Consider the following 51,502-nt stretch of genomic DNA (forward strand, 5'->3'; position numbering starts at 1 on the left):
TCATTCTCCTGTGGAGCGAGCGGACGGTTGGATTGCTGTCGCCGATCAAGCGCTTTGGCAGCGTGGCATTGGAGCGGGTCGTGCCCCTGTCGCTGGATGGCACGGCCACTGTCGAATATGTCGATGGGCAGCTTGACTACCGGCTGGAAATTCCGAGTGCCAATTTCGAGATCGAACAACTCTCCCATGGCTGATGCATGTTTCCCGAAAGTTGGAGCCGGTTTCGGGACAAAGGCATGCGAGCCAAAGGCTTGCAGCGGGCGGCCATGTGAGATCGATTGAAGCCAGTGCCAATTAAAAAGGCTGGTCTTGCGACCAGCCTTCTCACGGAAGATCACGCCCCCGTTGTGCCGCACTGTCCACCATTTGGGGGGGGGGGCGATTGGGCTGGTGTCCAGCGCGGCATGGACTAACAACGAAGTCTGGATAAAATAGTTCCATCATTTCTCACGAATTTTTAGCATTCCGCTCGGAACATGCTTCAAATCAGTACGTTCAACGGTCATGGTTCGCTGTCGTCGTCTGGGAGGTGAAGATGATTTCGCAAATGAACGTGGTGCAAAATGCGGCGCGTCTGGCGATGGATCATCGCGCCGCGCGGCCCCGGCGCAATCCTGGCAGTGATGCCCCGTCGCGCTTTCTCAAGATGGCTTTGGGCGTCGCCAGCGTCGCAGCCCTGCTGGGCGCTGTCTATCTGATCATGGCGTGATCGGGCCGAATTATTGCGGCGGGTTCATGCGCTCTGGTGGGATCCGAACGGTCATTTCTCCAATATTCGGCTCGACCATGGTCGCCAAGGCGTACATGGCGCCATAGATAACGCCTGCAATGACGGCGAGCGTCATGATGAACCGGAATAGCGTCGGCATGGAGTGCTCGTGACTGGTGGCTGGCAATCTGCGTCCCGTTATGGGACGTGCACCAGTGTATTTCAAGGCAGCGAACCGCTCTGCGTGCTTGACGTGGTCATCTTTTCATGGCGTTACCGCCCGGCGGGGCAATTGCCTTGGCGAAGCGGGGTGGCGTGAATGCTGTCCTGAAGGGGGCCATAAAAGGCGGTGGGCGCTGTGAAACTGCTTGCTTCTCAAATTCGCGACAGGCTCGGCGAGCGGACGATCGTATTTGTCGGCCTGATGGGTGCGGGCAAAACTGCGATTGGCCGCCAGGTGGCGCAAATTCTCGACCTGCCTTTTGCCGACAGCGATCATGAAATTGAAGCGGTCTCGAAGATGACCGTTCCCGAGCTTTTCGAGCGCTATGGCGAGCCGGAATTTCGTGCGCTGGAGCAGCGCGTCATCGAACGTCTGATGAAAGACGGTCCGCGGGTGGTTTCGACAGGTGGTGGAGCCTTCATGAGCGCCCAGACCCGCGAGATCATTGGACGCCATGGTCTGGGGGTCTGGCTCAAGGCGGATCTCGATCTTTTGATGGAGCGGGTTTCCAAGCGTCAGAACCGTCCGCTTCTGAAAGATCCGGACCCGCGCGGCGTGATGCGTCGGCTGATGGATGAGCGCTATCCGTTTTATGCGCAGGCACATCTGACCTTCGAGACACGTGACGCGAAACGAGAAGTCATCACCGCGGAAACGCTGCAGGCAATTGCGCGCTATCTGGGGGTCGACATGGAAGATACACAGGCAGGGTCGCAGGAATGACACTCAATCAGGTCACGGCGCAGAAGGTTCGGGTCAATCTTGCAGAGCGCAGTTATGACATCCTGATCGGCGACGGTCTCCTTTCAGGCGCTGGACAGGAGATTGCGGCCCGGCTGCCCGGTGCTCGCGTTGCAATCGTCACAGACAGCAACGTTGCAGCCGCACACGCCAAGCAACTGGTGCAGAGCCTCGATCTGGCAGGCATCGCGTCCACCACGATCTCGATTGCACCGGGGGAGCGCAGCAAGAGGTTTGAGGTGCTTCAGCAGGTGGTCGATGGTGTGCTGTCTGCACGACTTGAGCGGGGCGATGCCGTCATCGCGCTGGGCGGCGGTGTCGTCGGCGATCTTGCCGGTTTTGTGTCAGGAATCGTGCGGCGCGGCATGAAGTTTGTGCAGATGCCGACATCGCTGCTGGCTCAGGTGGATTCGTCGGTTGGCGGCAAGACCGGGATCAACACAGCCCATGGCAAAAATCTCATTGGCGTGTTTCAGCAGCCCGCGCTGGTTCTGGCAGACACCCAGGTTCTGGACACGCTGCCTGACCGCGAATTTCGCGCTGGTTACGCCGAAGTGGCAAAATACGGCCTCATCGATCGTCCGGACTTTTTTACGTGGCTGGAGCGCAATTGGCAGGCGGTGTTTGCAGGCGGGGTCGAGCGCGTTCATGCCATCGCACAATCCTGTCAGGCCAAGGCCGACATGGTCGAACGTGACGAGTATGAAACCGGCGACCGTGCATTGCTGAACCTGGGTCATACGTTCGGTCATGCCCTGGAGGCAGCCACTGGCTATGACAGTGCCCGCCTTGTGCATGGCGAAGGTGTCGCCATTGGCATGGCGCTGGCGCACCGCTTTTCCAGTCGGCTCAATCTTTGCTCGATGGATGATACGACACGTGTCGAGGCACATTTGCGCGCCGTCGGCTTGCCAGTCACGCTGGCCGAGGTTCCTGGTGGTTTGCCGGGAGCGGAGCGTTTGCTTGACTATATCATGCAGGACAAAAAGGTTTCGCGGGGCGCGCTGACATTCATCTTGACGCGTGGCGTCGGGCAATCATTCGTTGCCAAAGATGTTCCGTCTTCTGAAGTCCTGTCCTTCCTTCAGTCGGTAACCTGACCGGTTGTTTCATGGATCGTTCGTTTCTGGTGATCGCAGCTTTGGTCGGGGCAGGCGCTTTTGGCGGCGTCCTGTTCTTTTTGCGTCCGATCCTGCGGATGTTTGGCTACGAGCTCATGTCTGCGTCCGCGGCTCGGGGCGCGAGCGCTGAAGCGCGTGGCAGCGCTGGGGACATGCATCGCGATCCAGACGCGGGCCGGCAGGAACGGGACCGGATAGGCGGTGTTCTCGATATCGTTGATCTGGAAGTTTCTGACGTCATGGTCCACCGTACCAAGATGCGGTCGGTGTGCATCGACCAGCCCGTCGAGGCGGTGGTGCATGATGTTCTGATGAGCCCGCACACCCGCTTGCCGTTGTGGCGTGACAGTACCGAAAATATCGTTGGCGTACTCCATTCCAAGGATTTGCTGCGCGCGCTGCATGAAGCGGGCAACGATGCCTCGCGCATCGACATCTCGAAAGTCGCGACCAAGCCCTGGTTTGTTCCGGACACAACGTCCCTGCCGGACCAGTTGAATGCTTTCCTGCGGCGAAAGACGCATTTCGCAATTGTTGTTGACGAATATGGCGAGATGGAAGGGCTGGTGACGCTCGAGGATATTCTTGAGGAGATTGTCGGTGACATCGCGGACGAGCACGATGTCGATGTTCAGGGCGTCAAGCAGGAAGCCGACGGATCGGTCGTCGTTGACGGAGCCGTGCCGATTCGGGATCTGAACCGGGCGCTTGGCTGGTCGCTGCCAGACGAGGAGGCGACCACGATTGCCGGGCTGGTCATCCACGAAACGCAGACGATCCCGGAGGTCCGACAAGCGTTTACCTTCCACGGCAAGCGCTTCTTCATCATGCGCCGAGAGCGCAATCGCATCACGCGGATCAGGATCAGACCTGCCGATCAGGCCTGAGCGGGTCTACGCACTCAACCGGCGCAGACGCCGTGCGTGATCGCGCCTGGGCTACCAGCGGGTTGCTTCACCAGGGGCGGATGCCTCGATCGCAAGCGCATGAACGCCCTGGTTCAATTCGTCCGCCAGTGTGTCGTTGACCGCGCGGTGGCGTTGCAGCCGGCTCATGGCAGAAAACATCTCTGCCACGATGCGGACACGGAAATGGGTTTCACCCGTGCCATCGAAAGAATCGTGGTGGTCAGAGCCGGAGTGATGGTGTCCGGCATGCAAATGGCTTTCGTTGATCACGACAAGCCTCTCGGGAGAAAAGGCAGAGTTGAGCTTCTCTTCTATCGTCGACTGGATGGACAAGGGCGGCTCCATTCACCATATGGGACATGCCCGCGGCGCAGGCGTGATTCATGCCGTTGGGCGATCACCCGGGAAATGTCAATTCTTGTATCGGATCGCGAAGCGCCCATAATCAGGCAATAGCTTCGCTTGTTGAATCGTATGAAACCGTATTCGAAATATTTCGAGAAGATTAAAGTGCGTCCGGACGCCAAGGCCGAGGCCAAGGCGAGCACACCCGCGTGCCAGTGGGACGGATGCACTGAGCCAGGCACGCACCGCGCGCCAGTTGGACGCATGCGCGAAGGTGAATATTTTAAATTCTGCTTCGACCACGTGCGCGAGTACAACAAGGGTTTCAATTATTTTTCAGGTGTTCCCGATTCGGATATTGCGCGTTTCCAGAAAGAAGCGCTGACGGGTCACCGTCCGACCTGGAAGATGGGCGCCAATGCTCAGGCGACGTCTTCTCCCGATTTTGCGCAGAAACGCTCGGGCAATGCCGGTTATCACAACCGGATGCGCGACCAATATGGCATTTTCGGTGACCAGGCGCCGCCGCGGGCGCGCGAGCGCAAGCTGAAGTCGCTTGAGGCCAAGGCGATGGAAACGCTTGGCCTTGACGCAAAGGCGACTGGCGAAGACATAAAGGCGCGCTATAAGGAACTCGTGAAACGCCACCATCCGGATGCGAATGGCGGTGACAGAGGTTCGGAAGACCGTTTGCGAGATGTGTTGCAGGCCTATCGCGTGCTGAAACAAGCAGGTTTGTGTTAGGCGCAGTGTCTGATAAAGACGGCCCCCGGAAGAAGACAAGAACACCGGCGAAAGCGCGGCTTTCGCACGTGGAGGCATGATGAACAAGGTCGATCGCGACATCGCCAACCTGCCCGATACTACGGTTTCGGTGAAGGATATTTTCTGCTTCGAATCCTCGATGGTCGTTCCGGCCTATTCGGCTACGAGCGAGCACGTCCCGGATATCGATCCCGACTACCTGTTTGACCCCCAGACGACGCTGGCGATCCTTTCGGGCTTTGCCTTCAATCGTCGTGTGATGGTGTCCGGCTATCACGGCACCGGCAAATCGACGCATATCGAGCAGGTTGCGGCGCGCCTCAACTGGCCTTGCGTGCGCATCAATCTCGACAGCCATGTCAGCCGTATCGATCTGGTTGGCAAGGACGCGATTGTGCTGCGCGACGGCATGCAGGTCACCGAATTCAAGGACGGCATCCTGCCCTGGGCCTACCAGCACAATGTCGCGCTGGTGTTCGACGAATATGACGCTGGCCGTCCGGACGTGATGTTCGTGATCCAGCGCGTGCTGGAAGCGTCTGGCCGCCTGACGCTGCTCGACCAGAGCCGCGTGATCCGCCCGCACCCGGCCTTCCGCCTGTTTGCAACCGCCAACACGGTTGGGCTTGGCGACACGACCGGCCTCTATCATGGCACCCAGCAGATCAACCAGGCGCAGATGGACCGTTGGTCCATTGTCACGACGCTGAACTATCTGCCGCATGAGCAGGAAGTGAACATCGTTCTGGCCAAGGCGAAGCACTTCCAGACCGAGAAGGGACGCGACATCGTCAGCAAGATGGTGCGCGTTGCAGACATGACGCGCTCCGCCTTCATCAATGGCGATCTGTCGACCGTGATGAGCCCGCGGACCGTGATCACCTGGGCAGAAAACGCCGAAATCTTCGGCGATGTCGGTTTTGCGTTCAGGCTCACCTTCCTCAACAAGTGCGACGAACTGGAACGCTCGGTGGTGGCCGAGTTCTACCAGCGCGCTTTTGGTGAAGAACTTCCTGAGTCGGCAGCCAACATAGTTCTGGGGTAATCCTTGTCCGGTCCGGGAGACAACACGCGCAACAAGCCGTTGAAGAACGGTGAAGCCGACGTTTTCAAGCGTGCGGTGAGCGTGTCGATGCGCGCGCTTTCTGGCGATAATGAACTGGAAGTGTCGTTTTCCAAGGAGAAGCCATCACTGGTGGGCGGTCGCGCCCGCCTGCCGGACCTGCCCAAGAAGGCAAGCGCGGAAGATATCGCGATCACGCGCGGTCTTGGCGATTCGATGGCTCTGCGCCAGGCGCGTCACGATCCGCGCATCCACATGAAGCTAGCGCCGGAAGGCAAGCGGGCTCGCGCTATCTTTGACGCGGTGGAGCAGGCGCGTGTCGAGGCCATCGGCAGTCGGGCCATGGCCGGGGTTGCCGACAATATCGGCTCGATGCTTGAGGACAAATACGCCAAGGCCAATCTGGCCGACGTTTCCGACCAGGCCGATGCGCCGCTGGAGGAAGCGGTGGCGCTGATGGTGCGCGAGAAGCTGACGGGGCGCGCTGCGCCTCGCAGTGGTCAGCGTGTCGTTGACCTGTGGCGGTCATGGGTCGACGAAAAGGCCGGAACTGATTTCGACAGTCTGAACGACGCTCTTGATGACCAGCAGGCTTTTGCCCGCGTTGTGCGCAACATGCTCGCATCGATGGAAATGGCCGAAGAGATGGGTCAGGACGAAGAGAGCGAGGAAGCGGACGATTCCGAAGACCAGCCGCAAGGTGAGGAACAGAGCGAAGAGGGGGGCGAGGACGATTCCGGCTCCGATGATTCGCAGTCTGAAGAAACCGACGCGTCGAGTGAGGATCAGGAGACTGGCGAAACCGAAACGTCCGACGCCAGCGCTGACGATTTCTCTGACGACGAAGACCTCGATGCGGAAACCCCCGGCGAAGCCAAGCGCAACGACGACCCGTTCGCCAATCTGTCGAAGGATATCGACTACAAGGTTTTCACCACGGCGTTCGATGAAACGGTCGGAGCCGAGGAGCTTTGCGACGAGGAAGAGCTGGAGCGTCTGCGCGCCTTCCTCGACAAGCAGCTCGCGAATCTGCAGGGTGTCGTAGGACGGCTTGCCAATCGCCTGCAGCGCCGTCTGATGGCGCAGCAAAACCGGTCCTGGGAGTTTGACCTCGAAGAGGGTGTCCTCGACACCGCACGCCTGCTACGGGTCGTGCTGGACCCGATGCAGCCGCTGTCGTTCAAGCGTGAACGTGACACCAATTTCCGCGACACGGTGGTGACGCTGGTTCTGGACAATTCCGGCTCCATGCGTGGGCGCCCGATCACGGTTGCCGCCACTTGCGCCGATATTCTGGCGCGCACACTGGAGCGTTGCGGCGTGTCGGTCGAAATTCTGGGCTTCACCACGCGGGCTTGGAAGGGCGGTCAGTCGCGGGAGCAGTGGCTCAAGGATGGCAAGCCCGCCAGCCCAGGTCGCCTCAACGATCTGCGCCACATCATCTACAAGTCGGCCGATGCGCCGTGGCGCCGTTCGCGCCGCAATCTTGGGCTGATGATGCGCGAAGGCCTGCTGAAAGAGAACATCGACGGTGAAGCGCTGCTGTGGGCGCATAGCCGCCTGATCGCGCGCCCCGAGCAGCGCAAGATCCTGATGATGATTTCCGACGGTGCGCCGGTCGATGACTCCACGCTGTCGGTCAATCCCGGCAATTATCTGGAACGTCACCTGCGCGCTGTGATCGACCTGATCGAGACACGTTCGCCGGTCGAGTTGCTGGCGATCGGCATCGGGCATGATGTGACACGCTACTATCGTCGCGCCGTCACGATCGTGGATGCCGAGGAGCTGGCCGGCGCGATGACCGAGCAGTTGGCGAGCCTGTTTGGTGAGGAGACCACCCGCGGCCAGAGACGGCGCGTCAGATGAGGTGGGCAGCGGTTGCCCTTGCGGCCGCGCTTGCCGTTCTGTCACCTTACTCCGACGCGCTTGCTCAGGCTGAGCCTGTCGAGGTCCGCGCGCGTCCTGTCACGCATTTTCGTCTCGGATCCGATGAACGCTTTTTCGGCCCGCTCGAATTCGTCGGCGGCTTTGAAATGCGCTCGCCTGAACGGCGGTTTGGGCAGTTCTCGGCTCTGAGATTTCTGGAGCCGGGCAAAAAATTTGCGGGCGTCGCCGATCATGGCTTCTGGTTTTTCGGATCGATCCTTCGAGACGACGACCTCGTTCCTGTGGGCGTCGCGGACTTCACGATGCAAGCCATGCTTGGCGACGATGGCGAGGTCATCGAAAGCAAGCTCGACAAGGACGCAGAGGCGCTCGACATCAGCGGCGATGTCGCCACGGTGGCGTTCGAACGGCGAGCGCGCATCACTGAATATGCGCTTGAACCGGCTGATATGGGAAAGCCGGTCCGGCATCTCGACATAGTCGTGCCACGCCATGAACTACGTAGCAACCAAGGTTTTGAGACGCTGGTGCGGGCACCGCAGGACGGGCCGCTCCAAGGGGCGCGGCTCGTCATCGCCGAACGCAGCCTTGATGAAGAGGGAAACCTGTTCTCGGCCATTCTGGAAGGGCCTGGCCGGGGGCTGTTCAAGGTTGTTCGCAGCGACGATTTCGACGTGACGGATGGCGCGTTCCTGCCAGACGGCGATCTGTTGTTGCTGGAGCGCCGCTTCTCGCTGGCAAGCGGCGTCGCCATGCGACTGCGTCGCATCGACGGCGCCTCGGTTCGCGCCGGCGCCTTGCTTGACGGCGCGGTGCTGATGGAAGCGAATATGGGCTACCAGATCGACAATATGGAAGGCCTGGACGTCTGGCGGCGCAGCGATGGCAAACTCATCCTGTCGCTGCTGTCAGACAACAACCAGTCGTTTCTCCAGCGCACGCTCTATCTGGAATTCATCCTGCACGACGAATGAGAGATCAGGCCGCGATGGCTTCCTGCACCTTGCTGCGGATTTCGGCCAGCGAAAAAGGCTTGGGCACCACGTCGATAATGACTTGCGCCAGATCTTCCGCCCGCTCCCGCTGCTCGGCATAGCCGGTCATCAGCAGGATCTTCAGCCCTGGAAACTCGCTGGCGGCTTTCATCGCCATTTCAATGCCGTCCATTGCCGGCATGCGGATATCCGAGAGGACGAGGTCGTAGTCGCCTTCCGCCTTGCGAATCGATTCGAGGCCCAGATCACCGTCCTCAGCCGTCTCGACGACGTGGCCGGAGGCGGCGATTGCACGGGCGGTGAAGGTACGAACGGAATCGTCGTCTTCGACAATCAGGATCTTCGCCATAGCTTACGCGTCCCCCTTGACCACGCCGACAAACGGCAATTCGCGGAAGGCATGGGCAACGTCCATACCGTAGCCGACAACGAAATAGTCGGGGCACTCAAAGCCGACAAAGTCAGCGTCCAACTCGGTCTGGCGCTTGGTGTGCTTGTCGAGAAGCACGGCGATGGATACGCTTTTTGCGCCGCGCGACAGCATCAGGTCACGGGTGAAGGTCAGCGTCTTGCCGGATTCGAGAATGTCGTCGACCAGCAGCACGTCGCGTCCGGCGACCTCATTGTCGATGTCGCGCAGCACGCGAACTTCGCCGGATGTCGTGCCGGTGCCGTAGCTTGAGATGAAAATGAACTCGACTTCCGGCGACAGGCCGGTGTCATGCATCGCGCGGATCAGGTCGGCGGCGAACACGAAGGAGCCCTTCAGGATCGAGATGACCAGAAGGTCCTTGTATTCACGCTCCGCGATAGCCTTTGCGAGTTCGAGATTGCGGCGCGCAATCGTGGAAGCGCTGAACAGCACTTCAATGTCTTTGTCCCGGACGACTGGCATCAGTGAGAAACCTCTTGAAAGGTAACGGCGACGATCTTCACCCCATTCCTAGGGGGCTCCAACCGGCTCGAAAAGGCATAGCGACCACCGGGCGTCAGCTCGGTTTCGCTTGTCCCCAGATAATAGCGCGTGACCGCTCCGTCGGTTGCAATGACCGCGATTTCTATCGGTGGCAAGGGGCGGGTTTCTGCGCCACGGTTTTCCGCTGCGCCATTCACAAAAAGGATGTCCTGGCCATTCTGATGTTCGAGGCGGCTTTCAACGTCGGCAATCTGTAGCGCAGGCGATTTTTCCTCCTGCATGGCGAGCACCTTGGAACGCGCCAGTTCATGGCCGCCAGAAAGCCAGAAAGCCAGCACCACGAGTGTCAGTCCCGACGCCCAGAACATTGTACCGCCACGGCGCTGCTGCGTCTCGTCCAGCGCGCGACGGGTCAGGAGTTCCATGCCCTTCACATTCTTGTGTGTTCGGAAATGCGACGACGGCAAGGCTGATCCGATCTCGACAGTTTCGAACTGCGCGTCGGTCGCCCGGCGCAATTTTTCCCCGTCGCGGGCAGAACGCGGGGTGTCGGTCATGATTTCGCCGAAAACCGAGCGTGGCGTGTCTTGCTCGTGCATGCAGCCGGGCCATCCTTCCATGCGGTGCAGCCCTATCGGTAGCTCCAATAGGTTAATGTATCGCTGCGCCGGGAGACTGTTAACGCTGCATTAACCATACATAGAGATGTTCCGCGTTTAGGTCAGTTTCGATGCAATTGACCAGAAATCACGCGCAAATCAGGAAATTCCGGTGATCCGATTCGAAAATGTCGGCCTCAGATACGGCATGGGTCCGGAAATTCTCCGAGACATCTCGTTTCATTTGCCCGAGCGCTCGTTTCAGTTTCTGAGCGGACCGTCGGGGGCAGGCAAGACGACCCTTCTGCGCCTGCTTTTTCTGGCGCTCAAGCCGACGCGGGGACTGATTACGGTCTTCGGCAAGGATCGCTCCTTGATCACGCGGCAGGAACTGCCCGTGCTGCGCCGGCGCATTGGTGTCGTGTATCAGGATTTCCGCCTGCTCGATCACATGACCACCTATGAGAATGTCGCTCTGCCGCTGCGGGTGCGGGGGCGCGAGGAAGCGAGCTATCGCAACGACGTTATCGACCTGCTCAAATGGGTCGGACTGGGCGATCGGATGCATGTCCTTCCCCCCGTTCTGTCAGGTGGCGAAAAGCAGCGCACGGCCATCGCCCGCGCGTTGATCGAGCAGCCTCGGGTGTTGTTTGCCGATGAGCCGACCGGCAACGTCGATCCGCCGCTGGCGCGCCGATTGCTGCGCCTTTTCCTTGAGCTCAACCGGCTGGGGACTGCCGTCGTCATTGCGACCCACGATATCGGGTTGATGGAACAGGTCGATGCCCGCCGGATGATTCTCTCGGACGGAAGGCTCGAAATCCATGACTGAGCCGTTGGCAACCGAAGACCACTACGGGCGCGCGGCAGAAAGGGTGCCGCGCAAATCCGCGCCGATCATGCCGCCACAAAACGTGGCCGGCAGCGCATTGATCCTCGTCATCGCAATCATGACCTTCCTGTCCTGCCTGACGCTCGGTGCGGTGACGCTGGTGCGCGACACGGCATCGACCTGGCAAACCCAGATTGCGCGCGAAGCGACAATCCAGATCAAACCCGCCGACGGGCTCGACATGGAGGCGGCGCTGTCCAGTGCGCAGCGCATTGCATCGGGCTTTGCCGGTGTGCGCTCGGCCAGCATTGTCGGCCAGGACGCGACCCTTCGCCTGCTGGAGCCGTGGTTGGGCACCGGTTTCAATCTGGAGGAACTGCCGGTTCCGCGGCTGGTGATCGTGACGATAGACCCCGTTGCGCCACCTGATTTTGCTGCTTTGCGCGCCGCGCTCGCTGAGGCCGTGCCACAGGCGTCGCTCGACGATCACCGCACCTGGGTCGACCGCCTCATCGCAATGGCCAACACTACCGTGACCATCGGCGTGTCCGTGCTGATCCTGATGTTGTCTGCCACGACTCTGGCGATCGTGTTTGCAACGCGCGGCGCGATGGCGGGCAATGGTCACATCATCGAGGTGCTGCACTTCGTCGGGGCGGAGGCCGGGTTCATTGCGCGCCAGTTCAGACGCCATTTTCTGCTCACGGGGATGAAGGGTGCGCTCGCCGGAGGGCTCGCGGCTACCATCGTCTTTGTCGGCTTTTCCTGGTGGTCGTCGCGCAACATGGCGACCCCACAAGCCGATCAGGCGACGGCCTTGTTTGGCAATTTTTCCATCGGCGCGGCAGGCTATGGTGGCGTCATTCTGGTCGTGGTGCTCGTTGCCGCGCTGACCGCCGCGACCTCACATCTGACGGTCGTTTCCTTCCTCAGCGAGCTTGACGGCACGCAGCACGACGGTTGAGAATCCCGTCAACGTTAATCGCGAAACGTCTATCCAATGCCGCAATTGCCGGATAACGATATCGACATGAAGGGGCCTCACGAAAACAGCTCGTCGCAACCGGCGCCGAGCGACAAGACGGGTGTTGCAAAGGCGCGCCGGTCGGGTTTTCGTGTTGTCGGGCAGGCGTTTCTCGTGCTCGTCGTTTGTGGCCTTGCTTTCGTCGGCGGCTTTGCTGCGTTCGCAACCCATGTTGCGCAACTGACAACACCGGTGGAGCCCCGCGAAGCTGATGCGATCATCGTTCTGACCGGTGGAGAAAAGCGTCTGGACGCGGCGGTGGACCTTCTCAAATCCGGCAAGGGTCAGCGACTGCTGATCAGCGGCGTTCATCCGTCGGCGCGCATCGTCGACCTGCAGCGCGCGACTGGTGGCGATGCCAGCCTGTTTTCCTGTTGCGTTGATATCGACCGGGCAGCGCTGGATACGATCGGCAATGCCGAAGAAAGCGCCAAGTGGATCAATTCCCATGAGTGGGACAGGATCATTGTTGTAACCAACAATTATCACATGCCACGCAGCCTGCTGGAACTTCGTCGCTACGCCGGGGATGTTGATCTGGTGCCGTATCCGGTCGTGAACACCCGCCTGGATAGCGGCGAGTGGATCACCAACCGCGCCGCGCTGCGGGTTCTGTTTACCGAATATGCCAAATATCTGGTGTCGCTGGTTCGCGGAATAGCTTCCTGGGGCGCGGCCACTGACAATGGTGGTGAATTGGTCGTGTCTTCGCGGCTCGGCAAATAGACGTCACCAGCCTCCGTTTCCCTTTCCCTTCCGATAGTGTAACCAGCAGACCGCGTGACATTTTTCAGGCTGTTTCCATGATCGCACTTCGTTCGCTGGCGTTTAACGTGGCATTCTATGTCAGCCTCATTGTCCAGATGATCCTTTGGACGCCGTTCTATTTCCTCGCGCCTCGCAAATATGCCTGGTTCGTGCCGCGTTTCTGGGCGTCGTCCAGCCTGAAGCTGATGGAATGGATCGTCGGTACGAAGACGCGGATTGAGGGCGTTGAGAATCTGCCGGACGGACCATTCATCCTGGCGCCGAAACATCAGTCGTTCTGGGATACGATTGCGTTCTTTCCCTATCTTTCCGACCCGGTCTACATCTTGAAGCGCGAACTGACGTGGATTCCTTTCTTTGGTTGGTATCTGGCCAAGGTGAAGATGATCCCGATCAATCGCGGCAATCGTGCACGAGCCCTCAAGGAAGCGCTGCGGATCACGCAGGAACGTATGGCTGATGGTCGCCAGCTGATCATCTATCCGGAAGGAACGCGACGCCCCGTCGGTGCGGAGCCGGTCTACAAATGGGGCATTGCCGAAATGTATGCGACGCTCGATGTGCCCGTCGTGCCGGTGGCGCATGTGGCCGGCCTTTATTGGCCGCGGCGCAAATTCCTGCGCTATCCCGGCACCATTCACGCACGCTTTCTGCCACCGATCCAGCCGGGGCTGGAGAAAAATGCATTCATGGAGCGGCTGATTCGGGAGACCGAAGCGGCGACAGATGAGCTGCTTATCGAGGCAGCAAAAGCTGCGGATGCACCGCCATTGCCGTCGACCGCTGTTGAGCGGCTCAAGGCGCTGGGCGAGGTGCCACTGAGTCGCGCGTGAGCCGGGCAGCGACGCCCTCAAGCCAGTGGTCGCGGATGCCAAGCGAGTGCAGATGGCTCAGCGTGTTGAGAACATAATCCACATTCGGTCCTGAAAGACCGCGTGAACCCGCAACGCGCTCGGCGGCGTTGTCGAGATCCAGCGCGCCAGCATATTGTTCGTGCCGGCGGTCCACGACATAGGTGACCGCCTGGACTTTTTCGCCGGCTTCCAGCCACAGCGGCAAAAGTTTCTCGTGGTAGACGTTGGTGACCAGCTCGCGCTCTCGCAGATAGGCCATCACTTCGTCACGCCGCGTTTGCGAGACGCGAAACGCAAGCCCAAGGCACGAGCCGCCGCGATCGAGACCGAGCACCAGACCTGGCTTTTCGACGGTTCCGCGATGGATATGGGACGTGATGCACAATGCGCGGTGATAGCCGAACAAGCGGGCCTTGCGGGTTTCCACATGCTCAAATCCGGGCCTCCACATCAGCGAGCCATAGCCAAACACCCAAAAATCGCTCATATCCGACAAACCAGATTCGAAGTCCGGCGCCAGCCGGACGATAATGCAGCAGGGGTAACGAGAGCAGGCCCATGGCGTCAAGCGATCAGCGACCCGCAAACACAAGCAGACGGTTCAAGTGGCTTGCCGCTGCCATAGTCGGTGTCATCCTTGCCTATACAGGGGCGTGGTATTACGGCGCTGGCGTGGTGCTGGATCGGGTAAATTCCAGCTTCGCGGTGCTCAACAGAGATGGCCGCCGCATCAATTGTGAAAACACCGAGGTTCTTGGCTACCCGTTCCGCATGGGGATTTCGTGCCGCACCGTGCTGTTCGAAGACGCGCGCGCCGGGATCGGTGTAAGGGCGCATAAATTCCGGACATCGTCCTATGTCTACACGCCAAATCGTTCCATCACGGAAGTGGAGGGTCCGGCGATCCTGCAGTTTCCGGGGCTGAATCCGCTCGAGTTGACCTGGAACACCTTGCGGGCCACCACGCGGCTTGCCTCGCCGCTACCGGAGCGCGTTTCCATCGAGAGCAAGGGGCTTTCGGTCCGGCTTGACGAATTGGGCGATGTCACGCCGTTGCTGTTCAAGGCCGACCTGTTCGAAGTGCATATGCGACCACAACAGGACGACCTCGACGTCGCGCTGCGCTTTGGCGGGCTCAGCTTCAATGACGAGTTGGTGACGCTTCCCTCATTCAGCGGCCTTGTTGACGCGCAGTTGATGGACGGCGCGCTGTTGGATCTGGGCGGACCAGGCCTGCGCAATCGCTCCGGTGTGTTGCGCGACGCGACGGTCACGATCGAGGGTGGATCGGCAGGTGCCAGCCTGTCGGGGCCGTTTTCAATCGATGATGCCGGTATGATCGATGCCGAACTTCAGATTGTCCTGCGCAATCCTGCGCAATTGTCTGCAGTTCTGGCTGAATTATTTCCCGATGCCCGTCAGGAGATTGAGCTCGGAATTGCCGGTGTTGCCGCCATGGGCAACACGACGAGCTTGCCTTTGCGTATTAAGAAGGGCGAAGTGCGCCTCGGCTTCTTCGTCCTCGGGTTCATTCCGCCGGTTTGATCGAGGAAGCCGGCGTCAGGCCGGCTTTTCGCTCTTTACGGCGATACGACCGAAGTCAGGCGAATCGATTTCCTGGCCAGCGTCGATGATCGAGCGGCGCACGTCGCGCGTTCGGGTAAACAGGTCGAACAGCTTGTCGCCATCGCCCCAGCGGATCGCGCGCTGCAAAGATGCCAGATCTTCCGAGAACCGCGACAGCATCTCCAGGATCGCGTCCTTGTTGTGCAGGCACACGTCGCGCCACATCGTCGGATCGGATGCGGCCAGACGGGTGAAGTCGCGAAAGCCCGACGCAGAATATTTGATGACCTCGGATTTGGTCACGGTCTGCAGGTCATCTGCGGTGCCGACGATGTTGTAGGCGATGATATGCGGCAGGTGGGACACCATCGCCAGCACCATGTCGTGATGCTGCGGGTCCATTGTATCGACATTGGAGCCGCAGGCGCGCCAGAATGCCGACAAGGTCTCCAGCGCCGTCGCGTCGGTTTCTTCCAGTGGCGTGAGGATGCACCAGCGGTTTTCGAAAAGCTCGGCAAAGCCCGCATCTGGTCCGGATTTTTCCGTGCCGGCGAGCGGGTGCCCCGGTATGAATTGGACATTGGCTGGAAGATGCGGCTGCATCTGAGCTATCACGGACGCCTTGGTTGAGCCGACATCTGTCACGATAGCGCCGCTCATCAGCGCCGGGGCAATCAGCTCGGCGACCGCACCAGAGGATCCGACCGGTACTGAGATGATCACAAGGTCAGCGCCTTCGACCGCTTGTGCGGCGTCAGTCGTGTAACGGTCACCCAGGTTCAGTTCTTCTGCGCGCTTGAGTGTGGCTTCGCTGCGCGTCGAGATCACCACTTCGCCGGCGAGACCTTCGCGCCGGATAACGCGGGCGATGGACGAGCCGATCAGGCCGATGCCGATGAGGGCGATCCTTTCGAACATCTTTTGGGACATGAGTTCAGTCTTTCAGGAATTCTGTCAGAGCGGCAACGACGCCGCGGTTGGCTTCTTCGGTGCCAATGGACATGCGCAAGGCGTTGGCAAAGCCATAGCCGGCAACGCGGCGCAGCAGATAGCCGCGCGCGCCCAGATACTCATCCGCCAGGGCGGCTGACTTGCGATCGTCTTCCGGAAAATGGATCAGGATGAAATTGCCGACGCTGGGCGTGACGCGCAGGCCAAGCTTCTCCAGCTCCGCCGTCGTCCACTCAAGCCATTTCAGATTATGCTCGACCGATGTCTGAACGTGATCGCGGTCCAGCATCGACGCCACGCCTGCCTCGATGGCAACTGCGTTGACGTTGAACGGGTCGCGTACGCGCTCCAGTGCCGCGGTTACGTGTTTGGGTGCGTAGATCCAGCCGATCCGTGCGCCGCCGAGGCCATGGACCTTGGAGAAGGTGCGGGTCATCACGACATTCTCATTGGCCGCCACCAGCTCCACGCCCGCCTCGTAATCGTTGCGGCGAACGAACTCTGCATAGGCAGCGTCAATGATCAGGAGCACGTTCTTCGGAAGCCCCGCGTGCAGCCGCTTGACCTCTTCAAACGGCAGATAGGTACCGGTCGGATTGTTCGGATTGGCAAGGAACACCATCCGCGTCTTTGACGTCACTGCGGCGAGGATCGCGTCGACATTGGCTCGCTCATCGGTTTCCTTGGCGATAACCGGCGTCGCGCCGACCGCGCGGATATAGATCGGATAGGCGAGGAAGCCGTGCTCGCAATAGATCGCTTCTTCGCCTTCGCCCAGATAGATCCGCGACAACAGCGCCAGCGCTTCGTCAGAACCGTTGAACACCATGATGTTGGCGATGTTGAGACCGTGTGTGCTGGCGATCGCTTCGCGCAGGCGCATGGCGGCGCCATCAGGATAAAGCTGCAGGCTGGACGCAACAGCCTGTGCGGCCTCCACAGCCTTCGGCGAGGGGCCAAGCGGGTTCTCGTTGGACGAGAGTTTATGGACCTTCGTCACGCCTGCGGGGGCATGGCTCTTGCCTGGCACATAGGCATCGATATCCATAATACCGGGACGCGGCTGTGGGCGGAGCTCATTAGTCATGGCAGAAATCCAGCTTTGAATGCGCGGTTGCTCTATCAAGCTTTGGCGTTGACGCAAAGTGCATCGACGCCTAAAAGACGCCCAATACCCGTGGTGATTTGGCCGGTCGGCTTGCAGCCACGTTAAACAAGTCGCTAAAGGGCCGCTTTGCAACAGTCCGTTGGGACCGGCCGCGATTTCGCCGCCGGTTTTTTTGTCTGGAGTGTTCGCCCATGCCCATCAAGATCCCTGACCAGCTTCCCGCCCACGACATTCTCGTGCGCGAGGGCGTGCCTGTCATGGACGAGCAGACGGCATTGCGACAGGACATCCGTCCGCTGCAGATTGCGCTGCTCAATCTGATGCCGAACAAGATCAAGACCGAGACACAGTTTGCGCGCCTGATCGGTTCGTCGCCGCTGCAGGTTGAGCTGACATTGGTGCGCATCGGCACGCATGTCGCCAAGAACACGTCGGAAGAGCATCTGATCAGCTTCTACCAGACCTGGGAGGAAGTCCGGCACCGCAAGTTCGACGGCTTCATCGTGACCGGCGCGCCGATCGAATTGCTGCCCTTCGAGGAGGTTGGCTATTGGGATGAACTGACGCAGATCTTCGACTGGACGACGACCAATGTGCATTCTTCGTTCTTCATCTGCTGGGGCGCGATGGCGGCCGCCTGGCATTTCCATCGCCTGCCGAAATACGAGCTGGAAAAGAAGGCCTTCGGTGTCTACCGTCACCGCAACAACGCGCCGACCTCGCCCTATCTGATGGGCTTTTCAGACGATTTCGCGATTCCGGTGTCGCGCTGGACCGAAGTGCACAGCAGCGATATTCGCCCTGAAAGCGGGCTTCAGCTGCTGATGGAGTCGGACGAGACCGGTCCGTGCATGCTGTCGGAGGAGCGGGGAAACCGCCTCTATATGTTCAATCATATCGAGTACGATTCGACGTCGCTGAAGGACGAGTACGACCGCGATGTCGCGTCGGGAACGCCGGTCGACATTCCGCACGAGTACTATCCGAACAACGATCCCAGCCGTCCGCCGCTGAACCGCTGGCGTTCCCACGCGCATCTGCTGTTCGGCAACTGGATCAACAGCGTCTACCAGTCCACCAAATACGATCTCGACGAGATCGGCAGTAAATAGTCACTGCCCATCGCGGCGCATCTTCTCCCAGCGTTTCGTCGCGCGGTCCCGCTTGAGGCGCGACAGACGCTGCAACCAGAAGATGCCGTCGAGCTGGTCGATCTCATGCTGGATACAGGTCGCAAGGAACCCATCGGCCTGCGCAACGTGCTCGCTGCCGTCGAGCGATTGATAGCGGAAACGGATGCGGTCAGGTCGTTCGACTTCTTCAGTGACGCCCGGCATCGAGACGCTGCCCTCGGTGTGTTTCTGAAGGGTCGAGGATGCCTCCAGAATCTGGGGGTTCACATAGATCCGGACCCCGTCTTGCGGTGAAAGTTCGATCACCGTGATGCGGCGCAGCGCGCCGATATGCGGGCCGGTGATGCCGACGCCGGGGGCTGCGCGCATCGTGTCCAGGAGATCGTCAGCCAGTTGCCTCAACGCCTCGTCAAACAATTCGACGGGTGCGCAAGGTGTTTTGAGGATGGTATCTGGATATCGAACGATAGGACGAACCGTCACGGCTTCACTTTTCTTCTGCAGGCAGGCGCATAGCCCGCGCACCTTGGGGCGACAGGACGGGCACAAAGACGCGGCGCGAGGCACGCGCGGCAACAGGGATGCCCTGATAGACGCGTTTTTGTGCCTCCACGATGAGGACACCGGCGAACATGGGCCAGAAACGACGGCCAGTGCGCTCGAACAATCCATGCATCCGCATCACCCAGCGTCGTTGGGATGGCGGGAAATGCAATCCGTCCGACCAGGCCATCGGCGTAAAATTGGTGTCGCGCAGCAGCATGCTGAGCTGCGTTCGTGAAAATGGTCGCCCGGTGCCAAACGGCGTATGTTCGAAGCGCGCCCACATGCCGCGTCGATTGGGGACGACGATGACCAGGCGCCCCCCCGGCGCCAGCACGCGCCAGATTTCCATCAGCATCTCGCGCGGATTTTCCGCGTGCTCCAGCGCGTGTACCAGAAGCATACGGTCGATGGAGCAATCGTAGAGCGGCAGTTCTTCTTCGAACACCAGCGCCGTGGCGGACTTGCCATTCGACGGCCAGTTCACCGCACCTTGCGTCGCAGGCATGAAGGCGAATACGCGCTCCGCATCAGCGCCGAAGCGCTCCAGCCACGGCAAAGCGTATCCAAGTCCGACGAGGCGCTCGTTGGGCTGGCTGGCCCAGATCGCAGACAGGCCTTTGGCGACCGCCATTTCGGTCACCCTTCCAAGGGTAGAGGCGTAGAAAGCCCGCAGGTCGATGATGTCTGACAGCATTGGGCGACCGTAGCTGCAGCCTGCCCCGACTTCAAGAAACCCGTTCCCATGGCGGTTTTCATGCTGCCGTGACATGGCTATGGTTGGTGAACGAGAAAAGGAGCAGATTATGTCGATCAAGATCGAGCAGTTCATGTGCAGGAGCGATAATTTCGGCATCCTGGCGCATGATCCGGCAAGCGGCGAGACGGCTATTGTCGATGCTCCGGAAGAGCGTCCGATCCTCGACGCCATTGCCCGTACTGGCTGGAAGCCGAGCGTGTTGTTGATCACGCATCACCACCCGGATCATGTTGAGGCCAATCTGGCGCTCAAGCAGCGTTTCGGGTTGAGGATCATCGGTCCCGAGGCGGAAGCAGCCAAAATTCCCGGCATTGATGAGACGGTGCGCGAGGGGGACGAGTTGCAGCTGCTGGGTGAAGCCGTGCGCGTTCTGGAAACGCCGGGCCACACCGCAGGTCATGTGTCCTACTACCTGCCGAAGTCAGCTGTCGTCTTCACCGCAGATACGCTGTTTGCGCTTGGGTGCGGGCGGCTCTTTGAAGGGACACCGGCGACGATGCTGGCATCGTTGAAGAAGCTGGCCGCGTTGCCGGCAAATACCACGGTCTATTGCGGTCACGAATATACTGCATCGAACGCGCGCTTCGCGCTGACCATCGATCCCACCAACTCGCTTCTCAAGGAGCGGGCCAAGGACATCGAAGCGCTGCGGGCCGAAGGCTTGCCAACGCTGCCCACGACGATCGGGCGTGAATTGGCAACCAATCCATTTCTGCGCTGGCACGATCCGGCAATCCGCAAGAATCTCGGTATGGAGACGGCTTCGGACGAGGCCGTGTTTGCGGAAATCCGCAAGCGGAAAGACGTTTCCTAGAGCACGAAGCCGAGCGTGAGCAGCGCCTGCGCCAGATAATAGAGGACCCAGACTGCCGGACCCGCCCAGATACGATGGGCGGAGTTTGGCGCGAGCAGAAATCTTTCGACCGCAAGGATCGCATCGGAGGCGACAAATAGCGCGGCTCCGAGCATGACCAGCGGCACCGGAACAGTAGCGGACGCCAGCATCATGGCGGCGATTGCGACAACATAGACTGTGATCGGAAGTTTCATCGGGGCAGGGACGACCTGCAACAGCCTTAGCAACAACACAGCGCCCACCAGCGTCGCCGCGACGGGAAGGGCGAGTCGCCAGGGTTGTGCAACAAGGATCTCGACGCCGCTGCCGGCGACCATGAACAAGGCAATGTAGACAAGATGGGCGGCAAGGAAGCTTGCGAGCCCGGCCAGAAAACTCTTCTCGCCATTCTGCGCTAGAAACGCATCGCCTGCGGCGCTGAGGATCAGAGCCACGGCCAGCAAAACCGGTCCGCCGACGATCAGAGACAGCACTGCGAGCAGCACGATCGAGCCGGCCTTGGCAAATGTGCGTCGCCATGATGGCGAGCGCCGTTGCATCAGCAGGTAGAACAGCGCCAGAGCCGCGGAAAACAGCAGGGTGCCGTTCGGATGGGCCTCGAGGCCACCGGGAAAGGGCATCATCATACGTCTGCCTCCTTCGCGGCAGTTGTCTTGGTGCCAAACAGCATGGTCTTGGCCGCGAGCACAGCACCGCCGGTGATCAACAGGCAAGCGAGGAGCACGGATGTGGTCGCAGTCGCTGCTCCCGCGGCAATCAATACCAGTGTCGACAACAGCGGGGCGGCGTAGCTTGCAGCGCCAAGCACCTGGATGTTGCCATGCTTGACCCCGTGATCCCATGTGTAGAACGCCGCGCCTACCGGCATCAGGCCGAGCCCGACAATTGCCAGCCATTGGCCGGTAGTTTGCGGCCATATGGTTTCTTCAAGCAGCAGGTGACAGACCAGCGACAGCAACGCGGTTGCCGCGCAGAACCACGTCACGACGCTGGTCGGCACTGCCGGAAAGCGCCGCGATAGCAGCGAATAGGCGGCCCAGGTGACTGCGCTCACCCCTGCCATTGTATATCCGAATGCATATTGGGCATCGAAGGACAGCGCGCCGCCCTTGGTGACGATCAGGAACGCGCCCGCCAGCCCGAGAGCGGAGCCTGCGATATGGTGCCAGCGCAGCCGCTCTCCGGGAAGAAGCGCCGAGCCGACGACGATCAGCAAAGGCCACAGATAGGCGATCAGGCTTGCTTCCACGGCAGGCGCGTTGCGCAAGGCCGTGAAGTAGAAGAAGTGGTAGCCGAACAGGCCGCCGATGCCGATGAGCCAGACAATTGGCGGTATCGGGTCGTGCCGTTTTGGCGCCACCACCGCACCCATCGCCACACCAACCGCTGTTCCGATTGTAAATGTGAGCGCCGACAGTTGAAACGGCGGGACGGTGCCGGACCGGGCCGTCAGCAAAGCAAGCAAGGCCCACATGACGATCGCCGAAAACCCGATCAGTGTTGCCCGTGTCATGTCTGCCCCTCCGCCTGTCCCAGAAGGGTTAACCGGCTCACGAGGCGGCGGCAAGGGCCAGTGTTTCTAGCGCCGCTCGATGCTTGTGGCGGCAACGCGCACGGTTCCCACCTGCGTGCCGATATGCGCTTCCACCGGCGTGTAAAAGCCGGTGTTGCCGAGTCTGGCAAAGGAAATCGAAATCCGGCTTCGATTCTTGAGGTAGTCGACCTGATTGCGTCCTTGCTGATAACCCGCCACCGGAACGAATCGCACATTGCAGGTGACGACCGGCTCGCCGTCGCGTTGGGTTGTCTCCCGATGAGCGAACTGAAGGTCCGCGCGCAGTTCCCCGTCAAAAAACTTCACCGTCCGCGCGCAAACCTTGGCTGGATCATCCGTGCGCACCAACGTCGATGACAATGGGTCAAGAGCTGCCTGAAGTGCTGCCGGCGTTAACGGCACCCAGCGATCGCGCGTCGGCAGTTCTGGCTGGTTGACCACCTTGTGAACCCGATTGCCGGAAAAGCCGATCTGCGTGCGTCCCTTTTTGCTGCCCGACGTGTAGTCCAGCTCAAAAGAACGGGGCTGTGGTGCCTGCTTTCCGACCGCACCTTCCACTTTTGTGGTTGCGTTGGTGCGATCGAAGATGCGCGCAATGCCTGCACTGGCGACTGAGCCGGAAATCGAGAATCGGTTGCCGTTGAACGTGCTGTCAAAACTGCCCTTGCCGATGGGAATGCCCAGCAGGGTCACGGAATAGTGTGCACGAAACGATTCCGTTTCCGCAGCCGCGATGGCTGGTGCACTGAGAAACGCACATAATAATACGAACAGATTGCGTGGACGCCGCATGGATGCTCTCTTCATGGGTACAGGTGTCCCTTCCTGACCGTTCACCGGTAATCGGGTCATTGCCGAGCGATTTCGGCAATTGTATGAGCCATGTTCCTGTGTGTGTCAGCGCAGCTTCTGCTTGACCGCAACGCGAAATGCCCTTATGGACGGGCAACTTTTTCTAAGGCCGCCTGAACTTGCCTGCGCGCCGTTTGCACATGGTGCGGCAGTTTGGCATGGCTTGGCAACAAAAACGAAGGTGCATGAAATGTCCCGCGCTTGTGAACTGACCGGCAAGGCCGTGATGACTGGTAACACCGTTAGCCACGCTAACAACAAGAGCCGCCGCCGGTTTCTCCCGAACCTGTGCGACGTGACGCTGATTTCCGAAGCTCTCGGCCAGAACGTGCGCCTGCGCGTGTCGGCTGCAGCGCTCCGCTCCGTTGAGCATCGCGGTGGCCTTGATGCGTTCCTCGTGAAGGCTGGCACTGGCGATCTGTCGCAGCGCGCACGTCTGCTCAAGAAGCAGATCACCAAGAAGCTTGCTGAGCAGCAGGCAGCTTAATCAAGCTGTCTTTGGCAGGTTGACATGATTTCAGCGGGCGAAAGCCCGCTGTCTGGTTCCATAACCCAGGATAAAAAAATGTCTCGTTTTGCGACGAATTGGCCCTTTGTGGCCGCGATGGCCATTGTCGTCATCTCCTCGAATTTCCTTGTACAATATCCGTTCGGATATTTCGGGCTTCAGGATCTTTTGACCTGGGGCGCGTTCACCTATCCGCTGGCGTTTCTCGTCAATGACCTGACCAACCGGCGTTTTGGCCCCGTGGCCGCGCGCAAGGTGGTCTATGTCGGCTTCGCCATTGCCGTGGTGCTGTCCATCTGGCTTGCAACACCCCGCCTCGCGGTTGCCTCCGGATCGGCTTTCCTTGTTGCTCAACTGCTGGATGTTCAGGTGTTCGACCGGTTGCGCGAACGCGTCTGGTGGATCGCGCCGCTGACCGGTGCCCTCATCGGCTCGGCTGTGGACACCGTGCTGTTCTTCTCCATCGCCTTTTCGGAGCGCTTTGCTTTTCTCGACACAGGTCTTGGCCGTGAAGACGGTTCGCTCGGCTTTGCCGTGCCATTCCTGTTCGGCGGCGAGGTGCCATTGTGGATGTCGCTGGCGCTGGGCGATTTTGCTGTCAAAGTTGGGCTGTCATTTGTGATGCTGGTGCCCTACGGCGCGCTTCTGAACATCATCCGCCCAACCCGCACAGTCTAAGCGATCCCGCTCCCCACGAGTGGAGCGGGCTTATCGCATCTCCAGCAGGCGTTCGAGATAGTTGCGCTCCAGTTCCGGGCTCAAAGCATTGCCAAGGCGGCGACGGATTTCCTCGAGGATTTCGCGAGCCCGCTGCACGTCGATCTCGTCCGGCACGCGAACGCTGTTGCCAAAGTCGGGTCCGGTCGTCGCGCGGGGGCGGCCAAGCGGGTCGCGGTCGGCGTTTTGCTGACGTCCACCCTGTTCGCCCTGTCCGTCTTCGCCCATCGCCTCCATCATCTGCTGCATCATGTCCTGTGCGCCCCGGCGAAGGGCTTCCAGCGCCTGTCCTTGCTCTCCAACCGCGCGCTCACCCTGACCTTGCCCGAGCGAACCTTCAGCCCGGCCCATCGCTTCACCGGCGTCGCCGAAACCTTCGCCTGGCTGCAGCCCCATGCCCTCCAGCGCCTGCCCAAGCTCCTGCAGCTGCTGCTGCAGTTCGCCCTGCTGCTGCTGTAGTTCGCGCAGCGCCTCGGTGAGCTCCTCCGGCGACATTTGGCCCTGTTGGCGCTGTTGCTGTTGACGAAATGTCTCGTTCATCAGTTCCTGCTGGCGCTGCATCATCTCGCCCAGCTTGTTCATCTGCTGGTGCATCTCGTTTTGCTGGCCCTGACCCTGCTGGCCCTGATTGCCAGCCTGCAGATTGTTCATCATCTCCTGCAATTGCTGCAGCATGGCCATCGCCTGATCCTGCGCACCGGACCGTGCAAGGTTTTCCAGCTCGTCCATCATCCGCTCCAGATCGCTCTGGCTCAGCTGCTGGGCATTGCCCGGCATCTGTTGCGACAGGTTCGGGTTCTCGAGCGCGCGCTCGGCCAGCTCCCGCATGAAGTCGCGCATGGCTTCACGCAGTTCGGTCATCAATTGCTGCAGTTCTTCGTCGCTGGCGCCATTTTCGATCGCCTGTTTCAAGGCCTCCTGCGCCTGCCGCAGGCGCCGTTCGGCGGCACTGAGTGCGCCGTCTTCGATGGTCAGCGCCATGGTCCAGAGATAGTCGGCAACGTCGCGCAATTCGTCGTCGCTCGTCGCCATACGCAGGCGTGTCATTGCTGCGACAATGCCGAGATAGTGCGCCAGTTCAGGGATCGTCTCCTCGGGGCGAAGGGTGATCGCATCCATCAACGCCAGCACATGGGGCTTGCGATTGGCGTCGAGAGCCAGAATCCGACGCTGTTCCACGAGTGCGCGCGCCAGCGGATTGGCGAAGCTGCGCTCCGGCAAGTTTAGGGTGAGGGTTTCACTCTCCGCTTCCTGTCCTGCCGCGTCCTTCGCCCACAGCTTCATTTCCACCTGTGAACCGGCCCAGGCGTGTTCGGTCAGGTCGCGCGACGTGCGGGCGCTGTGTTTGTCGTCACCGCGACGGGGCAGCGTCAGGGGCATTTCGGGCGCATCGTAAAGTGCGCGTGCAGCCGGGTCGGCCTCGCTCTGCTTGAACATCGCCATGGCTTGCGTCGCGCCATAGTCGTCCTCGATTTCATAGCTCAGTTCGAGCGCGCCGTTGACCGCACGCCGAGGCTCGTCAGTCAGCCGAATGACCGGTGCGCGGTCGGGGGTGACCGTGAACGCCCAGCGGCGCAAATCATCGCCATCGGCCTGCAATGTCACCATCCCGTCGGCGACCAGCGTCGTGCCAAACTGACGGGCGAGGGTGCCTGCGGCTTGCGCCGCTGACACGTCCTTTGAAGCCGTGATGTCCATGGCCTCAGCGTCGTTTGCAGCGAGCCAGGACAGCGTTTCTTCGCCGGAGCCTCCGGCCACGCGCACGGCAAGCTCGCTACCCGCCGGCACATTGAACACCGGAATTTCTGCGCTGGTATCGGCGGTCAGAAAAAGCGGCGCACGACCGGTATAGGCGGGTGGCGTGACCCAGGCATCGATGCGCGCGGCGACAGAATTTGCGCTGGAATGGCTGCGGAAAGCATCGGCAGGGGTGCCGCCCTGCGGACCAAGCGAAAACGCAAAGGCGATCACAAGAAGCAGCGCTGCCGCAGCGCGGACGCCCCAAGGGTCTCGTTCAGGAACGCGGGTGCGCGGCATGTCGCCAGAAAGCCGCCCAAGCCGTTTTGCCATGCGCTTCTGGTGTTCTTGCCATAGCGCCTGCGCGAAGCTGTCTTGCGATGCCGACGACAAGGTGTCTGTCTGGGTCAGCAGCGGCGCATGGTCGAGAAGGTTGACCCGTTCGATGCGGCGGTCGATCTCGGCGACAGAAGGTTTGCGGAAGAAGCGCAGCGGGTAGAGGCTGGCGAACGCAGCAAGCGCGAGCGCAATGATCAAAATCACCCGCGCCCAATCCGGCAGCAGCTTAAAGATGCCAAGCCATGACAGGCTGAGGAACAGGCTGAGCACGATCAGGACTGGCAGCACCAGCGGCCACAACCTCTCGATCACCACCGTAGCACGCACTGCCGCACGGGTGTGCGACAGCCGCGTCAGCAGGCCAGTGGTGCCATCGGTGCCGTTCGCCATGCGTCCCTTCCGCGAAATCGCGTCATTTCATCGTGCCGAAGATAGCACTAAACAGGGCGAAGGCGAGGCGGCCAACAAATCGTGATGCCGTGCGACCTCAAAGCCAGTCGGGCATGGAATCCATGCCGATCAGTTCCTCATAGGTCGGGCGCGGGCGCACGACGTGGAAGCGGTCGCCATTGACCAGCACCTCCGGCACCAGCAGGCGGGTGTTGTAGGTCGAGGCTTGCGTCGCGCCATAGGCACCAGCGGTGGAAACGTAGATCAGATCGCCGGTTGCCAGCTTCGGCAGGTCGCGGTCGAGGCCAAGATAGTCGCCGGTCTCGCACACCGGGCCAACCACGTCTGCGATCAGGCGCGGTGCGTCGGCCGGTTGCTCGATCACCGGCTGAATTTCGTGGAACGCGTCATAGAGTGTCGGGCGGATCAAGTCGTTCATCGCCGCGTCGACGACGAGGAAGTTCTTGGCGTCGCCTTCCTTGACGAAGATCACCTGCGAAACGAGAATTCCCGCGTTGCCGGAAATCAGCCTTCCCGGTTCGAACATCACCTTCATGCCAAGCGGCTTGACATGGCGCTTGACCATTTGAGCGTATGCGTCCGGCAAAGGCGGGGGTGTGTTGTCATTGCGATAGGGAACGCCGAGGCCGCCACCCAAGTCGATATGCGAGATTGGATGACCGTCTTCCTGCAGCGTCTTCGTCAACTCCACCAGCAGTGAAATTGCATCGTCGAACGGCTGCAGTTCGGTGATCTGACTGCCGATATGCATGTCGATGCCAGTAATCGCCAGACCGGGCAGGCTGGCGGCCTTGGCGTAGGCCGCGCGCGCGTCCTTCCAGGCGATACCGAACTTGTTTTCCGACTTACCGGTCGAGATCTTCTTGTGCGTCTTGGCGTCGACGTCCGGATTGATTCGCAGCGAGATCGGCGCCGTGTGTCCGGTCGCAATAGCGCGCGCCGACAGTGCTTCCAGTTCCGGCAATGATTCCACGTTGAAGCAGTGGATGCCGGCTGCGAGCGCGTAGTCCATTTCCTCGGCGGTCTTGCCGACGCCGGAGAACAGCACCTTGCTTGCCGGAACGCCTGCAGCCAATGCGCGACGCAACTCGCCGCCTGAAACGACATCCGCTCCCGCGCCAAGACGAGCCAGCGTGGCGATCACTGCCTGGTTCGAGTTCGCCTTGACCGCAAAGCAGACCTGCGCGTCAATGTCGGAGAAAGCGCCGGCAAAGACATTATAGTGCCGGGTCAGGGTCGCCGTGGAGTAGCAGTAGAACGGCGTGCCGACGGCCTCGGCAATCGCAGGCACCGAGACGTCTTCGGCGTGCAGGACGCCGTTGCGATATTCAAAATGGTTCACCGAAGCGGTTCCTAGATGAGGCTGTCGAGAATGAAGCGCTTGTCCTGCACCGGAGCTTTTGGCTCCGGTGGCAGGGGCTGGTTGTTGCGTTCGGCTTCGCGCCGCGCCTCGATTGCTGCCTCATAGGGCGTATCGAGCGTCCCTGGGCGGCGGCCGCAGGCCGTCACCACGGTGGCAATTGCTGCGAGCAGCAATGTGGTCCTCAGAATATGTGGCGCGCGCATGAGCCTGTCCGTCTTGCGTGTTCGTTACGGTTGTGTAGCGAAAATTCGCCGCTTACGCACCCTGTTTGAGACGCTTGCGCCAGTAGCGGGTCTGGCGACGGACTTCCTGTGGCGCGGTGCCGCCGAAGGACGAACGGCTTTTGACCGAGGCGTTGACCGACAGCACGTCGAAGATCGAGTCGTTGATGCGGCTGTCGATTGCCTGCAGGTCGGTCAGTGCAAGTCGTTCCAGCGGCAGCTTCTTTTCTTCGGCCAGCGCCACGGCGCGGCCGGTAACGTGATGCGCTTCGCGGAAGGGCAGGCCCGCCTCGCGCACGAGCCAGTCGGCAAGGTCCGTCGCGGTCGAATAACCCGATCCGGCTGCCTTCTTCATCGCGGCAGTGTTGATCGTCATGTCGCGCACCATGCCGGTCATCGCTGCAACCATCAGGTCGAGCGTTTCAGCTGCGTCGAACACGGCTTCCTTGTCTTCCTGCATATCCTTGGAATAGGCCAGCGGCAGGCCCTTCATTACGGTCAGCAGGCCGATCAGATGACCGTTGACGCGGCCGGTCTTGGCGCGCACCAGTTCGGCTGCGTCCGGGTTCTTCTTCTGCGGCATGATCGATGAGCCGGTCGAGAACTGGTCCGAAAGACGGATGAAGCCGAATTGCGGCGTCGACCAGATGACGATCTCTTCCGCCAAGCGGGACAAATGGGTTGCGCAGATTGCGGCAGTGGAGAGAAACTCCAGCGCGTAGTCGCGGTCGGACACGCTGTCGATCGAGTTGCGGGTCGGCTCGCGAAAGCCGAGCGCCTTTGCAGTCATCTGGCGGTCGATCGGGAATCCGGTGCCGGCCAGCGCGGCTGCACCCAGCGGCGATTCATCCATCCGGCGGATTGCGTCGCGAACGCGCGACAGGTCGCGGGCAAACATCTCGACATAGGCCATGCAGTGATGGCCGAAGGTTACCGGCTGCGCGGTCTGCAGATGGGTGAAGCCCGGCATCACCGTTGCAGCATGCTCTTCGGCGCGATCCAGAAACGCCTCGATCAGCCCGACAAGGGCATTGGCGGTGCGCTGCAGCTCTTCCTTGACCCAAAGGCGGAAGTCGAGCGCAACCTGGTCGTTGCGCGAACGCGCAGTATGAAGGCGACCGGCTGACGGCCCGATCAGATCGGCAAGGCGCGCCTCGATGTTCATGTGAATGTCTTCGAGCCGTGCCGAGAATTCAAAGGTGCCAGCTTCGATCTCTGACAAGATCGTGTTCAGGCCTTCAGCGATTTTCTTTTGATCTTCCGCTGAAATTATGCCGGTTTGAGCCAGCATTTCAGAGTGGGCAATCGAACCGCGGATGTCCTGCGTGTAAAGCTTCTTGTCGAAGCTGATCGAAGCGTTGATCGCTTCCATGATCGCTGCTGGGCCCGAGGCAAATCGTCCGCCCCACATCTGGTTGCTGGCCTTGTTCTCGCTCATCGTGGTACGGCCCCCGAAAGACTGACTGGAGTGATTGATGGCAAACGGAAAACTCCACCTGCCCGCTGGACGGATGATCGCGGTGGCAATCGTGGCCGGCATGAGTGTCGGCGCGCTTGGCGTATACCTGTTCGGAGGCCTGTCTGGCAACAACACGCAATTGGTTGCGGCCAGTGAATCGAGTGGCGCGACCTGTCCGGCGCGCGACGACAAGATCGCCGCCGTCGATGCCGCCGCACGTGGCGAGGTTGCAGCCATGCTCGCCAGCAAGCCGCCGCGTGCTCTGGGGGATCTTGCCTTCAACGCTCCTGATGGCACGCCGATGACTGTTGCTGACTTGGCAGGGAAGACCTTGCTGATCAATCTTTGGGCGACATGGTGCGCACCTTGCCGTCATGAAATGCCGGCGTTGAACCAGCTTCAGGAAGAAATGGGCAGCGACAAGTTCGAGGTGGTGGCGATCAATGTCGACACGGGCAGCGATGACAAGCCCAAGGCCTTTCTTTCGGAGACCGGCGTTGATGCGCTCGGCTACTACCGCGAATCAACGCTGGGCCTTTTCAACGATCTGAAGCGTCGAGGCCTCGCCTATGGCTTGCCGGTCACGCTTCTCGTCGATGAAGAGGGCTGCCTTCTTGCCAATATGAACGGCCCCGCGGAATGGGCCAGCCCTGATGCAAAACGGCTGATTGAAGCTGCCATGTAAGAAAAGAGCCTCGAAACAATTTTCGAGGCTCTTTTGATCGGCTTATCGTTTCTGGATTGACGGTGCGCCCCGCTCGGGGATCAGCCCCCTTGGTGCGAAGCGCAGCATCAGGAGCAGGATTAGCCCCATCAGCAGCGGTCGCATATAGGGTGCCGCGTCAGCCAGATGCAGCTTTACCGGGTTTGTTGCTGCCATGCCCGATGTCAGAAGCGCCATCAGCCAGGCGCCGACCGGCTCGGCTTCCACCCAGACGAACCAGATCAGGAATCCGCCAAGAACCGCACCCCAGTTGTTGCCCGAGCCGCCAACGATCACCATCACCCAGATGAGGAAGGTGAAGCGCAGCGGGTTGTACTGGCCCGGCGTGAACTGCCCGTCGAGTGTGGTCAGCATCGCGCCGGCAATGCCGATCACCGCCGAACCCAGAACGAAGATCTGCAAATGCCGCCCGGTCACGTCCTTGCCCATCGCTTCAGCCGCATCGCGGTTGTCGCGGATGGCGCGCATCATCCGGCCCCATGGCGAGTTGAGTGCGCGTTCAGCCAGCCACATCAGGATGATCAGAACGAGCGCGAACAGGATCGCATAGGACAGGCGGACATAGATCGCCGAGAAGAAGATCGGATTGGTGCCAAGCTTGGCGGAGAGGTCGATGAACCACTGAGCCTGTTGCAACTGGACTTCATACGCGACGGGACGGGGCAGGCCCGAGACGTTTTTCACGCCGCGTGTCAGCCATTCCTCGTTGCGCATGATGGCAATGATGATTTCCGAAATGCCCAGCGTTGCGATGGCAAGGTAGTCGGAGCGCAGGCCCAGCGCGATCTTCGCGACCAGCCATGCGGCTGCCGCCGCGAAAATGCCACCCACCAGCCACGAGAACAGGATCGGCAGGCCAAGCCCGCCGAGATAGCCGGTTCGCGCAGCATCGACCGCCTCGATCGCTTCGACCGCAGGGTCGAAGAAGGTGCGGGTGATGAAGTAACCTGCCACTGCCACCAGCAATGTCGAAACGGTGCGCATGACACCGCGTGTGCGCGAGCGCACGAAGATGACTGCGGCGATTGTTCCGATCAGCGCCAGCAGCGTGAGGCCGATCCCGGTTCCGCCTGCCTGCCATGCGCCAGGCACTGGCGGCATCGAGGTCAGCACGGCTGCAATGCCGCCGAGCGCGGCAAAGCCCATGATACCGACGTTGAACAGGCCGGCGTAGCCCCACTGCATGTTCACGCCCAGCGACATGATCGCGGAGATCAGGCACAGGTTCATGATCGTCAGGCTGAGTGTCCAGCTCTGCATGACGCCAACAATGGCCAGAAGCAGTGCCATGCCGGCATACAGGAAAATGATGCGCTGTGTGTTGCTCATAGCACGCGCCCCTTGAAGATACCGGTTGGCCGTATGAGGAGCACGAGCACCAGGATGACGAATGAAATGGCGAACTTGTATTCGGTCGACAGCAACTGGACGAGCCCGTCCGGTGCAAAGCCGAGATATTCAAGCACCCTTTTATAGGCGTAAGTCAGGGTCACCTCGGAGAAGGCAACGACGAATCCGCCTGCGATAGCTCCCAGCGGCTGCCCGATGCCGCCGACAATGGCCGATGCAAAGATTGGCAGCAGAAGCTGGAAATAGGTGAAAGGTCGGAAGCTCTTGTCGAGGCCGTAGAGCACGCCGGCAATGGTCGCCAACGAGGCTGCGATGATCCACGTCACCATGACCACACGGTCAGGGTTGATGCCCGACAGAAGCGCAAGGTCTTCATTGTCCGAATAGGCCCGCATCGCCTTGCCGGTCTTGGACCTTTGCAGGAACCAGAACAGCGCAGCCACGACCATGATCGCGACGACAATGGTGATTGCCACGGGCAGCCGTACTGCCAGGCCCTCCGCCAGACCGGTGAGGTCACGAAATTCCTTGACGGTGATCAGGAAGCGTTCGCCGTCGGCAAAACGCTGTTCGTTGGGGCCGATGATGAGGCGCACGATGCCGTTGAGAACAAACATCACCCCGACCGAGGCCATCACGAAAACGATACCGTCGGATCGCTGCTTTCGATAGAAGCGAAACACGAAACGGTCGATGAACAGCGCCATCGCAACCGCGCCGAAGATCCCGATGGGCAACGCCAGCAGCGCCGTTGGTAGGGGGCCGAAGTTGATGCCCATGCCCATCAGCCACCAGGTCACGAGAATCGTGATCATCGTGCCGAAGGCCATCAGGTCGCCATGCGCGAAATTGGAAAAGCGCAGGATGCCGTAGACCAGCGTGACGCCAAGCGCGCCCAGCGCCAGCTGCGCGCCATAGGCGAGACCGGGCAGGAAGACGAAATTGGCAAAGACAACGAGAGCGTTGAGGAAACCGTCCATGATCCTCAGCCTCCCAGGAACGTTGCACGGACTTCCGGATTGGCGAGCAGCGCCTCTCCGGTATCCGTAAAGCGGTTGGAACCCTGAACCAGCACATAGCCGCGATCAGCGATATTGAGTGCCTGGCGCGCGTTCTGCTCGACCATCAGGATGGCGATGCCGGTGGCGGCAACCTCGATGATGCGATCGAACAATTCGTCCATCACAATCGGTGACACGCCCGCGGTCGGCTCGTCGAGCATCAGCAGCGAGGGCCGTGTCATCAGAGCCCGACCGACCGCGACCTGCTGGCGCTGTCCACCCGACAGCTCGCCGGCGGGCTGCCTGCGCTTTTCCTTCAGAATCGGGAAAAGGTCGAAAACCTGCTCCATCGTGTCGGAAAAGTCGTCGTGGCGGATATAGGCCCCCATTTCGAGGTTTTCCTGGACGCTCATCGACACGAAGACGTTCGATGTTTGCGGCACAAAGCCCATGCCGGCCTTGACGCGGTCCTGCGGCGACAAGGCAGTGATGTCCTGGCCTGCCAGTGTCACGCGGCCTTCACGTAAAGGCAGCATGCCGAAAATGGCTTTCATCGCTGTCGATTTGCCCGCGCCGTTGGGGCCGACGATGACAGCAATCTCGCCCTTGTCGACCGCAATGGTGCAGCCGTTGAGAATATCTGCGCCGCCATAGCCGCCGCGCATGGTTTCACCAATCAGGAAGCTCATTGGGTGCCTCCTCTGGCTTTGCGCGCTGGCTTGTTCTTCAGCCCTCGGCCCAGATAGGCTTCGATGACCTGCTCGTTGGCCTTGACCTCGTTGGCGGTCCCCTTTGCGAGCACCTTGCCCTCAGCCATGACGATGACCGGGTCGCACAGGCGTCCGATAAAATCCATGTCGTGTTCTATCATGCAGAAAGTATAGCCGCGCTCGCGGTTGAGGCGCAGGATCGCGTCGCCAAGCGTGTTGAGGAGCGTGCGGTTGACGCCTGCGCCGACCTCGTCGAGAAACACGATCTTGGCATCGACCATCATCGTGCGGCCCAGCTCGAGAAGCTTCTTCTGACCGCCTGAAAGGTTGCCTGCGAGTTCGTCCGCGACATGCGATATTTCGAGGAACTCGATCACCTCGTCGGCTTTGGCTCGAACTTCTTCTTCTCGATCACGTACCTTCGACGGACGTATCCACACATCGACCAGCCGCTCACCGGGCTGGTTGTCCGGTACCATCATCAGGTTTTCGCGCACTGTCAGCGTGGAGAACTCGTGGGCAATCTGAAATGTACGCAGCAATCCCTTATGGAAGAGCTGGTGCGGCGACAGGCCGGTAATGTTTTCGTCACCGAGCCACACCTTGCCGGAGCTGGGCTTGTAGTGGCCTGCGATAACGTTGAAGAGTGTTGTTTTTCCTGCACCATTTGGACCGATCAGGCCGGTAATCGAGCCTTTGGCGATTTCGATACTCGCCCCGTCGACGGCCTTGAGGCCTCCAAAATGCATGTGCAGATCATCTACCCGGATCATCCGCGTCCCCTTGAGCCTTTTCGGCTCGTTGTTGTTGTCGTGCGATGAAGCGGAATCTTCAAGCTTAAAGCAATAGGGAAATGCGTCCCATCTGGCGTTTTCACGCCATTTTTCTGCATTCTCTAACGAAAACCCGCTTCCTGAACCAAGAAAGTCCGTCAAATCCATGCAGTCGGAGGGTCGTCGTCCATCAAAGCATGGGTGAAAGGCCGGTCCGCTGGCCTCCCGCCGGATTGAAAAAGAGCCCGGCGCTTTTCAGGGCCGGACTCTTTGTCTCACGTTTTTTTAGCGGAACTGGACAGTCTTGAACTCGCCGCCTTCGATGACGTATTCGCGGTAGGTTCCGGCTGCTTCGCCTGGGCCAATCAGCTCGACATTGGTTGCGCCGACATAGTCGACATCGCCGCCGTCCTTGAGGATCTGAAGGCCGCGCGCGAGGTCGCCGGCCAGGATTTTCTCACCCGGACCGTTTGCGACATCGAGCATCGCATCGCGGATTGCGGTGCGGTCGGTCGATCCGGCCTTCTGCATGGCCAGTGCGATCAGCGCAGCGGCATCATAGCTTTCGCCGGTGTAGGAGCTGGACGGATCGAGGCCGGCGGCGGTAGCTGCCTCGGCGAACTTCGTTGCGCCTTCGCCTTCGGTGCCTGGGATCACGCCATAGGAGCCTTCAACGCCATCGCCCATCGCGGCGATCAGGCTCTGGCCGTACATGCCGTCGCCAAGCACGAAGGTTTCGAACGCGCCCGTGTCAACAGCAGCGCGGATGATGCCAACGCCGCCCTGGTCGACATAGCCGAGCACAACGAGAGCCTCGCCGCCTGCTGCGGCCAGTGCGCCGACTTCAGCGGAGTAGTCGCCCTTGCCGTCGTCATGTGGAGCAGCGATCGTCACCTTGCCGCCAGCGGCTTCAAAAGCAGAGACGAACGAGTCGGAGAAGGCCTTGCCGTAGTCGTTGTTGGTGTAGCTGACGGCGACTGTCTTGACATCCTTCGAGCCCAGAACGTCGCTGATGACCTTGCCCTGACGTGCGTCGGATGGCGAGGTTCTGAAGAAGTAGTCGTTGTCGGCAATGTCGCTCAGCGCAGGCGAGGTGGCGGACGGGGAAATCATCACAACGCCGTTTGGCACCGCAACGTTGTTGACGATGCCGATCGTCACGCCCGAGCAGTCAGCGCCGACGATGGCGGAGACGTTTTCCGTCGTCACCAGACGTTCAGCTGCGGCCGTTGCTGCAGCGTTGTCGATGCAGGTCGAGTCGGCGCGAACCGATACCAGCTTCTTGCCATCAAGCAGCAGGCCGCTGTCGTTGATTTCCTTCATTGCCAGCTCGGCACTTGCGGCCATTCCTGGCGTGATGCTTTCGAGCGGGCCGGTAAAGCCCAGAATAATGCCAATCTTGACATCTTCAGCCTGTGCGGCGGCCGAGGCAGCGAGAAAAGCTGCGCCTGCGACCGATGCTGCGAGCAGCTTGCGGGTCCTGGATGACATACGAAAAACCTCCACTTAAGTAACGTCCCGGTTATTTGCGCCCGGCTCCTGAATGGGCCGGATTGGGCGCGATACTGTTACTGCGCCGCGATTTTGTAAAGGCTCGTTCACTCAAATAGGGGTGGCAAAAGAATAAATGTCGGCGAGGCGCAGTTGTGTGTTGCTGATAACCCGGCGTTCATCTGTTTTCGGCATCTTTGATTGAACGCAGGAAGCAGGGTGGGAGGCTTTACTTGCGCAGTAGCGATAGTCGGGGTGCTTTTTCCATAAGGGGCCTTGCCCGTGTAGTTGCCTGGACATTGTCGGGAACGTCGGTGGCGGTGTGCATAGCTGTCGCCTATCACTGGTTTGTCTTCCGGCAGTTTGGCGACGATGTTCTGCGTGAGAGTATTTCCAGTGCAATCGTGCTGCCGATTGTGATCGGCGGCCCGTTCTTTTTCTATCTCAATCACAAGCTGCGTGAACTGGCGATTGCAAACCGGCGTTTGCGCGACCTTGCATCGCGCGACAGTTTGACGGGCAGCCTCAGCCGTTCCGCCTTTTCCGCCCTTGTGGAGACACGGCTTGAAGCAGCATGCGCACGTAACGCGCCGGGAGGCGCTTTGCTTGTCGTCGACGTCGACCACTTCAAGGTCGTCAATGACCGTTTCGGTCACGACAGCGGAGATGAAGCGCTTCGGCTGATTTCCGAGGCGATGGCTTCGGTGTTACGCCGTGATGATGTGATCGGGCGGCTGGGTGGCGAGGAGTTTGGCATCCATCTGCCGGATGCCAACGGCGCGGTGATGGCAAAGGTTGCGGAGCGCGTGCGGATGGCTGTGGCCTGCGTGGACTTCCGGCCAGATGGCCGGCCCCATCCGATATCCGTCAGCATTGGTGGCGCCATCCATGATGGCCAGGCCAATTTCCCGCAGGTCTTTCGTGTGGCCGATCAGAACCTGCTGCTGGCCAAGCGCGAAGGTCGCGATCGGATCAGGGTCAATGCACCGCCCCGGCTGGTTCCGTCAGCCGCGACATTGATCGACGCTCCCTAAATCAGCGCGTCGGGACCGGGTGTTCTCCGCGATAATCATAGAAGCCACGACCGGTCTTGCGTCCCAGCCAGCCGGCCTCGACATATTTCACCAGCAGCGGGCAGGGGCGGTATTTGGAATCCGCCAGCCCGTCATGCAGAACCTGCATGATTGACAGGCAGGTATCGAGCCCGATGAAGTCGGCCAGTTGCAGCGGACCCATTGGATGGTTGGCACCCAGCTTCATGGCGGTGTCGATGGCCTCGACGGTGCCGACGCCTTCGTACAGCGTGTAGATCGCTTCGTTGATCATCGGCAACAGAATGCGATTGACGATGAAAGCGGGGAAGTCTTCCGCGACGGTGACGGTCTTGTCGAGACTTGAAACGAATTCACGGGCCGACTCAAAGGTCGAGTCTTCTGTCGCGATGCCGCGCACCAGTTCAACCAGCTTCATCAGCGGCACCGGATTCATGAAATGAATGCCAATGAACCGCTCGGGCCGATCGGTTTGCGCGGCCAGCCGGGTAATCGAGATTGACGATGTATTGGTCGCCAGCAATGCCTCGGGATTAAGGATCGGGCAAAGCTGCGCGAAGATCTTGCGTTTGACGCTTTCGTCTTCGGTGGCGGCTTCGATGACCAGGTCGACGTCAGCAAGGTCTTCCATCGTGGTGGCGGGAGCGATTAGTTCGATTGCCCTGCGACGCACGGAATCGTCCAATTTCCCGGACGCAACCTGACGGGCCATGTTGCCGTTGATCGTGGCAATCCCGCTTTCGATCCGATCGCTGGAAATGTCGTACAGCTTCACCTTGTAGCCGGCCTGCGCGGCGACATGCGCGATGCCGCTGCCCATCTGGCCCGCGCCAACGACACCCAGTGTTTCGATCTTGCCCGTCATGACGTCAATCCTGTTGGCGGCCGTGATGGCCGTCACTTATTGCAGTGCAAAATAGAAGGGCGGGGTAGCTTGTGTCTACCCCGCCCGACGCAAATTAGGTCATGTTGGCACATTGGCCAAGAGGGAAGGCTTAAAGCGCCTTCTCAAGCTCTGGCAGGATGGTGAACAGGTCGCCGACGAGGCCATAATCCGCCACCTGGAAGATCGGGGCTTCTTCGTCCTTGTTGATGGCGACGATCACCTTGGAGTCCTTCATGCCAGCAAGATGCTGGATCGCGCCGGAGATGCCGACGGCGATGTAGAGCTCGGGGGCAACCACCTTGCCGGTCTGGCCGACCTGCCAGTCGTTCGGGGCATAGCCCGCATCGACCGCAGCGCGCGAGGCACCGACTGCAGCGCCGAGCTTGTCGGCGATCGGGAGGATGACTTCCTCGAACTTTTCCGACGAGCCGAGAGCACGGCCGCCCGAGATGATGACCTTGGCCGAAGTCAGTTCCGGACGATCGCTTTCCGACAGGCGGTTTTCGACGAAGCTGGACAGGCTCGGATTGGCGGCTGCTGCAACCGTCTCGACCGCAGCCGAACCACCGTCAGCGGCAGCCGAGAACGAAGCCGTGCGCACGGTGATGACCTTCTTGGCGTCGCTCGACTGGACGGTCTGGATCGCGTTGCCGGCATAGATCGGGCGCTTGAAGGTGTCGGCCGAGACAACTTCGGTGATTTCCGAGATCTGCATCACGTCGAGAAGGGCGGCAACGCGCGGCAGCACGTTCTTGCCGGTGGTGGTGGCAGCCGCAATGATGGCGTCGTAGCCGTCGGCCAGCGAGACGATCAGGGCAGCGGTCGGTTCTGCGAGGCGCTCGGAAAGCTCGTCCGAATCAGCCAGCAGCACCTTGCGCACGCCGCCGAGCTTGGCGGCTGCATCGGCGACAGCCTGTGCGCCCTTGCCGGCAACCAGCACGTCGACGTCGCCGCCGATCTGCGAGGCAGCGCTCAGCGCCTTGGCGGTCTGGTCGGAAAGGGATGCGTTGTCATGTTCGGCAATCAGAAGAATAGCCATGTTCGTAATCTCCTTGTGACCGAGTTAGAGGACGCCAGCGGACTTGAGGCTGGAAACCAGTTCCGCCACGTCCTTGACCTTGACGCCTGCCTTGCGGCCGCCTGGCTCCTCGGTCTTGAGGACCTTCAGGCGCGGCGCCGTGTCGACGCCGTAGTCGGCAGCGGCCTTCTCGTCGAGCGGCTTCTTCTTGGCCTTCATGATGTTGGGTAGCGAAGCATAGCGCGGCTGGTTGAGGCGAAGGTCGGTGGTGACGATCGCCGGCAGCTTGACGTCTACGACCTGCAGGCCGCCGTCGACTTCGCGGGTGACCTGAGCCGAGCCATCGCCGAGTTCGACCTTGGAGGCAAAGGTTGCCTGGCCCCAGCCGAGCAGCGCTGCCAGCATCTGGCCGGTCTGGTTGGCGTCGTCGTCAATTGCCTGCTTGCCGAGGATGACGAGTTGCGGGGCTTCGGCCTCGACCACGCCCTTCAGCAGCTTGGCGACAGCCAGCGGCTCAACGACGTCATCAACCTTGATCAGGATGCCACGGTCGGCGCCCATGGCCAGCGCGGTGCGGATCGTCTCCTGGGCCTGCGCCGGTCCGATCGATACCACGATGATCTCTTCGACCTTGCCGGCTTCCTTCAGACGGAGCGCCTCTTCGACGGCGATCTCGTCGAACGGGTTCATCGACATTTTCACATTGGCAAGCTCGACGCCCGACCCGTCGGACTTCACACGGATCTTCACGTTGTAGTCGACAACCCGCTTTACCGGAACAAGTACTTTCATGCGCTTAGGACCTTTCAGACGATGTTTCGGGCCGGCTGTTGCGCCTCAGACCATCCCTTGACTGGAAACATATGTCACGTTTCCTGCTTTGCGACGGGTGGATGCATGCCGTAGCTGCAGAGGCTGTAGTCATCCCTCTGCCCAGCGTCAATATCGGTTTGCACGTCAAACCGTTTGAAAAATTCGCTTGAGGACTGCGATTCAGTTCCGGCCCCAGCGGGATGGCTGCTCTGCAGGGGTTGCTGCTTGCGCGGCTGGCGGGCGTACAATTTCGCGGTTGAATATTGGAACGCCCCGCCGTCGCAACAACACGACCAGAATAGCCCCTGCGAGGATGCCGCCGACATGAGCTGCCCATGAAACCTCGTCCTCTCCCATGATTGCGAGCATCGCAAACTGAAACAGCACCCACAGCGCGAGAAGGATCCAGGCTGGCAAGCGCAGTGGCACGCGTCCGAGCGCCAGCACCCACACTTTCACGCGCGGATGGAGGATGAGATAGGCTGCGACGATGCCGGCGACTGCGCCCGATGCGCCGATCAGCGGCGCATGCGAGTCCGGAACGATCAGGCCGTGAGCAAACGCACCGACTACCGCGCAGGCAAGATAGAAGATTGCGAACCTGAAATGGCCCAGCGCGTCCTCCACATTGTCGCCGAACACCCAGAGGAACAGCATGTTGCCCGCCAGGTGCCAGAAATCGGCATGCAAGAAAGCGTAGGTCACATAGGTCGCATAGCCGGGGACGATGTCCATCGTCGGCGGCCGGATGACATCCTCGAAAATTGTCACGGGAATGTAGCCAAGGCCGATTGTTGCAGCCGTGACGAAATCCTCGGTGGCGACCTTCGCGAACAGATAGATCAGGCAGTTGATCGCGATGATGCTGTAGGTGACGTACGGCGCGCGGATATGCTTCAGGGCGTTGGCGTCATGCAGCGGTATGAACATCGGGCCTCCCGGCACGCGACAGGCTGGCGGGCCCGGATCAGCGGTTCTGACCGGGCACCCATAGCACGTCAGTTGTGCCATTGTCATTGACGGCGCGGCCGGCAACAAAAAGGAAATCGGAGACACGGTTGATGTATTTCAGCGCCTCGCCTCCGACGATCTCGCCTTCGGTCTGCGACAGTTCCACCATCAGCCGTTCGGCGCGGCGCGAGACGGTGCGTGCCAGATGCAGTGCGGCCGCCGCTGGCGATCCGCCTGGCAGGATGAACGAGCGCAGCGGTGCAATCGGCTTGTTGAGTGCGTCGATGTCGTTCTCGAGGCGCGCGACCTGCGAGGCGATGATGCGCAGCGGCTCATAGGAAAAAAGCACTTCGCCGGTATCGGGGGTGGCAAGGTCGGCACCCAGATCGAACAGGTCGTTCTGGACCCGGCTCAGCATGGCGTCGATTTCGGGATGGCTTGTTGCCGTGTGAATGCGCGCCATGCCGATGCAGGCATTGGCTTCATCCACCGTGCCGAATGCTTCGATCCGCAGGTCATGCTTTGGCCGGCGCGGGCCAGCTCCAAGCCCCGTCGTGCCATCGTCTCCCGTGCGGGTATATACCTTGTTGATCTTGACCATGGTTCCCTCGTCAGCCGCCCGTCTGAGACAGGTAAAGTGCGATCATGATGAACACGAGCGCTACAAACTGGAGCACCACGCGTGCCTGCATCAGCTTGTTTGAAGTATTGCCCGAGCCACCCTTCATCATGTTGACCAGTCCACGAATGAGCACCACCACCACCGCGAACATGAACAGGATTGCGAGAAAATAGAAGGCTGTGGACATCGGCGTTCTTTCTGAACCAGGTCTTGCACGCTATGCAACTTTAGGGCGCCTAGGCGCTTATCGTCCCGGTAGGCTTGCGTGTTGTGGGCCTCATTTCCCATATTCGCGTGCGGGACACAATCGGCCAAAAAGATGCTGCGGATAATTGCAATCACCAAACGCGTTCTCGGGGACGCTCTCGGACACTTTAATTACGACGATGGCTGGGCGCTTTCCAGTCACATCGCGTTGTCAGCGCTTCTCGCGCTATTTCCGTTCCTGATCTTTGCGACATCGCTCGCCAGTTTTCTGGGCGCACAGGCATTTGCCGACACGGCGGTTCATCTGATCTTCGACACCTGGCCGGATGCGATTGCGGCTCCAATCGCGCGCGAGGTCGAAAATGTGCTGACGATCCAGCGCGGTGATTTCCTGACTATTGGTATTCTGGCCGCCGCCTATTTTGCGTCCAACGGCATCGAGGCGCTGCGGGTAGGGTTGAACCGTGCCTATCGCGTCATCGACACGCGCTCGATCTTCTATCTGCGTGCGCAAAGCCTTGCTTTCGTCGTCCTGGCGACGATCGGCTTCCTGATCGTCTCGACGCTGCTGGTTTTCCTGCCCATCGCCATCGGCATCGCCGAGCGGACGCTGCCATGGATCACGCCCTATACCGGGACGATTGCGCTTTGGCGTATTTCCATTGCCGCGCTGATCATCGTCTTTGCGCTGATCGTCGTGCATCTCTACCTGCCTGCCGGCCGGCGCAAGTTCCGGGACATTGTGCCTGGCTTGTTGTTCACGCTGGTGTTCTGGGTTGTCGGCTCGTCGGCCTTTGCCGCCTATCTGGGGCACTTCTCATCCTATGCGTCGACTTATGCCGGACTGGCATCTCTGATGATCGCGCTGGTATTTCTTTATATTGTTTCGGCAATTTTCATTCTTGGCGGCGAATTGAACGCTGCGATCAAGAGATATACTGACGCGCGCGCCAAGGTTCCGCGATAACGGGAAGTAAAACGAACAATTAACGATTCTGATCTAGGTTTGGCGCGGGATGGCAAAAGACGGAAACTAGCCCGAATGGGCTCGGTAGGCATCGGTACCTGGGGGGACCTGTACTGGCGTTTCAACCGATCTCGCGAGGTTTTCCGTGCCCAAGCTACCTTCTTTCCTGACATCCGACAGCACCGCCGTGCTTGCTGTCATGGATCGATCCCAGGCGATCATCCAGTTTGACCTCACCGGCAAAATTCTGGACGCAAACGCCAATTTCTGCACCGCGCTGGGCTATGATCTGAAGGAAATCGTCGGGCAGCATCATCGCATGTTCGTCGAGCCAGCAGAGGCCAACAGCGCCGACTATCGTGATTTCTGGGCGCGACTTGCGCAGGGCGAATACGATAGCCGCCAATACAAGCGGCTAGGCAAAGGCGGCAAGGAAATCTGGATCGAGGCGTCGTACAATCCGGTCATGCGAGGCGGCAAGCCGTACAAGGTGGTCAAGTTCGCGACTGACATTACGGCCATGCGCCAGAAGGCCGTCGAGGATGCCGGCAAGCTGGAGGCGATCTCGAAGTCACAGGCGATGATCGAATTCTCTCCCGATGGCACGATCCTGACCGCCAACGAAAATTTCTGCGCCACGCTCAATTATCATCTGTCCGAGATACAGGGGCGCCATCACCGGATGTTCTGCGATCCCAAATATATCGAAACGCAGGACTACCGAACCTTCTGGCAACGCCTTGCCAATGGCGAGTTCATTGCCAATGAGTTTGTCCGTTATGGCAAAGGCGGCAAGGAGGTCTGGATTCAGGCTGCCTACAATCCGATTGTCGACATCCATGGCAAGGTGTTCAAGGTCGTCAAGTTCGCCACGGATGTCAGCGAGCGGATGGGGGCGGTGACCGCGCTTGCCGCAGGCCTGCGCAAACTGGCCGACGGGGATCTCGACCAGAACATCGATCGTGCATTCGTGCCGTCCATGGAAGCGGTGCGGGTGGATTTCAATCAGGCTGCGCAGAAGCTGTGCGCTGCGATGAAAGGTGTTGGTCAGAACGCCAGCACAATTGCTGCGGGGTCGGAACAGATCCGCGTTGCCGCCGCAGACCTGTCCAAGCGGACCGAGCAGCAGGCAGCTTCGGTCGAGGAAACCGCCGCAGCGCTCGAGCAGATCACCGCGACGGTCACCGACTCTAGCAAACGGGCAGAAGAGGCTGGCCAGCTGGTCAACCGCACCCGCGAGGACGCCGAGCGTTCGAGCAATGTCGTGCGCGACGCGGTTGAGGCGATGGGCAAGATCGAAGCTTCGTCGGGCGCGATTTCCAACATCATCGGGCTGATTGACGAGATCGCGTTCCAGACCAATCTTCTTGCGCTCAATGCCGGTGTCGAGGCGGCGCGGGCCGGTGAGGCGGGCCGGGGCTTTGCGGTTGTCGCTCAGGAAGTGCGCGAGCTGGCACAGCGCTCGGCGGCCGCTGCCAAGGACATCAAGGAACTGATCGTCAAGTCAGGCGAGCAGGTGCGCTCCGGCGTCTCCCTCGTCAACGAAACTGGCGTGGCTCTTGAACGTATTGTCGCCCAGGTTCTCGAGATCGACACGAACGTGACCGCGATCGTGCAGGCCTCACGAGAGCAGGCGACCAGCTTGTCGGAAGTCAACCGCGCGGTCACGTCCATCGACCAGGGCACGCAGCAGAACGCCGCGATGGTCGAGGAATCGACCGCTGCAAGTCACAATCTGGCACGCGATGCACAATCGCTGTTTGAACTGATCGCACAGTTCAGGACCGGCGCGAGCGCCGAGGGGCTTGTACCAGCCCCCGCCAGGCAATCCGCACGTCCGGTTGCATCACCGGCGCGCGAGCTGATGCGCCGCGTTGCGGGTGGCATCGGCGCAACAGGCGTGGTTGTTCAAGAGGACTGGGCCGAATTCTGAGACCGCGAAGCGATGCAGCAGCCCATCAGCGCGCATCGCTTCAGCGCCGTGTCGCCATTCCGACGCCGACGGTCGTGACGACCATGCCGGCGATCTGAACCAGCGACAGCGTTTCGTTGAAAAGCGCCCAGGCGATAACCGTTGTGACGGCTGGCACGAGATAGAACAGCGACGACACTTTTGACATTTCGCCTTCGCGGATCATCATCATCAGAAGGAAGATCGCCCCGATCGACAGCACCAGGACCAGCCATGCCATCGCGAAGACGATCTCGCCATTGAGCGTGAACTCGCGCGTTTCCAGAGCCAGTGAACCGATCAGCGTCAGCGCCAGCGCGCCGACATATTGCCAGACCGTCACGGTCACCAGATCGGCACTGCCGACGAACCGCTTTTGCCATACCGTTCCGGCACTGATCGCGACCGCGCTGCCGACACAGGCAGCGAAAGTCGCAGCCGTGACGCCGCCGAGCGCATCACCAATCTTCGGGGCCAGCACGATCAGAATGCCCACAAATCCGATCCCGAGCCCGGCCCAGTGGCGAGGTTGCACCCGTTCGCCAAGCGCCCATCCGGCAATCAATGTCGTGATGAGCGGCTGCAGGCCGATGATCAGCGCGGACAGGCCCGCAGGCATGCCGTTCTTGATCGCCCAGAAGACACCGCTCAGATAGATGCCGTGGATCAGCGCCCCGGCAAAGGCGGCGTGTGCGGCCTTTGCCGGCGGCAGCCTTTTGGAGCGCAGTATCAGGGCGATCAGCAATAACAGGATGAGTGTGATCAGGCAGCGCACCGCCAGAAAGCTGAATGGCTCCGCCCTGGGCATTGCATAGCGAGCGCCGATGAAACCGGTTGCCCACAAGACAACGAATAGGGGCGGAATGAAGCGGGTGCTGATGGTCATGACGTCCTGTGCGCGCGGCTTTGGTCTATTGGCTGTAATGCCGAAAGTCTTGGCAAGCAAAATGTAATGATTGATCCATAACCTGTTTTGAGTTGGTGCGCGTGTTCGCGGGGGACGCATCCTTGTCCGAATGGTCGGAAAGGAGATGTCATGTTGTGGAAGCTCGATCCAGTCTGGCTGGCATTGTCGGTCAGCGTGATCTGCATTGTGTCCTTCATCGTCGCGATGGCGATTGATCTTGTGATGGGGGAGGACGGTTTTGGCGCGGTCGGCAACGCCGTGATTCTTACGGTTGGATTTGTCGCCGGCATCCTGTTTGCGGAATGGTGGCGTATCAACCTGCGCGAACTTTCGCATGTCGCCGCTTTTGGCTTGTGCGGTGCGTTGGGCTGCATGCTGGTGACCGTGGCGATCAAGGCAGCCCTGAGCAGACTATAGGCCGATCATCCGGCGTATGTCGTAGGGGGTAAGCCCAGCGGCGCGCAGCGCTGCAAGCGAGGTGTCGCCACGGCTCTTGGCCAGTTTGCGGCCATCGTCTCCGAGTACCAGATCGTGATGGCGATAGACGGGAACCGGCAGGTGCAAGAGTTCCTGCAACAGGCGCTGGATCGCAGTTGCAAAGAACAGGTCGCGTCCGCGCACCACGTGGGTAACACCCTGCAGCGCGTCGTCGAGGACCACCGACAAATGGTAGCTTGTCGGCACCTCCTTGCGCGCGATCACCACGTCGCCCCAGGCAGTTGGCGTCGCGTTGACCAGGCCTGTCTGTCCGGAAGGGCCAGCGCCAAGTTCGTCCCATGTCAGCGGGTGCGCAATCCGCTTGCTTGCCGCCTCGACATTGAGCCGCCACGCGAAAGGCTCGTCCGCCGCCATGCGCCGTTCGCGCTCGCCCTGCGATAGAGTGCGCTCATCGGTTGGAAACAGCGGCATCCCGTCAGGATCGCGCGGCCACTCAATGCCCTCCGCCTCCGCCTGTGAAATTCTGGCGCGCACTTCCCCGCGCGACAGGAAGGACGGGTAGACCAGATCTTCTTCGACCAGATGTTTCAGCGCCTCTTCGTAGTCGTCGAAATGGTCCGACTGCCGGCGGACCGGAATCTCCCATTCGATTCCGAGCCACTCGAGATCGCGATAGATCGCTTCCTCGAAGGCACGGGTGCAGCGCGTCACGTCAATGTTTTCGATGCGCAACAACATCCTGCCGCCCGCTTCTGCGGCAAGCTTGGCGTTGAGAAGCGCGGTATAAGCATTACCCAGATGCATCTCGCCATTTGGGCTTGGTGCAAAACGGAAGACTGGCCTTGTCATGCGGGTGCCGCGACGGGTTGAGATCGTTGTGGGCTGATTGCTACGGTGCGTTTTCAACGACGACAAGGTGAAATCGTGCGAAGAATTGTTGGTTTTGACGATATTGCCGAAGGGCTCGCAGAACTTGTTGTGCTCGATCCGCGTCTTGTTGCGGTGATCGAGCATGCGGGAGATGTTCCCTTGCGTCTCGACAGGCCGGGTTTTGCCAGCCTCGTGTCGATCGTTGTGTCGCAACAGGTCTCGCGCGCCAGCGCCGACTCGATCATGGGCCGACTTGTCAGCCTTGTCGCGCCGCTGGAAGCATCAGGAGTTCTTTCCGGCGGCCTAGATGTGCTGCGTAGCGCGGGCCTTTCCCGGCCCAAGCAGAAGACCGTCCTGGCCCTGGCCGAGGCGGTGGTGGGTGGTGAGATCGATCTTGACCACATGACCCGCATCGGTGCGGACGAGGCGATGGCGCGGCTGACTTCGCTGCACGGCATCGGACCGTGGACGGCGGAGGTGTATCTGCTTTTTTGCGCCGGCCATCCCGACATCTTTCCGGCCCATGATGTCGCGCTGCAAAGCGCGGTCGGTCATGCGTTCCGTATCGAGCCGCGCCCGAGTGCGAAGGCACTCTATGCTCTGGCCGAATCATGGGCTCCGTGGCGCGGCGTGGCGGCCCGTCTGTTCTGGGCCTATTATCGCCAGATGAGGGGTCGTGACGCACTGCCAACGACCCGCGCGACCTAAAAAACATTGAGAAATCAACGTTTCTCACGTTATCGCGACGAATGATATTCCGCTTCACAATACTGCAATCTGAGGATTACAGTATTCGGGCCGATCGATTAACCAGCCTATGGAGGACTGTCAGTGACGATCGCCGTCTCACCAGATGCACTGCCTGCTCTGGTGCTGAACGCGGACTATCGTCCGTTGAGTTACTATCCCTTGTCGCTGTGGTCCTGGCAGGACGCGATCAAGGCGGTGTTTCTTGACCGTGTGAATATCGTTGCCGAGTACGACCATGCCGTGTCGTCGCCATCCTTCTCGATGCGCCTGCCCAGCGTGGTGTGCCTGAAAAGTTATGTGAAACCCTCGCGCCATCCGGCCTTCACCCGCTTCAACGTGTTCCTTCGCGACCGCTTTCAGTGCCAATATTGCGGCACTCATGAAGACCTGACCTTCGACCACGTGATCCCGCGTCGCTGCGGCGGTGCCACCACCTGGGGCAATGTCGTCGCCGCCTGCTCCCCGTGCAATCTGCGGAAAGGCGGTCTTTTGCCTGACCATGCGCGGATGTGGCCACGCCAGAAGCCCTATCAGCCGACGGTGCAGGATCTTCACAACAATGGTCGGGCTTTTCCGCCCAACTATCTGCATGAGAGCTGGATCGACTATCTTTACTGGGATGTCGAACTGGAGCCGTGAGGCTCAGTCCTCTCGCAGGGCGCAGATCCAGGCAACCAGCGCAAAAATGACGCTGGCGACAAAATTCCAGCCGGCGAAGGACAGGCCGAGAAAACGGCCTGCAGCGTCCGTGCAGGATGGCGGGATCGCCATGTTCAGCTGGTCCAGCAGGCTGCCGCCGAGCTGCGGCGCTGCAACCATCCCGCAGTCGGCGGGGCCGGGCCACCAGCCCCATTCGACGCCTGAGTGAAAGCCTGAAAGATAGATGCTCCAGGTCATCAGCAGCGCGACTGCGAGCAACAAGCTACGCGTGACGATGGCAGGCATTTTCAGCGCTATCGACGCCAGCGCGAGCAGCGCGATCGGGATGCCGATATAGTAAGGCGTGCGCTGTTCAAGGCACAGCATGCAGGGAATGTAGCCGCCCAGGTGCTGGAAGCCGAGCGCTCCGCCGACGGTTCCGGCTAGTCCCAAGGCGAGGAAGCCTGCGCCAAGGGTCTGCAGTTTGCTGATGGGACCGGTCAATGACATGTGAGCCTCAGAAGATATAGGCGGCGGCGAAGAAGCCGCCGATCAGCAACGCCATGAAGGCGGTGAAAAGAAGGCCGAGATGTTTTTCGATGAACAGGCGGATCGGCTCGCCAAACTTGTAGAGCAGACCGGAAACGAGAAGAAAGCGCGTGCCGCGCGCGGCGAGCGACGAAAGGATAAATACCGGCAGTGACAGTCCCGTTAGCCCGGAGGCGATGGTGATCACCTTGTAGGGCAGCGGCGTGAGACCGCCGAAGATGAACACGATCAGCAGGCCCCAGACGTTGAAGGCTTCCTGAAACTGCTCGAATTTCGACATGTAGCCGTAAAATTCGAGGATCGGCTGGCCGATTGTCTCGAACAGAACCGCGCCGATGAAATAGCCCAGCAGGCCGCCAGCGACAGAAGACAGCGTCGCAATCAGCGCGAAGCGCAACCAGTGGGCGCGGTTGGCCAGCACCATCGGGATCAGCAGTACATCCGGCGGGATCGGAAAGAACGAACTTTCCGCAAACGAGATCCCGGCGAGCGACCGTTCCGCGTGGCGGGTTCGGGCAAGCGACATGGTCCAGTTGTAGAGGCGTTGAAGCATCGGCACCGTTTCTTTCGTTGAACGCCTTGGTAGAAAGAAACGGCTGGGGAGGCAATGCTGGCGTCGGATAGATTGATCTTTGTGAGACGCAATCTGACCGCTTGACGTCGACCGGTTCTGGCGTGTACTTGCGATCCTGCGTTGCCCCTGTGGCGGAATTGGTAGACGCGCTCGACTCAAAATCGAGTTCCGCAAGGAGTGCTGGTTCGATCCCGGCCAGGGGCACCACTTCTGGATTTTGAGACGTGACTGCGTCTAAGACCTTGAACGGTAAGGTAGTTTCAGCGGTTCGAAAGCCCGTTTCCGGGGCATAGTCAAGGTGTTCAGTGAATACCAGCTTGCACACTGCCCTGCGGTCTTCCAACCTCCCAGAATCCCAGAGTTTCCAAGGGTTTGCTAAAAAGTCCAGCGCGGTTCGTAAGGTTGCGTCGAAATCCGGCAACGGCTTGGCCGTACTGATCAGCTTTTCCCCTAGGGCAGCCCTTTCCCTATCTAGGTCCAGTAAGCGCTTCTCGTAGGCCTGCACCAATTGCGGCGCTGTCGAGTTGGCGATCCGGTCCACCAGCAGCTCAATGGACTTGTCCACCGTCTTGACCTGTCGCTCGAGCAATGCCACCCGCTGTCGCACGTCTTCCGCTCGCTTGTTCCACGTCTCGCGGAAGATGCCAGTCGCCAGATCAATCACTTCGCAGGTGGGGACGAGTCCTCTCAGGAGCTTGTCGAAGGCGTCATGCATGTCGTCACGCTTGATGGACTTCCTGGATCGAGGGCACTTCTTGCCGGGGCAGAAATAATAGGCATATTCAGCGCTCCGTCCGGCTGAATATGCACCCGATAATAGCCGACCGCAGTGCGCGCACCGGACTGCTTGCCGCAGAGGAAAATGTTCGCTCAGATTGGCACGGGCGGGCGTCTTCGGGCTCTCACTAAGTCGGTCCTGGATCTTCTGATATGTCTCGAGGCTAATCAGCGCTTCGTGGTGCCCTGGCCTGATGGATATGCCCCACGGCAGAAACTCGATGTATCCTGCGTGCAGAACACTGGTGAGCATCTCAGTCACCCGGTCAAACTTGATGGTTCCATCCCGCTGCTTTGGGAAACCAGGTGCCCCTTCCAGAAAACGCTGTACCTCCGCTCGCGTTTGAAACCGACCACTGGCGAAGCCCTCGAGCGCCTCCGTAACGACCGACGCGATCGGTTCTCGTCGCACCAGTGTGTTCTGCCCTGCCACCTTTGCAAATTGGTACGCGGGGGGGCTTCGACGCGAAGCACCAATAGCCGTTCAGCAATCTTCCCCGCATCCGGTTTCGAACCTGCTCTCCGTTCTTCCGTCTTTGGTGTTGGGAGACACTGGCCAGAAGGAGTTCTACGAGCTCTTCGTCGGAACTATCTCCGAATTCGAAGGACGGGCATTCAAGCTTAGCTCCCGTCGCCGCAATCGCGCGGCGGAGCTTAAGATGGACCTCCACATCTCGCGCCAAACGCGTTATGTCGTCTATGACGACGATACAGTTCTCGTTTCGATGCTTGAGCAAGAACTTGAGCATCTCTGCGAAGCCTGGCCTGGTATCGGTCCCCCCGGTTATGTTGTCCGTGAACATCGCTGCGAGGGCGGGATATCCCTTATGGCGAACGTGTTCCCTGATTCTAGCTTCCTGGGAACCTAGACCGTCGCCTTCCTTCACCTGCTTGGCTCCAGAGACACGTCCGTAACCTACGGGAACGATTTCGTGCTGCATGATCTAATCCTCCTGCGTTTTGGTGAACTCGATACCCGCTTGACATGTCGCGCCCGCCCTTGCCGGACGCGGCCTCGCGGTCGGCGGCTACGCGGACTCGCGGTCGGGATTGCCGAGCGGATCTCCGCGTTTGCCGCAGCCGTGACCTGTTGAACTGGATCAACCCCAAACGCGCGATCGACAAAGTTCTCCATGATCCCACGTAGAACGGCGACCAGATCCTCTTTCGCCTTCGGTGTAGCATTAAACCGGTCGAGCACGACGCCGCCGTGGTCATCTGGAGGATTGTCGGCCTGTTCGAAGGGTCCGAGCCGCTCGTGCTGAAGATCAGCGCTGCTCATGACGGCGCCCTCGGTAGATCGCGACCATATGGAGCAATTGGTCCAGGAGCGGTCGGTCGATATCATGGTCGGTGGCTTCAATACGAATGCCTCTGTGTGATTTTTCATGGAATGAGGACCCTGTTTAAGGGGTGATTTTCGTCCAAACGGGACCCCTTAACGTGGGGTCATCAAAATGCCTCCGGTTTCATCGGAGGCATTTGTGTTTTGGATGTTGATTGTGGAGACGATTGCAAAGATACGCCGGCTTTCGCGGGTTCAGGGCAAGTCGATCAAGGCGATTTGCCGCGAGTTGAAGGTTTCACGGAAAGTGGTGCGCAAGGTGCTGCGCTCGGACGAGACCGAGTTCCGCTACGAGCGCAAGCATC

The 51,502-nt window shown here is 60.2% G+C and carries 59 protein-coding genes, 1 tRNA gene, 2 pseudogenes and 1 riboswitch (1 of these 63 cut by a window edge); of the genes and pseudogenes, 28 read left to right on the forward strand and 34 right to left on the reverse strand.

Annotation, left to right across the window (positions count from 1 at the left end; genetic code table 11):
• Both BMZ42_RS12650 and BMZ42_RS18030 read left to right on the forward strand, forming a co-directional pair.
• Nucleotides 1-194, forward strand: partial view of a sensor histidine kinase gene (locus BMZ42_RS12650; RefSeq protein WP_091522939.1) — the final stretch only. Its footprint begins 829 nt before the window's first position; the window shows 194 of its 1,023 coding nt (coding positions 830-1,023); the start codon falls outside the window, past its left edge; its stop codon occupies nucleotides 192-194.
• Nucleotides 195-535: 341 nt separating this feature from the next.
• Nucleotides 536-709, forward strand: coding sequence for a hypothetical protein (locus BMZ42_RS18030; protein WP_175556711.1), 174 nt, complete (start codon nucleotides 536-538; stop codon nucleotides 707-709).
• Between the two features lie 10 nt (nucleotides 710-719).
• On the opposite strand, the gene BMZ42_RS12655 is transcribed toward BMZ42_RS18030, so the two are convergent.
• Nucleotides 720-869 carry a histidine kinase gene (locus BMZ42_RS12655; protein ID WP_091522941.1) on the reverse strand — a complete coding sequence of 50 codons (150 nt, stop codon included), beginning with the start codon at nucleotides 867-869 and terminating at the stop codon, nucleotides 720-722.
• A gap of 198 nt (nucleotides 870-1,067) precedes the next feature.
• Here BMZ42_RS12655 and BMZ42_RS12660 point away from each other — a divergent pair, with 198 nt between their 5' ends.
• Genes BMZ42_RS12660 through BMZ42_RS12670 form a run of 3 tightly spaced genes read left to right on the forward strand, consistent with a single transcriptional unit; the run spans nucleotide 1,068 to nucleotide 3,681 of the window.
• A complete protein-coding gene (locus BMZ42_RS12660; RefSeq protein WP_244523252.1) occupies nucleotides 1,068-1,655 on the forward strand; it encodes a shikimate kinase in 588 nt (195 codons plus the stop codon).
• The gene (gene aroB, locus BMZ42_RS12665) at nucleotides 1,652-2,773 is read left to right on the forward strand and encodes a 3-dehydroquinate synthase (RefSeq protein WP_091522946.1); all 1,122 of its coding nucleotides are present in this window, start codon (nucleotides 1,652-1,654) and stop codon (nucleotides 2,771-2,773) included. Before BMZ42_RS12660 ends, aroB begins: the two co-directional genes overlap by 4 nt.
• 11 nt (nucleotides 2,774-2,784) lie before the next feature.
• Nucleotides 2,785-3,681 (forward strand): transporter associated domain-containing protein, encoded by an 897-nt coding sequence (locus BMZ42_RS12670; protein WP_091522948.1) that lies wholly within the window; start codon nucleotides 2,785-2,787, stop codon nucleotides 3,679-3,681.
• A gap of 51 nt (nucleotides 3,682-3,732) precedes the next feature.
• On the opposite strand, the gene BMZ42_RS12675 is transcribed toward BMZ42_RS12670, so the two are convergent.
• Nucleotides 3,733-4,035: a BolA family protein gene (locus tag BMZ42_RS12675; RefSeq protein ID WP_091523082.1), complete on the reverse strand. Its 303-nt coding sequence runs from the start codon at nucleotides 4,033-4,035 to the stop codon at nucleotides 3,733-3,735.
• Nucleotides 4,036-4,176: 141 nt separating this feature from the next.
• Between BMZ42_RS12675 and BMZ42_RS12680 the strand changes: the two genes are divergently transcribed.
• The 4 genes from BMZ42_RS12680 to BMZ42_RS12695 all read left to right on the forward strand — a co-directional run bounded on the left by BMZ42_RS12680 (nucleotide 4,177) and on the right by BMZ42_RS12695 (nucleotide 8,739).
• Complete coding sequence (locus BMZ42_RS12680; protein WP_175556712.1) at nucleotides 4,177-4,791, forward strand: J domain-containing protein; 615 nt, start codon at nucleotides 4,177-4,179, stop codon at nucleotides 4,789-4,791.
• A 79-nt stretch (nucleotides 4,792-4,870) separates the two neighbouring features.
• A complete protein-coding gene (cobS, locus tag BMZ42_RS12685) occupies nucleotides 4,871-5,857 on the forward strand; it encodes a cobaltochelatase subunit CobS (protein WP_091523087.1) in 987 nt (328 codons plus the stop codon).
• A 3-nt stretch (nucleotides 5,858-5,860) separates the two neighbouring features.
• Complete coding sequence (gene cobT, locus BMZ42_RS12690) at nucleotides 5,861-7,744, forward strand: cobaltochelatase subunit CobT (protein ID WP_091522950.1); 1,884 nt, start codon at nucleotides 5,861-5,863, stop codon at nucleotides 7,742-7,744.
• Entirely contained in the window at nucleotides 7,741-8,739 is a 999-nt protein-coding gene (locus BMZ42_RS12695) for an esterase-like activity of phytase family protein (RefSeq protein ID WP_091522953.1), read from the forward strand. The genes cobT and BMZ42_RS12695 overlap by 4 nt, the downstream gene beginning before the upstream one ends.
• 4 nt (nucleotides 8,740-8,743) lie before the next feature.
• On the opposite strand, the gene BMZ42_RS12700 is transcribed toward BMZ42_RS12695, so the two are convergent.
• From BMZ42_RS12700 to BMZ42_RS12710, 3 genes are read right to left on the reverse strand one after another with little or no spacing between them, the layout of a single operon-like run.
• On the reverse strand, nucleotides 8,744-9,109 hold the full coding sequence (locus BMZ42_RS12700; protein WP_091522955.1) for a response regulator: 366 nt from the start codon (nucleotides 9,107-9,109) through the stop codon (nucleotides 8,744-8,746).
• A 3-nt stretch (nucleotides 9,110-9,112) separates the two neighbouring features.
• Nucleotides 9,113-9,655 carry a hypoxanthine phosphoribosyltransferase gene (gene hpt / locus BMZ42_RS12705; RefSeq protein ID WP_091522958.1) on the reverse strand — a complete coding sequence of 181 codons (543 nt, stop codon included), beginning with the start codon at nucleotides 9,653-9,655 and terminating at the stop codon, nucleotides 9,113-9,115.
• Nucleotides 9,655-10,275, reverse strand: a complete 621-nt coding sequence (locus BMZ42_RS12710; protein WP_091522961.1) for a hypothetical protein — start codon at nucleotides 10,273-10,275, stop codon at nucleotides 9,655-9,657. The genes hpt and BMZ42_RS12710 overlap by 1 nt, the downstream gene beginning before the upstream one ends.
• 172 nt (nucleotides 10,276-10,447) lie before the next feature.
• On the opposite strand from BMZ42_RS12710, the gene ftsE reads away from it, so the two are divergent.
• From ftsE to BMZ42_RS12730, 4 genes are all read left to right on the forward strand, one after another.
• Complete coding sequence (gene ftsE, locus BMZ42_RS12715) at nucleotides 10,448-11,107, forward strand: cell division ATP-binding protein FtsE (protein WP_091522963.1); 660 nt, start codon at nucleotides 10,448-10,450, stop codon at nucleotides 11,105-11,107.
• Nucleotides 11,100-12,071: a cell division protein FtsX gene (locus BMZ42_RS12720; RefSeq protein WP_091522966.1), complete on the forward strand. Its 972-nt coding sequence runs from the start codon at nucleotides 11,100-11,102 to the stop codon at nucleotides 12,069-12,071. Before ftsE ends, BMZ42_RS12720 begins: the two co-directional genes overlap by 8 nt.
• Nucleotides 12,072-12,137: 66 nt before the next feature.
• The gene (locus BMZ42_RS12725; RefSeq protein WP_091523090.1) at nucleotides 12,138-12,857 is read left to right on the forward strand and encodes a YdcF family protein; all 720 of its coding nucleotides are present in this window, start codon (nucleotides 12,138-12,140) and stop codon (nucleotides 12,855-12,857) included.
• A gap of 77 nt (nucleotides 12,858-12,934) precedes the next feature.
• Entirely contained in the window at nucleotides 12,935-13,732 is a 798-nt protein-coding gene (locus BMZ42_RS12730) for a lysophospholipid acyltransferase family protein (RefSeq protein WP_091522969.1), read from the forward strand.
• Here BMZ42_RS12730 and BMZ42_RS12735 read toward each other — a convergent pair.
• Nucleotides 13,695-14,240, reverse strand: a complete 546-nt coding sequence (locus tag BMZ42_RS12735; protein WP_091522972.1) for a gamma-glutamylcyclotransferase — start codon at nucleotides 14,238-14,240, stop codon at nucleotides 13,695-13,697. The two genes, BMZ42_RS12730 and BMZ42_RS12735, sit on opposite strands and share 38 nt — an antisense overlap.
• Before the next feature lie 71 nt (nucleotides 14,241-14,311).
• On the opposite strand from BMZ42_RS12735, the gene BMZ42_RS12740 reads away from it, so the two are divergent.
• A complete protein-coding gene (locus BMZ42_RS12740) occupies nucleotides 14,312-15,298 on the forward strand; it encodes a DUF2125 domain-containing protein (protein WP_091522975.1) in 987 nt (328 codons plus the stop codon).
• Nucleotides 15,299-15,313: 15 nt separating this feature from the next.
• On the opposite strand, the gene BMZ42_RS12745 is transcribed toward BMZ42_RS12740, so the two are convergent.
• Entirely contained in the window at nucleotides 15,314-16,249 is a 936-nt protein-coding gene (locus BMZ42_RS12745) for a prephenate/arogenate dehydrogenase family protein (RefSeq protein ID WP_175556713.1), read from the reverse strand.
• Between the two features lie 4 nt (nucleotides 16,250-16,253).
• Nucleotides 16,254-17,357 carry a histidinol-phosphate transaminase gene (gene hisC, locus BMZ42_RS12750; protein ID WP_091522978.1) on the reverse strand — a complete coding sequence of 368 codons (1,104 nt, stop codon included), beginning with the start codon at nucleotides 17,355-17,357 and terminating at the stop codon, nucleotides 16,254-16,256.
• 80 nt (nucleotides 17,358-17,437) lie between these two features.
• Nucleotides 17,438-17,515: riboswitch (SAM riboswitch) on the forward strand.
• 54 nt (nucleotides 17,516-17,569) lie between these two features.
• On the opposite strand from hisC, the gene metA reads away from it, so the two are divergent.
• On the forward strand, nucleotides 17,570-18,490 hold the full coding sequence (metA, locus tag BMZ42_RS12755; RefSeq protein WP_091522979.1) for a homoserine O-acetyltransferase MetA: 921 nt from the start codon (nucleotides 17,570-17,572) through the stop codon (nucleotides 18,488-18,490).
• Here metA and BMZ42_RS12760 read toward each other — a convergent pair whose 3' ends face one another.
• Nucleotides 18,491-18,994, reverse strand: coding sequence for a peptide deformylase (locus BMZ42_RS12760; RefSeq protein ID WP_244523253.1), 504 nt, complete (start codon nucleotides 18,992-18,994; stop codon nucleotides 18,491-18,493).
• Between the two features lie 4 nt (nucleotides 18,995-18,998).
• Nucleotides 18,999-19,751: a methyltransferase domain-containing protein gene (locus BMZ42_RS18255; protein WP_244523255.1), complete on the reverse strand. Its 753-nt coding sequence runs from the start codon at nucleotides 19,749-19,751 to the stop codon at nucleotides 18,999-19,001.
• Nucleotides 19,752-19,860: 109 nt separating this feature from the next.
• Here BMZ42_RS18255 and gloB point away from each other — a divergent pair, with 109 nt between their 5' ends.
• Nucleotides 19,861-20,628 carry a hydroxyacylglutathione hydrolase gene (gene gloB / locus BMZ42_RS12770; RefSeq protein WP_091522986.1) on the forward strand — a complete coding sequence of 256 codons (768 nt, stop codon included), beginning with the start codon at nucleotides 19,861-19,863 and terminating at the stop codon, nucleotides 20,626-20,628.
• Here the strand turns inward: gloB and BMZ42_RS12775 are convergent.
• The 3 genes from BMZ42_RS12775 to BMZ42_RS12785 form a co-directional block, all read right to left on the reverse strand.
• Nucleotides 20,625-21,296 carry a lysoplasmalogenase gene (locus BMZ42_RS12775; RefSeq protein WP_091522989.1) on the reverse strand — a complete coding sequence of 224 codons (672 nt, stop codon included), beginning with the start codon at nucleotides 21,294-21,296 and terminating at the stop codon, nucleotides 20,625-20,627. The genes gloB and BMZ42_RS12775 overlap by 4 nt on opposite strands.
• Nucleotides 21,293-22,183, reverse strand: coding sequence for an aromatic amino acid exporter YddG (yddG, locus tag BMZ42_RS12780; RefSeq protein ID WP_091522991.1), 891 nt, complete (start codon nucleotides 22,181-22,183; stop codon nucleotides 21,293-21,295). Before yddG ends, BMZ42_RS12775 begins: the two co-directional genes overlap by 4 nt.
• Before the next feature lie 66 nt (nucleotides 22,184-22,249).
• The gene (locus BMZ42_RS12785) at nucleotides 22,250-23,017 is read right to left on the reverse strand and encodes a DUF3108 domain-containing protein (RefSeq protein ID WP_091522993.1); all 768 of its coding nucleotides are present in this window, start codon (nucleotides 23,015-23,017) and stop codon (nucleotides 22,250-22,252) included.
• Nucleotides 23,018-23,267: 250 nt separating this feature from the next.
• On the opposite strand from BMZ42_RS12785, the gene rpmB reads away from it, so the two are divergent.
• Complete coding sequence (rpmB, locus tag BMZ42_RS12790; protein WP_091523094.1) at nucleotides 23,268-23,564, forward strand: 50S ribosomal protein L28; 297 nt, start codon at nucleotides 23,268-23,270, stop codon at nucleotides 23,562-23,564.
• A 78-nt stretch (nucleotides 23,565-23,642) separates the two neighbouring features.
• Nucleotides 23,643-24,263 carry a VUT family protein gene (locus tag BMZ42_RS12795; RefSeq protein WP_091523096.1) on the forward strand — a complete coding sequence of 207 codons (621 nt, stop codon included), beginning with the start codon at nucleotides 23,643-23,645 and terminating at the stop codon, nucleotides 24,261-24,263.
• A 30-nt stretch (nucleotides 24,264-24,293) separates the two neighbouring features.
• On the opposite strand, the gene BMZ42_RS12800 is transcribed toward BMZ42_RS12795, so the two are convergent.
• The 4 genes from BMZ42_RS12800 to argH form a co-directional block, all read right to left on the reverse strand.
• Nucleotides 24,294-26,768 (reverse strand): TIGR02302 family protein, encoded by a 2,475-nt coding sequence (locus BMZ42_RS12800; protein WP_091522996.1) that lies wholly within the window; start codon nucleotides 26,766-26,768, stop codon nucleotides 24,294-24,296.
• A 97-nt stretch (nucleotides 26,769-26,865) separates the two neighbouring features.
• Nucleotides 26,866-28,131: a diaminopimelate decarboxylase gene (gene lysA / locus BMZ42_RS12805; protein WP_091522998.1), complete on the reverse strand. Its 1,266-nt coding sequence runs from the start codon at nucleotides 28,129-28,131 to the stop codon at nucleotides 26,866-26,868.
• An 11-nt stretch (nucleotides 28,132-28,142) separates the two neighbouring features.
• On the reverse strand, nucleotides 28,143-28,355 hold the full coding sequence (locus BMZ42_RS12810; protein WP_091523001.1) for a hypothetical protein: 213 nt from the start codon (nucleotides 28,353-28,355) through the stop codon (nucleotides 28,143-28,145).
• 52 nt (nucleotides 28,356-28,407) lie between these two features.
• Nucleotides 28,408-29,811 carry an argininosuccinate lyase gene (gene argH, locus BMZ42_RS12815; RefSeq protein ID WP_091523002.1) on the reverse strand — a complete coding sequence of 468 codons (1,404 nt, stop codon included), beginning with the start codon at nucleotides 29,809-29,811 and terminating at the stop codon, nucleotides 28,408-28,410.
• Between the two features lie 37 nt (nucleotides 29,812-29,848).
• Between argH and tlpA the strand changes: the two genes are divergently transcribed.
• Nucleotides 29,849-30,517 (forward strand): thiol:disulfide interchange protein TlpA, encoded by a 669-nt coding sequence (gene tlpA / locus BMZ42_RS12820; protein WP_091523005.1) that lies wholly within the window; start codon nucleotides 29,849-29,851, stop codon nucleotides 30,515-30,517.
• 42 nt (nucleotides 30,518-30,559) lie between these two features.
• Here the strand turns inward: tlpA and BMZ42_RS12825 are convergent, their stop codons facing one another.
• From BMZ42_RS12825 to BMZ42_RS12845, 5 genes are all read right to left on the reverse strand, one after another.
• Nucleotides 30,560-31,885 carry a branched-chain amino acid ABC transporter permease gene (locus BMZ42_RS12825; RefSeq protein ID WP_091523007.1) on the reverse strand — a complete coding sequence of 442 codons (1,326 nt, stop codon included), beginning with the start codon at nucleotides 31,883-31,885 and terminating at the stop codon, nucleotides 30,560-30,562.
• Complete coding sequence (locus BMZ42_RS12830; protein WP_091523010.1) at nucleotides 31,882-32,886, reverse strand: branched-chain amino acid ABC transporter permease; 1,005 nt, start codon at nucleotides 32,884-32,886, stop codon at nucleotides 31,882-31,884. The genes BMZ42_RS12825 and BMZ42_RS12830 overlap by 4 nt, the downstream gene beginning before the upstream one ends.
• A gap of 5 nt (nucleotides 32,887-32,891) precedes the next feature.
• Entirely contained in the window at nucleotides 32,892-33,596 is a 705-nt protein-coding gene (locus tag BMZ42_RS12835; protein ID WP_091523012.1) for an ABC transporter ATP-binding protein, read from the reverse strand.
• Complete coding sequence (locus BMZ42_RS12840) at nucleotides 33,593-34,390, reverse strand: ABC transporter ATP-binding protein (RefSeq protein ID WP_091523098.1); 798 nt, start codon at nucleotides 34,388-34,390, stop codon at nucleotides 33,593-33,595. The genes BMZ42_RS12835 and BMZ42_RS12840 overlap by 4 nt, the downstream gene beginning before the upstream one ends.
• Nucleotides 34,391-34,675: 285 nt before the next feature.
• On the reverse strand, nucleotides 34,676-35,881 hold the full coding sequence (locus tag BMZ42_RS12845) for an ABC transporter substrate-binding protein (RefSeq protein WP_091523015.1): 1,206 nt from the start codon (nucleotides 35,879-35,881) through the stop codon (nucleotides 34,676-34,678).
• Between the two features lie 233 nt (nucleotides 35,882-36,114).
• On the opposite strand from BMZ42_RS12845, the gene BMZ42_RS12850 reads away from it, so the two are divergent.
• Entirely contained in the window at nucleotides 36,115-36,915 is an 801-nt protein-coding gene (locus BMZ42_RS12850; RefSeq protein WP_175556714.1) for a GGDEF domain-containing protein, read from the forward strand.
• Between the two features lies 1 nt (nucleotide 36,916).
• Here the strand turns inward: BMZ42_RS12850 and BMZ42_RS12855 are convergent, their stop codons facing one another.
• The 6 genes from BMZ42_RS12855 to BMZ42_RS12880 all read right to left on the reverse strand — a co-directional run bounded on the left by BMZ42_RS12855 (nucleotide 36,917) and on the right by BMZ42_RS12880 (nucleotide 41,410).
• Nucleotides 36,917-37,798, reverse strand: coding sequence for a 3-hydroxybutyryl-CoA dehydrogenase (locus BMZ42_RS12855; protein ID WP_091523100.1), 882 nt, complete (start codon nucleotides 37,796-37,798; stop codon nucleotides 36,917-36,919).
• 130 nt (nucleotides 37,799-37,928) lie between these two features.
• On the reverse strand, nucleotides 37,929-38,858 hold the full coding sequence (locus BMZ42_RS12860) for an electron transfer flavoprotein subunit alpha/FixB family protein (RefSeq protein WP_091523021.1): 930 nt from the start codon (nucleotides 38,856-38,858) through the stop codon (nucleotides 37,929-37,931).
• Between the two features lie 24 nt (nucleotides 38,859-38,882).
• Nucleotides 38,883-39,629: an electron transfer flavoprotein subunit beta/FixA family protein gene (locus BMZ42_RS12865; protein ID WP_091523022.1), complete on the reverse strand. Its 747-nt coding sequence runs from the start codon at nucleotides 39,627-39,629 to the stop codon at nucleotides 38,883-38,885.
• Between the two features lie 201 nt (nucleotides 39,630-39,830).
• Nucleotides 39,831-40,580, reverse strand: a complete 750-nt coding sequence (locus tag BMZ42_RS12870; protein ID WP_091523025.1) for a rhomboid family intramembrane serine protease — start codon at nucleotides 40,578-40,580, stop codon at nucleotides 39,831-39,833.
• A gap of 37 nt (nucleotides 40,581-40,617) precedes the next feature.
• Nucleotides 40,618-41,202: a cob(I)yrinic acid a,c-diamide adenosyltransferase gene (locus BMZ42_RS12875; protein ID WP_091523027.1), complete on the reverse strand. Its 585-nt coding sequence runs from the start codon at nucleotides 41,200-41,202 to the stop codon at nucleotides 40,618-40,620.
• A gap of 10 nt (nucleotides 41,203-41,212) precedes the next feature.
• Nucleotides 41,213-41,410, reverse strand: a complete 198-nt coding sequence (locus BMZ42_RS12880; protein WP_091523029.1) for a twin transmembrane helix small protein — start codon at nucleotides 41,408-41,410, stop codon at nucleotides 41,213-41,215.
• A 132-nt stretch (nucleotides 41,411-41,542) separates the two neighbouring features.
• On the opposite strand from BMZ42_RS12880, the gene BMZ42_RS12885 reads away from it, so the two are divergent.
• Together BMZ42_RS12885 and BMZ42_RS12890 are read left to right on the forward strand one after the other, a co-directional pair.
• The gene (locus BMZ42_RS12885) at nucleotides 41,543-42,397 is read left to right on the forward strand and encodes a YihY/virulence factor BrkB family protein (protein ID WP_091523032.1); all 855 of its coding nucleotides are present in this window, start codon (nucleotides 41,543-41,545) and stop codon (nucleotides 42,395-42,397) included.
• Between the two features lie 199 nt (nucleotides 42,398-42,596).
• On the forward strand, nucleotides 42,597-44,330 hold the full coding sequence (locus BMZ42_RS12890; RefSeq protein ID WP_091523034.1) for a methyl-accepting chemotaxis protein: 1,734 nt from the start codon (nucleotides 42,597-42,599) through the stop codon (nucleotides 44,328-44,330).
• Between the two features lie 40 nt (nucleotides 44,331-44,370).
• On the opposite strand, the gene BMZ42_RS12895 is transcribed toward BMZ42_RS12890, so the two are convergent.
• The gene (locus tag BMZ42_RS12895) at nucleotides 44,371-45,234 is read right to left on the reverse strand and encodes a DMT family transporter (protein WP_091523102.1); all 864 of its coding nucleotides are present in this window, start codon (nucleotides 45,232-45,234) and stop codon (nucleotides 44,371-44,373) included.
• A gap of 150 nt (nucleotides 45,235-45,384) precedes the next feature.
• On the opposite strand from BMZ42_RS12895, the gene BMZ42_RS12900 reads away from it, so the two are divergent.
• Nucleotides 45,385-45,672, forward strand: a complete 288-nt coding sequence (locus BMZ42_RS12900) for a hypothetical protein (protein WP_091523037.1) — start codon at nucleotides 45,385-45,387, stop codon at nucleotides 45,670-45,672.
• Here BMZ42_RS12900 and gluQRS read toward each other — a convergent pair.
• The gene (gluQRS, locus tag BMZ42_RS12905; protein WP_091523039.1) at nucleotides 45,667-46,542 is read right to left on the reverse strand and encodes a tRNA glutamyl-Q(34) synthetase GluQRS; all 876 of its coding nucleotides are present in this window, start codon (nucleotides 46,540-46,542) and stop codon (nucleotides 45,667-45,669) included. The two genes, BMZ42_RS12900 and gluQRS, sit on opposite strands and share 6 nt — an antisense overlap.
• A gap of 75 nt (nucleotides 46,543-46,617) precedes the next feature.
• Between gluQRS and BMZ42_RS12910 the strand changes: the two genes are divergently transcribed.
• Nucleotides 46,618-47,271, forward strand: coding sequence for a DNA-3-methyladenine glycosylase family protein (locus tag BMZ42_RS12910; protein ID WP_091523041.1), 654 nt, complete (start codon nucleotides 46,618-46,620; stop codon nucleotides 47,269-47,271).
• Nucleotides 47,272-47,394: 123 nt separating this feature from the next.
• Entirely contained in the window at nucleotides 47,395-47,952 is a 558-nt protein-coding gene (locus BMZ42_RS12915; RefSeq protein ID WP_091523043.1) for an HNH endonuclease, read from the forward strand.
• 3 nt (nucleotides 47,953-47,955) lie between these two features.
• Here the strand turns inward: BMZ42_RS12915 and BMZ42_RS12920 are convergent, their stop codons facing one another.
• Nucleotides 47,956-48,462, reverse strand: coding sequence for a disulfide bond formation protein B (locus tag BMZ42_RS12920; protein WP_091523046.1), 507 nt, complete (start codon nucleotides 48,460-48,462; stop codon nucleotides 47,956-47,958).
• Between the two features lie 7 nt (nucleotides 48,463-48,469).
• Nucleotides 48,470-49,054: a YqaA family protein gene (locus tag BMZ42_RS12925; RefSeq protein ID WP_091523048.1), complete on the reverse strand. Its 585-nt coding sequence runs from the start codon at nucleotides 49,052-49,054 to the stop codon at nucleotides 48,470-48,472.
• A 143-nt stretch (nucleotides 49,055-49,197) separates the two neighbouring features.
• On the opposite strand from BMZ42_RS12925, the gene BMZ42_RS12930 reads away from it, so the two are divergent.
• Nucleotides 49,198-49,282, forward strand: a tRNA-Leu gene (locus BMZ42_RS12930).
• Between the two features lie 301 nt (nucleotides 49,283-49,583).
• Nucleotides 49,584-49,877: a hypothetical protein gene (locus tag BMZ42_RS17785; protein WP_139207923.1), complete on the forward strand. Its 294-nt coding sequence runs from the start codon at nucleotides 49,584-49,586 to the stop codon at nucleotides 49,875-49,877.
• Here BMZ42_RS17785 and BMZ42_RS18485 read toward each other — a convergent pair.
• Nucleotides 49,824-50,105: pseudogene (locus BMZ42_RS18485) on the reverse strand (recombinase family protein); the annotation flags it as partial. The gene BMZ42_RS17785 and the pseudogene BMZ42_RS18485 overlap by 54 nt on opposite strands.
• Before the next feature lie 13 nt (nucleotides 50,106-50,118).
• Nucleotides 50,119-50,793 carry a recombinase family protein gene (locus tag BMZ42_RS18490; protein ID WP_091523051.1) on the reverse strand — a complete coding sequence of 225 codons (675 nt, stop codon included), beginning with the start codon at nucleotides 50,791-50,793 and terminating at the stop codon, nucleotides 50,119-50,121.
• 552 nt (nucleotides 50,794-51,345) lie between these two features.
• On the opposite strand from BMZ42_RS18490, the pseudogene BMZ42_RS18260 reads away from it, so the two are divergent.
• A pseudogene (locus tag BMZ42_RS18260) lies at nucleotides 51,346-51,502 on the forward strand (IS21 family transposase); the annotation flags it as partial.

It is taken from the genome of Aquamicrobium aerolatum DSM 21857 (assembly GCF_900113935.1).
Lineage (GTDB): Bacteria > Pseudomonadota > Alphaproteobacteria > Rhizobiales > Rhizobiaceae > Aerobium > Aerobium aerolatum.

Coding starts and splice junctions, on each gene's coding strand:
- BMZ42_RS12900 (WP_091523037.1), top strand. CDS start 45,385: ATGTTGTGGAAGCTCGATCCAGTCTGGCTGGCATTGTCGGTCAGCGTG.
- BMZ42_RS18030 (WP_175556711.1), top strand. CDS start 536: ATGATTTCGCAAATGAACGTGGTGCAAAATGCGGCGCGTCTGGCGATG.
- BMZ42_RS12740 (WP_091522975.1), top strand. CDS start 14,312: ATGGCGTCAAGCGATCAGCGACCCGCAAACACAAGCAGACGGTTCAAG.
- rpmB (WP_091523094.1), top strand. CDS start 23,268: ATGTCCCGCGCTTGTGAACTGACCGGCAAGGCCGTGATGACTGGTAAC.
- BMZ42_RS12810 (WP_091523001.1), bottom strand. CDS start 28,355: ATGCGCGCGCCACATATTCTGAGGACCACATTGCTGCTCGCAGCAATT.
- BMZ42_RS18490 (WP_091523051.1), bottom strand. CDS start 50,793: ATGCAGCACGAAATCGTTCCCGTAGGTTACGGACGTGTCTCTGGAGCC.
- BMZ42_RS12840 (WP_091523098.1), bottom strand. CDS start 34,390: ATGATCCGGGTAGATGATCTGCACATGCATTTTGGAGGCCTCAAGGCC.
- BMZ42_RS12885 (WP_091523032.1), top strand. CDS start 41,543: ATGCTGCGGATAATTGCAATCACCAAACGCGTTCTCGGGGACGCTCTC.
- metA (WP_091522979.1), top strand. CDS start 17,570: ATGCCCATCAAGATCCCTGACCAGCTTCCCGCCCACGACATTCTCGTG.
- aroB (WP_091522946.1), top strand. CDS start 1,652: ATGACACTCAATCAGGTCACGGCGCAGAAGGTTCGGGTCAATCTTGCA.
- BMZ42_RS12925 (WP_091523048.1), bottom strand. CDS start 49,054: ATGCTTCAACGCCTCTACAACTGGACCATGTCGCTTGCCCGAACCCGC.
- gloB (WP_091522986.1), top strand. CDS start 19,861: ATGTCGATCAAGATCGAGCAGTTCATGTGCAGGAGCGATAATTTCGGC.
- BMZ42_RS12795 (WP_091523096.1), top strand. CDS start 23,643: ATGTCTCGTTTTGCGACGAATTGGCCCTTTGTGGCCGCGATGGCCATT.
- BMZ42_RS12835 (WP_091523012.1), bottom strand. CDS start 33,596: ATGAGCTTCCTGATTGGTGAAACCATGCGCGGCGGCTATGGCGGCGCA.
- BMZ42_RS12680 (WP_175556712.1), top strand. CDS start 4,177: ATGAAACCGTATTCGAAATATTTCGAGAAGATTAAAGTGCGTCCGGAC.
- BMZ42_RS12735 (WP_091522972.1), bottom strand. CDS start 14,240: ATGAGCGATTTTTGGGTGTTTGGCTATGGCTCGCTGATGTGGAGGCCC.
- BMZ42_RS18255 (WP_244523255.1), bottom strand. CDS start 19,751: ATGCTGTCAGACATCATCGACCTGCGGGCTTTCTACGCCTCTACCCTT.
- BMZ42_RS12695 (WP_091522953.1), top strand. CDS start 7,741: ATGAGGTGGGCAGCGGTTGCCCTTGCGGCCGCGCTTGCCGTTCTGTCA.
- BMZ42_RS12655 (WP_091522941.1), bottom strand. CDS start 869: ATGCCGACGCTATTCCGGTTCATCATGACGCTCGCCGTCATTGCAGGC.
- tlpA (WP_091523005.1), top strand. CDS start 29,849: ATGGCAAACGGAAAACTCCACCTGCCCGCTGGACGGATGATCGCGGTG.
- BMZ42_RS12730 (WP_091522969.1), top strand. CDS start 12,935: ATGATCGCACTTCGTTCGCTGGCGTTTAACGTGGCATTCTATGTCAGC.
- BMZ42_RS12670 (WP_091522948.1), top strand. CDS start 2,785: ATGGATCGTTCGTTTCTGGTGATCGCAGCTTTGGTCGGGGCAGGCGCT.
- BMZ42_RS12745 (WP_175556713.1), bottom strand. CDS start 16,249: ATGTCCCAAAAGATGTTCGAAAGGATCGCCCTCATCGGCATCGGCCTG.
- BMZ42_RS12855 (WP_091523100.1), bottom strand. CDS start 37,798: ATGACGGGCAAGATCGAAACACTGGGTGTCGTTGGCGCGGGCCAGATG.
- BMZ42_RS12880 (WP_091523029.1), bottom strand. CDS start 41,410: ATGTCCACAGCCTTCTATTTTCTCGCAATCCTGTTCATGTTCGCGGTG.
- argH (WP_091523002.1), bottom strand. CDS start 29,811: ATGAGCGAGAACAAGGCCAGCAACCAGATGTGGGGCGGACGATTTGCC.
- BMZ42_RS12890 (WP_091523034.1), top strand. CDS start 42,597: ATGGATCGATCCCAGGCGATCATCCAGTTTGACCTCACCGGCAAAATT.
- hisC (WP_091522978.1), bottom strand. CDS start 17,357: ATGACTAATGAGCTCCGCCCACAGCCGCGTCCCGGTATTATGGATATC.
- BMZ42_RS12895 (WP_091523102.1), bottom strand. CDS start 45,234: ATGACCATCAGCACCCGCTTCATTCCGCCCCTATTCGTTGTCTTGTGG.
- BMZ42_RS12860 (WP_091523021.1), bottom strand. CDS start 38,858: ATGGCTATTCTTCTGATTGCCGAACATGACAACGCATCCCTTTCCGAC.
- BMZ42_RS12865 (WP_091523022.1), bottom strand. CDS start 39,629: ATGAAAGTACTTGTTCCGGTAAAGCGGGTTGTCGACTACAACGTGAAG.
- gluQRS (WP_091523039.1), bottom strand. CDS start 46,542: ATGACAAGGCCAGTCTTCCGTTTTGCACCAAGCCCAAATGGCGAGATG.
- BMZ42_RS12920 (WP_091523046.1), bottom strand. CDS start 48,462: ATGTCATTGACCGGTCCCATCAGCAAACTGCAGACCCTTGGCGCAGGC.
- BMZ42_RS12785 (WP_091522993.1), bottom strand. CDS start 23,017: ATGCGGCGTCCACGCAATCTGTTCGTATTATTATGTGCGTTTCTCAGT.
- BMZ42_RS12775 (WP_091522989.1), bottom strand. CDS start 21,296: ATGATGATGCCCTTTCCCGGTGGCCTCGAGGCCCATCCGAACGGCACC.
- BMZ42_RS12800 (WP_091522996.1), bottom strand. CDS start 26,768: ATGGCGAACGGCACCGATGGCACCACTGGCCTGCTGACGCGGCTGTCG.
- BMZ42_RS12875 (WP_091523027.1), bottom strand. CDS start 41,202: ATGGTCAAGATCAACAAGGTATATACCCGCACGGGAGACGATGGCACG.
- BMZ42_RS12720 (WP_091522966.1), top strand. CDS start 11,100: ATGACTGAGCCGTTGGCAACCGAAGACCACTACGGGCGCGCGGCAGAA.
- BMZ42_RS12825 (WP_091523007.1), bottom strand. CDS start 31,885: ATGAGCAACACACAGCGCATCATTTTCCTGTATGCCGGCATGGCACTG.
- BMZ42_RS12725 (WP_091523090.1), top strand. CDS start 12,138: ATGAAGGGGCCTCACGAAAACAGCTCGTCGCAACCGGCGCCGAGCGAC.
- BMZ42_RS12845 (WP_091523015.1), bottom strand. CDS start 35,881: ATGTCATCCAGGACCCGCAAGCTGCTCGCAGCATCGGTCGCAGGCGCA.
- yddG (WP_091522991.1), bottom strand. CDS start 22,183: ATGACACGGGCAACACTGATCGGGTTTTCGGCGATCGTCATGTGGGCC.
- BMZ42_RS12710 (WP_091522961.1), bottom strand. CDS start 10,275: ATGCACGAGCAAGACACGCCACGCTCGGTTTTCGGCGAAATCATGACC.
- BMZ42_RS12870 (WP_091523025.1), bottom strand. CDS start 40,580: ATGTTCATACCGCTGCATGACGCCAACGCCCTGAAGCATATCCGCGCG.
- cobS (WP_091523087.1), top strand. CDS start 4,871: ATGAACAAGGTCGATCGCGACATCGCCAACCTGCCCGATACTACGGTT.
- BMZ42_RS12700 (WP_091522955.1), bottom strand. CDS start 9,109: ATGGCGAAGATCCTGATTGTCGAAGACGACGATTCCGTTCGTACCTTC.
- hpt (WP_091522958.1), bottom strand. CDS start 9,655: ATGCCAGTCGTCCGGGACAAAGACATTGAAGTGCTGTTCAGCGCTTCC.
- BMZ42_RS12830 (WP_091523010.1), bottom strand. CDS start 32,886: ATGGACGGTTTCCTCAACGCTCTCGTTGTCTTTGCCAATTTCGTCTTC.